Source organism: Paraburkholderia diazotrophica (genome assembly GCF_900108945.1).
Lineage (GTDB): Bacteria > Pseudomonadota > Gammaproteobacteria > Burkholderiales > Burkholderiaceae > Paraburkholderia > Paraburkholderia diazotrophica.
The window spans coordinates 1-56,042 of the sequence record NZ_FNYE01000020.1 but is presented as its reverse complement, the minus strand read 5'-3'; the positions used below and the strand labels follow the sequence as shown (position 1 = coordinate 56,042).

At 60.7% G+C, this 56,042-nt stretch carries 56 protein-coding genes and 3 pseudogenes (1 of these 59 running past the window's edge); 32 read left to right on the top strand and 27 right to left on the bottom strand.

From position 1 onward, the window contains the following. The 4 genes from BMW76_RS23560 to BMW76_RS23545 all read right to left on the bottom strand — a co-directional run. Positions 1-581: the 5' portion of a YVTN family beta-propeller repeat protein gene (locus tag BMW76_RS23560; protein ID WP_245763343.1), read on the bottom strand. 403 nt of this gene lie to the left of the window's left edge; only the first 581 of its 984 coding nucleotides appear in the window; the start codon lies at positions 579-581; the stop codon falls past the left edge of the window. Beyond that, positions 581-778, bottom strand: coding sequence for a heavy-metal-associated domain-containing protein (locus BMW76_RS23555; protein WP_090869499.1), 198 nt, complete (start codon positions 776-778; stop codon positions 581-583). Before BMW76_RS23555 ends, BMW76_RS23560 begins: the two co-directional genes overlap by 1 nt. 86 nt (positions 779-864) lie before the next feature. Then, positions 865-2,265, bottom strand: coding sequence for a heavy metal sensor histidine kinase (locus tag BMW76_RS23550; protein ID WP_090869497.1), 1,401 nt, complete (start codon positions 2,263-2,265; stop codon positions 865-867). Further along, positions 2,262-2,933, bottom strand: coding sequence for a heavy metal response regulator transcription factor (locus BMW76_RS23545; RefSeq protein ID WP_090869495.1), 672 nt, complete (start codon positions 2,931-2,933; stop codon positions 2,262-2,264). Before BMW76_RS23545 ends, BMW76_RS23550 begins: the two co-directional genes overlap by 4 nt. A gap of 255 nt (positions 2,934-3,188) precedes the next feature. Here BMW76_RS23545 and BMW76_RS23540 point away from each other — a divergent pair, with 255 nt between their 5' ends. From BMW76_RS23540 to BMW76_RS23470, 15 genes are all read left to right on the top strand, one after another. Beyond that, positions 3,189-3,599, top strand: a complete 411-nt coding sequence (locus tag BMW76_RS23540; RefSeq protein ID WP_090869493.1) for a hypothetical protein — start codon at positions 3,189-3,191, stop codon at positions 3,597-3,599. Positions 3,600-3,686: 87 nt separating this feature from the next. Beyond that, positions 3,687-3,980, top strand: a complete 294-nt coding sequence (locus BMW76_RS23535) for a hypothetical protein (protein WP_090869491.1) — start codon at positions 3,687-3,689, stop codon at positions 3,978-3,980. Beyond that, positions 3,977-5,482: a TolC family protein gene (locus BMW76_RS23530; RefSeq protein WP_090869489.1), complete on the top strand. Its 1,506-nt coding sequence runs from the start codon at positions 3,977-3,979 to the stop codon at positions 5,480-5,482. Before BMW76_RS23535 ends, BMW76_RS23530 begins: the two co-directional genes overlap by 4 nt. A 2-nt stretch (positions 5,483-5,484) precedes the next feature. Next, the gene (locus tag BMW76_RS23525; protein ID WP_090869487.1) at positions 5,485-6,780 is read left to right on the top strand and encodes a copper oxidase; all 1,296 of its coding nucleotides are present in this window, start codon (positions 5,485-5,487) and stop codon (positions 6,778-6,780) included. A gap of 63 nt (positions 6,781-6,843) precedes the next feature. Further along, the gene (locus BMW76_RS23520) at positions 6,844-7,185 is read left to right on the top strand and encodes a copper-binding protein (protein ID WP_090869486.1); all 342 of its coding nucleotides are present in this window, start codon (positions 6,844-6,846) and stop codon (positions 7,183-7,185) included. Positions 7,186-7,248: 63 nt separating this feature from the next. Beyond that, positions 7,249-7,620, top strand: a complete 372-nt coding sequence (gene copC, locus BMW76_RS23515) for a copper homeostasis periplasmic binding protein CopC (protein WP_090869681.1) — start codon at positions 7,249-7,251, stop codon at positions 7,618-7,620. Continuing rightward, complete coding sequence (locus BMW76_RS23510; RefSeq protein WP_090869484.1) at positions 7,620-8,561, top strand: copper resistance D family protein; 942 nt, start codon at positions 7,620-7,622, stop codon at positions 8,559-8,561. Before copC ends, BMW76_RS23510 begins: the two co-directional genes overlap by 1 nt. A gap of 105 nt (positions 8,562-8,666) precedes the next feature. Next, positions 8,667-9,023 carry a hypothetical protein gene (locus BMW76_RS41940; RefSeq protein WP_090869482.1) on the top strand — a complete coding sequence of 119 codons (357 nt, stop codon included), beginning with the start codon at positions 8,667-8,669 and terminating at the stop codon, positions 9,021-9,023. Positions 9,024-9,115: 92 nt separating this feature from the next. After that, positions 9,116-10,414 carry a TolC family protein gene (locus tag BMW76_RS23500; protein ID WP_090869480.1) on the top strand — a complete coding sequence of 433 codons (1,299 nt, stop codon included), beginning with the start codon at positions 9,116-9,118 and terminating at the stop codon, positions 10,412-10,414. Between the two features lie 11 nt (positions 10,415-10,425). Further along, positions 10,426-11,985: an efflux RND transporter periplasmic adaptor subunit gene (locus tag BMW76_RS23495; protein WP_090869477.1), complete on the top strand. Its 1,560-nt coding sequence runs from the start codon at positions 10,426-10,428 to the stop codon at positions 11,983-11,985. Continuing rightward, positions 11,982-15,191, top strand: coding sequence for an efflux RND transporter permease subunit (locus BMW76_RS23490; protein WP_090869475.1), 3,210 nt, complete (start codon positions 11,982-11,984; stop codon positions 15,189-15,191). Before BMW76_RS23495 ends, BMW76_RS23490 begins: the two co-directional genes overlap by 4 nt. Then, the gene (locus BMW76_RS23485) at positions 15,188-15,538 is read left to right on the top strand and encodes a copper-binding protein (protein WP_090869473.1); all 351 of its coding nucleotides are present in this window, start codon (positions 15,188-15,190) and stop codon (positions 15,536-15,538) included. The genes BMW76_RS23490 and BMW76_RS23485 overlap by 4 nt, the downstream gene beginning before the upstream one ends. A 77-nt stretch (positions 15,539-15,615) precedes the next feature. Then, positions 15,616-17,484 (top strand): protein-disulfide reductase DsbD, encoded by a 1,869-nt coding sequence (dsbD, locus tag BMW76_RS23480; RefSeq protein ID WP_090869471.1) that lies wholly within the window; start codon positions 15,616-15,618, stop codon positions 17,482-17,484. Between the two features lie 69 nt (positions 17,485-17,553). Continuing rightward, a complete protein-coding gene (locus BMW76_RS23475) occupies positions 17,554-17,925 on the top strand; it encodes a hypothetical protein (protein ID WP_090869679.1) in 372 nt (123 codons plus the stop codon). Between the two features lie 131 nt (positions 17,926-18,056). After that, positions 18,057-18,362, top strand: a complete 306-nt coding sequence (locus BMW76_RS23470; protein WP_090869677.1) for a hypothetical protein — start codon at positions 18,057-18,059, stop codon at positions 18,360-18,362. Positions 18,363-18,498: 136 nt separating this feature from the next. Here the strand turns inward: BMW76_RS23470 and BMW76_RS41255 are convergent, their stop codons facing one another. Then, positions 18,499-19,596, bottom strand: coding sequence for a hypothetical protein (locus BMW76_RS41255; RefSeq protein WP_177200468.1), 1,098 nt, complete (start codon positions 19,594-19,596; stop codon positions 18,499-18,501). A gap of 199 nt (positions 19,597-19,795) precedes the next feature. On the opposite strand from BMW76_RS41255, the gene BMW76_RS23455 reads away from it, so the two are divergent. From BMW76_RS23455 to BMW76_RS23415, 9 genes are all read left to right on the top strand, one after another. After that, positions 19,796-20,773, top strand: coding sequence for a chromate resistance protein ChrB domain-containing protein (locus BMW76_RS23455; RefSeq protein ID WP_090869465.1), 978 nt, complete (start codon positions 19,796-19,798; stop codon positions 20,771-20,773). After that, positions 20,773-21,957, top strand: coding sequence for a chromate transporter (locus tag BMW76_RS23450; RefSeq protein WP_090869463.1), 1,185 nt, complete (start codon positions 20,773-20,775; stop codon positions 21,955-21,957). Before BMW76_RS23455 ends, BMW76_RS23450 begins: the two co-directional genes overlap by 1 nt. 49 nt (positions 21,958-22,006) lie before the next feature. Further along, a complete protein-coding gene (locus tag BMW76_RS23445; RefSeq protein WP_245763342.1) occupies positions 22,007-22,537 on the top strand; it encodes a hypothetical protein in 531 nt (176 codons plus the stop codon). Positions 22,538-22,577: 40 nt separating this feature from the next. Next, complete coding sequence (locus tag BMW76_RS23440) at positions 22,578-23,168, top strand: superoxide dismutase (RefSeq protein ID WP_090869461.1); 591 nt, start codon at positions 22,578-22,580, stop codon at positions 23,166-23,168. Between the two features lie 42 nt (positions 23,169-23,210). Continuing rightward, positions 23,211-23,528, top strand: coding sequence for a hypothetical protein (locus tag BMW76_RS23435; protein ID WP_090869459.1), 318 nt, complete (start codon positions 23,211-23,213; stop codon positions 23,526-23,528). 43 nt (positions 23,529-23,571) lie between these two features. Beyond that, a complete protein-coding gene (locus tag BMW76_RS23430; protein WP_090869458.1) occupies positions 23,572-24,003 on the top strand; it encodes a chromate resistance protein ChrB domain-containing protein in 432 nt (143 codons plus the stop codon). Next, positions 23,990-25,246 carry an MFS transporter gene (locus BMW76_RS23425; protein ID WP_407669012.1) on the top strand — a complete coding sequence of 419 codons (1,257 nt, stop codon included), beginning with the start codon at positions 23,990-23,992 and terminating at the stop codon, positions 25,244-25,246. Before BMW76_RS23430 ends, BMW76_RS23425 begins: the two co-directional genes overlap by 14 nt. A gap of 119 nt (positions 25,247-25,365) precedes the next feature. Next, entirely contained in the window at positions 25,366-26,289 is a 924-nt protein-coding gene (locus BMW76_RS23420) for a DUF1259 domain-containing protein (protein ID WP_090869455.1), read from the top strand. A gap of 78 nt (positions 26,290-26,367) precedes the next feature. Beyond that, positions 26,368-27,414, top strand: coding sequence for a YncE family protein (locus BMW76_RS23415; RefSeq protein ID WP_090869453.1), 1,047 nt, complete (start codon positions 26,368-26,370; stop codon positions 27,412-27,414). Positions 27,415-27,502: 88 nt separating this feature from the next. Here BMW76_RS23415 and BMW76_RS23410 read toward each other — a convergent pair whose 3' ends face one another. The 4 genes from BMW76_RS23410 to BMW76_RS23390 form a co-directional block, all read right to left on the bottom strand. Next, on the bottom strand, positions 27,503-27,811 hold the full coding sequence (locus tag BMW76_RS23410) for a hypothetical protein (RefSeq protein WP_090869451.1): 309 nt from the start codon (positions 27,809-27,811) through the stop codon (positions 27,503-27,505). A 566-nt stretch (positions 27,812-28,377) separates the two neighbouring features. Then, entirely contained in the window at positions 28,378-28,833 is a 456-nt protein-coding gene (locus BMW76_RS23400; RefSeq protein ID WP_090869447.1) for a YeeE/YedE family protein, read from the bottom strand. A 1-nt stretch (position 28,834) separates the two neighbouring features. Continuing rightward, on the bottom strand, positions 28,835-29,269 hold the full coding sequence (locus BMW76_RS23395) for a YeeE/YedE family protein (RefSeq protein ID WP_090869445.1): 435 nt from the start codon (positions 29,267-29,269) through the stop codon (positions 28,835-28,837). Positions 29,270-29,280: 11 nt separating this feature from the next. Beyond that, positions 29,281-29,601, bottom strand: a complete 321-nt coding sequence (locus BMW76_RS23390; protein ID WP_090869443.1) for an ArsR/SmtB family transcription factor — start codon at positions 29,599-29,601, stop codon at positions 29,281-29,283. An 84-nt stretch (positions 29,602-29,685) separates the two neighbouring features. Here BMW76_RS23390 and BMW76_RS41660 point away from each other — a divergent pair. Beyond that, a pseudogene (locus tag BMW76_RS41660) lies at positions 29,686-29,916 on the top strand (MBL fold metallo-hydrolase); the annotation flags it as partial. Here BMW76_RS41660 and BMW76_RS40460 read toward each other — a convergent pair. Continuing rightward, a pseudogene (locus BMW76_RS40460) lies at positions 29,848-29,991 on the bottom strand (MBL fold metallo-hydrolase); the annotation flags it as partial. The pseudogenes BMW76_RS41660 and BMW76_RS40460 sit on opposite strands and share 69 nt — an antisense overlap. A 357-nt stretch (positions 29,992-30,348) precedes the next feature. Between BMW76_RS40460 and BMW76_RS23380 the strand changes: the two are divergent. Continuing rightward, a complete protein-coding gene (locus tag BMW76_RS23380) occupies positions 30,349-30,879 on the top strand; it encodes an aspartate carbamoyltransferase (RefSeq protein WP_218162549.1) in 531 nt (176 codons plus the stop codon). Between the two features lie 39 nt (positions 30,880-30,918). Here the strand turns inward: BMW76_RS23380 and BMW76_RS23375 are convergent, their stop codons facing one another. The 5 genes from BMW76_RS23375 to BMW76_RS23355 form a co-directional block, all read right to left on the bottom strand. Then, the gene (locus tag BMW76_RS23375; RefSeq protein ID WP_090869670.1) at positions 30,919-32,985 is read right to left on the bottom strand and encodes a phosphocholine-specific phospholipase C; all 2,067 of its coding nucleotides are present in this window, start codon (positions 32,983-32,985) and stop codon (positions 30,919-30,921) included. Positions 32,986-33,335: 350 nt separating this feature from the next. Beyond that, positions 33,336-34,460: an ABC transporter permease gene (locus BMW76_RS23370; protein ID WP_090869668.1), complete on the bottom strand. Its 1,125-nt coding sequence runs from the start codon at positions 34,458-34,460 to the stop codon at positions 33,336-33,338. Positions 34,461-34,462: 2 nt separating this feature from the next. Further along, positions 34,463-37,201, bottom strand: a complete 2,739-nt coding sequence (gene rbbA / locus BMW76_RS23365; RefSeq protein ID WP_090869666.1) for a ribosome-associated ATPase/putative transporter RbbA — start codon at positions 37,199-37,201, stop codon at positions 34,463-34,465. Between the two features lie 44 nt (positions 37,202-37,245). Then, complete coding sequence (locus BMW76_RS23360) at positions 37,246-38,322, bottom strand: HlyD family secretion protein (RefSeq protein WP_090869441.1); 1,077 nt, start codon at positions 38,320-38,322, stop codon at positions 37,246-37,248. Further along, complete coding sequence (locus BMW76_RS23355) at positions 38,319-39,815, bottom strand: efflux transporter outer membrane subunit (RefSeq protein ID WP_090869439.1); 1,497 nt, start codon at positions 39,813-39,815, stop codon at positions 38,319-38,321. The genes BMW76_RS23360 and BMW76_RS23355 overlap by 4 nt, the downstream gene beginning before the upstream one ends. A gap of 207 nt (positions 39,816-40,022) precedes the next feature. Here BMW76_RS23355 and BMW76_RS23350 point away from each other — a divergent pair, with 207 nt between their 5' ends. Continuing rightward, positions 40,023-40,748: a TetR/AcrR family transcriptional regulator gene (locus BMW76_RS23350; protein ID WP_090869437.1), complete on the top strand. Its 726-nt coding sequence runs from the start codon at positions 40,023-40,025 to the stop codon at positions 40,746-40,748. A gap of 77 nt (positions 40,749-40,825) precedes the next feature. Here the strand turns inward: BMW76_RS23350 and BMW76_RS23345 are convergent, their stop codons facing one another. The 9 genes from BMW76_RS23345 to BMW76_RS23305 all read right to left on the bottom strand — a co-directional run bounded on the left by BMW76_RS23345 (position 40,826) and on the right by BMW76_RS23305 (position 47,286). Beyond that, positions 40,826-41,299: a CreA family protein gene (locus BMW76_RS23345; RefSeq protein ID WP_090869435.1), complete on the bottom strand. Its 474-nt coding sequence runs from the start codon at positions 41,297-41,299 to the stop codon at positions 40,826-40,828. A gap of 287 nt (positions 41,300-41,586) precedes the next feature. Then, positions 41,587-42,228: a hypothetical protein gene (locus BMW76_RS23340; protein WP_090869434.1), complete on the bottom strand. Its 642-nt coding sequence runs from the start codon at positions 42,226-42,228 to the stop codon at positions 41,587-41,589. A 226-nt stretch (positions 42,229-42,454) separates the two neighbouring features. Further along, positions 42,455-42,934 (bottom strand): hypothetical protein, encoded by a 480-nt coding sequence (locus tag BMW76_RS23335; protein WP_090869432.1) that lies wholly within the window; start codon positions 42,932-42,934, stop codon positions 42,455-42,457. A 96-nt stretch (positions 42,935-43,030) separates the two neighbouring features. Further along, positions 43,031-44,380, bottom strand: coding sequence for an ATP-binding protein (locus tag BMW76_RS23330; protein WP_090869430.1), 1,350 nt, complete (start codon positions 44,378-44,380; stop codon positions 43,031-43,033). Further along, positions 44,380-45,051, bottom strand: coding sequence for a response regulator transcription factor (locus tag BMW76_RS23325; protein ID WP_090869665.1), 672 nt, complete (start codon positions 45,049-45,051; stop codon positions 44,380-44,382). The genes BMW76_RS23330 and BMW76_RS23325 overlap by 1 nt, the downstream gene beginning before the upstream one ends. A 24-nt stretch (positions 45,052-45,075) precedes the next feature. Continuing rightward, positions 45,076-45,807 (bottom strand): cytochrome b/b6 domain-containing protein, encoded by a 732-nt coding sequence (locus tag BMW76_RS23320; RefSeq protein ID WP_090869428.1) that lies wholly within the window; start codon positions 45,805-45,807, stop codon positions 45,076-45,078. Continuing rightward, positions 45,779-46,267: a diheme cytochrome c gene (locus BMW76_RS23315; RefSeq protein ID WP_245763341.1), complete on the bottom strand. Its 489-nt coding sequence runs from the start codon at positions 46,265-46,267 to the stop codon at positions 45,779-45,781. The genes BMW76_RS23320 and BMW76_RS23315 overlap by 29 nt, the downstream gene beginning before the upstream one ends. 46 nt (positions 46,268-46,313) lie before the next feature. Next, the gene (locus BMW76_RS23310) at positions 46,314-46,733 is read right to left on the bottom strand and encodes a DUF1924 domain-containing protein (RefSeq protein WP_090869426.1); all 420 of its coding nucleotides are present in this window, start codon (positions 46,731-46,733) and stop codon (positions 46,314-46,316) included. Between the two features lie 205 nt (positions 46,734-46,938). After that, positions 46,939-47,286 (bottom strand): carboxymuconolactone decarboxylase family protein, encoded by a 348-nt coding sequence (locus BMW76_RS23305; protein WP_090869424.1) that lies wholly within the window; start codon positions 47,284-47,286, stop codon positions 46,939-46,941. Positions 47,287-47,632: 346 nt separating this feature from the next. On the opposite strand from BMW76_RS23305, the pseudogene BMW76_RS41935 reads away from it, so the two are divergent. Then, positions 47,633-47,882 (top strand): annotated as a pseudogene (locus BMW76_RS41935) (hypothetical protein); the annotation flags it as partial. 272 nt (positions 47,883-48,154) lie between these two features. Here BMW76_RS41935 and BMW76_RS23295 read toward each other — a convergent pair. Continuing rightward, positions 48,155-48,721, bottom strand: coding sequence for a cytochrome b (locus BMW76_RS23295; protein ID WP_090869422.1), 567 nt, complete (start codon positions 48,719-48,721; stop codon positions 48,155-48,157). A gap of 373 nt (positions 48,722-49,094) precedes the next feature. On the opposite strand from BMW76_RS23295, the gene BMW76_RS23290 reads away from it, so the two are divergent. Together BMW76_RS23290 and BMW76_RS23285 are read left to right on the top strand one after the other, a co-directional pair. Continuing rightward, positions 49,095-49,589: a hypothetical protein gene (locus BMW76_RS23290; RefSeq protein WP_090869419.1), complete on the top strand. Its 495-nt coding sequence runs from the start codon at positions 49,095-49,097 to the stop codon at positions 49,587-49,589. Beyond that, positions 49,589-49,819 carry a hypothetical protein gene (locus tag BMW76_RS23285; RefSeq protein ID WP_245763340.1) on the top strand — a complete coding sequence of 77 codons (231 nt, stop codon included), beginning with the start codon at positions 49,589-49,591 and terminating at the stop codon, positions 49,817-49,819. The genes BMW76_RS23290 and BMW76_RS23285 overlap by 1 nt, the downstream gene beginning before the upstream one ends. 142 nt (positions 49,820-49,961) lie before the next feature. On the opposite strand, the gene arcA is transcribed toward BMW76_RS23285, so the two are convergent. Beyond that, positions 49,962-51,221 (bottom strand): arginine deiminase, encoded by a 1,260-nt coding sequence (gene arcA, locus BMW76_RS23280; protein WP_218162548.1) that lies wholly within the window; start codon positions 51,219-51,221, stop codon positions 49,962-49,964. A gap of 13 nt (positions 51,222-51,234) precedes the next feature. Then, the gene (arcD, locus tag BMW76_RS23275) at positions 51,235-52,716 is read right to left on the bottom strand and encodes an arginine-ornithine antiporter (protein WP_090869417.1); all 1,482 of its coding nucleotides are present in this window, start codon (positions 52,714-52,716) and stop codon (positions 51,235-51,237) included. Positions 52,717-53,254: 538 nt separating this feature from the next. On the opposite strand from arcD, the gene BMW76_RS23270 reads away from it, so the two are divergent. Next, the gene (locus BMW76_RS23270; RefSeq protein ID WP_090869415.1) at positions 53,255-54,676 is read left to right on the top strand and encodes a DUF2252 domain-containing protein; all 1,422 of its coding nucleotides are present in this window, start codon (positions 53,255-53,257) and stop codon (positions 54,674-54,676) included. 80 nt (positions 54,677-54,756) lie between these two features. After that, positions 54,757-55,701, top strand: a complete 945-nt coding sequence (locus BMW76_RS23265) for a hypothetical protein (RefSeq protein WP_245763339.1) — start codon at positions 54,757-54,759, stop codon at positions 55,699-55,701. The last annotated feature ends 341 nt before the right edge of the window (positions 55,702-56,042 follow it).

The following is a 56,042-nucleotide window of genomic DNA, read 5'->3' as shown; positions in this document are numbered from 1 at the left end:
GTTAGCCATAGCCCCGCGGGCGCCTTCCCGACCGGGATTTTCCACAGGACCGTCTGTGTCGCGAGGTCAACGGCGGCAACTTCGCCGGACTCCTGCAGCGTGATGAATACAACCTTGTTGTCGGCCGAGAAAACCATATGACTTGGCATCGTTGCAAGCGGCACCCGTTTGGCAAGCGAGAAATTCCTGCCGTCGTAGTGATAGATGTCGATGCGGTCAAGACGTAGACCGTTGGTGACGAACCACTTCCGGTCGTATGAAAAGCCGAGCTGATACGGGTCTTCAATGTCTGGTATCCATCTTTGAACGGTGCCTGTTTTCGGGTCCAGAAAGACGAGGTTGTTGGCCACCGAGTTCGCGACAATCAGGGACTTATTGTCTGGCGTCGCCATCAGGTGATGGGGTTCCTTTCCAACGGGAACGGTGCCGACGACCTTCTGGGTCGCCTCATCGATAAGGCTCACGCTCGCGTCGCCCGAATTCAGAACAATGACGTTTTCCGCACGCGCGGGCGCGTTAGCGAGGAGCGCAGCGGCAAGAGCGCCGAAGAGGTAACGTATTTGAATAAGGCTGGAGTTCATCAGGCAAGCACCGTAGGGTGGAAACCGGCGGCTTCGATTGCTGCCATGAGCCGTTCGGGCGACGCCGTCGACTCGACTTCAACGGTTTTGCCAGCCACGTCGATAGCCAGCCTGGCGGCGGCGTCTTCCCGCATGATGGCCTGCTTAATGGCATTCGCACATCCGCCGCATGACATGTCCTTCACCTCGAATCTCATAGTTATCTCCGACAACTGAAGAACTCCAATGCTGAAACTTCCCACGACAGGAAGGTCAACTTCCTTCGCCGGTTCCGCCGGTTGGCTCAGGTACCGGTGGCTCGGGGAAAATACAGGGTGAAGGTTGTGCGCTCACCATAGCTTGCAACGTCTACCTTGCCTCGGTGGAGTTCCATGATTGATTTCACGATAGCAAGTCCCAAGCCTGTATTTTTCGCTGAACCGTGCCTGGAAGCGTCCACTCGATAAAATCGCTCGAAGATTTTGTCGACGTGTTCGGGTGCAATGGAGTGCCCCTGGTTTGTTACTTCGATGACTGTGTACTTTGCCGATTCGGACGCGCTGAGTTCGACTGACGAGCCATGAAATGCGTGCTCGAGGGCGTTCGATATCAGATTGCTTACTGCACGCCGAAACAGGGTCGCGTCGGCAGCGACGCGCGCGTTGCCTTCCACCGTAAGGTGGATGTCCGCCTCCTCCGCAAGCCCCTGGAAGTACGAGGCGAGCCTGCCCAGTTCGTCCTTGGCATCAAGTTCGGAAACGTGGAGAACCTGCTGCGCATTGTCCGTCCGCGCAAGAAAGAGCATGTTCTCAATCATCCGGTGGAGTCGCTCGCACTCCTCGATGTTCGAGTCGATAAGGGCTTCGTATTCTTCCGTCGTTCTCGTACGGGAAAGCGTGACCTGCGATGCACTGATGACATTCGCGAGAGGTGTTCTCATGTCATGTGCCAGGTCGGATGAGAACTGGGACAGGCGCACGAATGCCCTTTCGAGTCGGTCGAGCATCCGGTTGACAGAGAGTGCGATTTCCTGGAGCTCCACTGGCCCGCCCTTGATGTCGAGCCGCTCGCTCAGGTTATGTGCCTCGATGCGTGAAGTCTGGCGGCCTATGCTCCTGACAGGTAAAAGTCCTTGTCGTGCCACAGCGTAACCGAGCGTTCCGACCAGAGCGGCGCCGAACGCGACAGCAACCCAGATGTCAACGCGATAGCTTTCCAGCAGTGATTGCCGGTCAGAAGCGGCGCGCGCCACCACTACGCGCACCACCTCATGCGAGGGAAGGCTTTCCTCGGCGAAGATACATCGGGAAGGCCCTGTCGATGCTATGTCACAGGTATATGGCGTACCTACGGGATGGTCATCACGAACAACGGAAACGAGGTCGACATTTTTCTGGTCAGCATGCTCCACCAGCACGCGATTATGCTGGTCGAAAATGCCCAGGTAGACGCCCGGGTGTGACAGCAGCACTTTATGAAACATCGCGGGGTTCGCCTGAACCGCTCCAAGAGACCCGGCATCGCGCACGAGTTGCTGGAACTGCGCAAGTTTGCCGGTGATTTCAATGTCGTCCCGCCTCTGCAACTCTCGCGACAGGGAGCGATAAAGAAATGCACCTATCAAGGCAAATACGACAAGGGCAGCGAGCGCAAACGCGCCGGTCAGTCTCCTGAGCAGCGAGTATGGTGCCTTGCGCGCGGTCACGAGCGGTCCTCGAGCACGTAGCCCATTCCCCGGACCGTGTGCAGCAGCTTCGTCTCAAACGAATTGTCGATTTTCGCGCGCAGGCGCTTGACGGCTGCATCGACAACGTTTGTGTCGCTGTCGAAATTTATGTCCCAGATTTGCGATGTGATGAACGTGCGCGTCAACACTTCGCCCTGCCGCTCGGCCAGCAACTGCAGCAGGGAGAATTCCTGTGCTGTCAGCTCGATACGGACATCGCCGCGCCTCACCCTGCGCTTGATAAGGTCGACCTCCAGTTCGCCGATGCGAAGGACATCTTTGACTGCTCGGGGTGCGCGACGCAGTAGCGAACGGATTCTGGCGAGAAACTCAGCGTACGCAAAGGGCTTCGCGAGATAGTCGTCCGCCCCGAGTTCAAGACCCTCCACCTTGTCGGCAACCGTGTCCCGCGCGGTCAGCAGCAGGACGGGTGTCTCTTTCTCCTTGCGCAACCGCCGGAGCAGTTCGAACCCGTCGATTCCGGGGAGCATTACATCGAGGACGATGAGGTCGAACTCCTCGTGCAAGGCGAGAAAAAGACCATTGCTACCGTCCTCGGCGATATCTACGGTGAAGCTCGCCTCAGTCAGCCCCTTCTTGAGGTATGAGGCCATCTTGAGTTCGTCTTCAATAATCAGTATGCGCATGGAGCAGGCCTCAGCGTTTCCCGGGTCGGAAGACACCGATTCTAGCGAGCGTAGACATTGTTCAGCGGCGGCAAGATGACGGGCTCATGACATTTTTTTCATCTTCGCGAGTGTGAAAAATCGGTCATCCGGTAGCCATCCCCGCGTCAGAACCCACTGAGTAAGCTTCACTCCGTCGGCGCCGGGCAAACTGTTACGCGTTGACACGCTTTCGAGCTTACAGACCCGCAAAACCACGTGCTAGACTCCGCTTCCATGTCCTACTGGCGCAAACTGTTCATCGTTGTTCTGCTGGCGCTGAGCCTTCCGGTTCAGTCGTTCGCGGCCGTCTCGATGAAGTGTGGCCTGGGCCACTCCGGCGAGGGCATGCCGTCACACCATCACCTGGTGCAGGTCGGGCTGGATGATAGCGACCACAACGTCCATACAGCGGCAAGTCTGGAGCATACGCATCCGGAAGGCCATCATCACGGTGATGCGCATCATCACGCCCATTCGTGTTCGACGTGTGCGTCGTGCTGCTTCGGCGTGGCGATGCTTTCCGTACCTTTGATACCGGCTTCGACTGAAGCTGTTCATTTCCATACACCATCGCCACTTGCCACTCCCGTCGCGTCGTTCCTGACCGGCGGCATCGAGCGTCCTCCCCGGTTGATTCTCGTCTAATCCGCGCTCTCGCAGCCTTTCGCTGCGACCGGCAAGTTTTTTTGGCGTCCGTCACGGACGCCGGATGGTTCACGACGAGAACAATTCATGCGAACGATTTCTGCGGCGCTTGTCAGCGCAGGCGCAGTATTGCCGTTGCTCGCGCATGCATCGACGGCAGCTCCCGACCCGACGGATGCAGGGGCGTCCGTGCCGGCAGTCACCGTGCAATCCGCGTTCGACGGCTACAAGTCGTATCAGGATGGCGAAGCGCCCAGCTGGCGGCAGCTGAACAGCGCCGTTAGCCCGACTCGGGGTGCGGCGGGGATTAAGCACGGTCAGCAACCAGGCGCGACACCCGATGCGAAGACCAGTCACGAACACAGGGGCGAGTCGAAATGATTCGATATGTCGCCCCGAACCGCGTGGCATGCATCGCCATTGCGACGATGTTTTTGGCTGGCTGCTCGACGTTCTCGAAGGACGGTGGATTCAACACCGTATCGACGACTGCTTCCGAGCGGCTCGGCAAGGATGCCGTCTACATCAAGACCGACGAGGACCGCGACGCCGTCTTCAAGCGTACGCAGGAGCTGCTGTCGAAGCCGCTCGGCATGGATGACGCCGTCCAGGTTGCGTTGCTGAACAACCGTGGACTCCAGGCTTCATACGGCGAACTCGGCATCTCCGAGGCCGACCTCGTCCAGGCGGGCCGCCTGCCTAATCCGGGCTTTACCTTCAGCCGTACGCACTGGAGCGATGGCTTCGGCATCAGCCGGACATTTTCGATGGGCGTACTGGGTGTCCTCACGCTGCCCGTGGCGACGCGTATCGAAAGCCGCCGGTTTGAGCAGACGAAGCTCGAGACCGCCAACGCGATGCTCGCGGTGGCAGCCGACGCCCGAAAGGCCTACGTGAATGCCGTGGCTGCAGAGCAGGCCGCCCTTTACGCCGCGCAGGTCAAGGACTCGTCCGAGGCAGGAGCAGAACTCGCGTCGCGCATGCGCCAGGCGGGCAATTTCAGCAAGCTCGACTATGCACGTGAGCAGGCCTTTTACGCGGAGTCGACTGCGCAGCTGGCCAAGGCACGCCAGCAGTCAGTGATGGCTCGGGAAAAGCTCACACGCACGATGGGTCTATGGGGTTCGGGAACCCAGTACACGCTGCCGGAGCGTTTGCCTGACCTTCCGAAGGAAAGGCCGCAACTGAACGACCTCGAAAGCTTTGCGATGCAGAACCGCCTGGACATTCAGGCAGCGAAGCTGCGAACGCAAAGCGTCGCAACCTCTCTCGGCCTTAGCAAGGCGACCCGGTTCATCAATGCGCTTGATGTCGGCTATCTCAACAACTTCGAGACCGACAAGGGACACGAGCACGGGTACGAAATCAGTGTCGAGATTCCCCTCTTCGACTGGGGCAGCGCCAAGGTCGCACGCGCCGAAGCCATCTATATGCAGTCTGCGAACCGGCTCGCCCAGACAGCGATTGACGCCCGCTCCGAAGTACGTGAGTCGTACTCCGCCTATGTGACGAGCTACGACGTAGCGAAGCACTACCGCGACGAAGTCGTGCCGGTACGCAAGACCATATCGGATGAAATGCTGCTGCGCTACAACGGCATGCTCGCAAGCGTGTTCGAACTGCTCGCCGATTCGCGCGACCAGGTGGCTGCCGTCAACGGCTACATCGACGCGCTGAAGGACTACTGGCTCGCGGAGACGGACATGCAGCAGTCCCTTGGCGGCCGCCTTCCGCCGCTCGCGATGGCAAACGCGCCGGGCGCACCGCAGAACGACGCAACGCCGACGCCTGCAACGCCAACACCACCGGCTCCGGCGCAGGACTCACCGTTGTCTGCTCCCGCGACCCAACCGGCGTCGCCGACGAATTCAGAAGGTAAATGAACATGGTTTCACGTCGAAGTTTTCTCGGCGGTTCGGGCGCTGCGCTCCTCGGCGCAGCGTTGGTCAGCAAGGCGGGTGCAGCGTCGCTACCGGAAGCGCCCACGATGGAGACAACCGCCACACAGCAACCCCTCGTCCCGCCCAACGGTCGACCCTATACGCCCGTCGCGACACTCAATGGCTGGACGCTGCCATGGCGTATGAAGAACGGCTGGAAGGAATTCCATCTGATTGCCGAGCCGGTCGTGCGGGAAATGGCAGCCGGCATGAAGGCGAATCTCTGGGGCTACAACGGCCAGGCGCCCGGTCCGACCATCGAGGCGGTCGAAGGCGACAAGGTTCGCATCTTCGTGACCAACAAGCTGCCGGAACACACCACGGTTCACTGGCACGGAATGCTGGTGCCATCCGGAATGGACGGCGTGGGTGGTCTCACGCAACCGCACATTCCGCCTGGCAAGACGTTCGTCTATGAGTTCCAGCTCGAGAAGCACGGCACCTTCATGTATCACCCGCATGCCGACGAGATGGTGCAGATGGCCATGGGGATGATGGGTACGTTCATCGTGCATCCGAAAGACAGTGGCGTCATGCCGGTGGACCGCGACTTCGTGTTCCTGATGTCCGCCTACGACATCGACCCGGGCAGCTTCACGCCGCGCGTCAATGAAATGACGGACTTCAATATGTGGACATGGAATGCACGGGTCTTTCCGGGCATCGACCCGCTGCCCGTACGAGCCGGAGACCGCGTCCGCATCCGCTTCGGCAACCTGACGATGACGAACCACCCCATCCATCTGCATGGGTACAGCTTCGAGGTCGCAGGAACCGACGGCGGCTGGATTCCGCCCTCCGCACGGTGGCCTGAAGTGACGGCCGACGTCGCAGTCGGTCAGATGCGCGCCATCGAGTTCACGGCAAACCGACCTGGCGACTGGGCGTTTCACTGCCACAAGTCGCACCACACGATGAATGCGATGGGGCATCAGGTGCCGAACCTGATTGGCGTGCCGCAGAAGGACCTCGCCAAGCGCATCAGCAAGCTCGTCCCGGACTACATGGCAATGGGCAGCGCGGGCGGTTCGATGGGCGAGATGGAAATGCCGCTGCCTGACAACACGCTGCCGATGATGACCGGTACCGGGCCGTTCGGTGCGCTGGAAATGGGCGGCATGTTTAGCGTCGTGAAGGTGCGCGAGGGACTCGGCCGCAACGACTACCGCGACCCGGGCTGGTTCAAACACCCGAAAGGGACCGTGGCGTACGAGTACACAGGCGAATTGCCGGATAGCTGATTTCGTGTGAGCCGGACATGACTCCGGCCGGTATTTTTAACTTCAACTGTGGGAGAGAGCGTGATGAAGAAAGCGATTGTTTCGATTGTGATGGGTTGTGCCGTGGCCATCTCAGCGACCGCGTATGCGGCCGGCGATACGGGCAATATGGCAAGCGGCGAGCAACAGGGCGCAGACGCGAAGGACAGCATGTCACATGGCGAGGTGAAGAAAGTGGATACCGCTGCCGGGAAGCTGACCATCAAGCACGGGCCGCTCAAAAACCTGGATATGGAAGCCATGACGATGGTGTTCAAGGTCAAGGACCCGGCCATGCTGTCCCGGGTGAGGCTCGGCGACAAAATTGACTTCGTTGCTGAAGAAATCAACGGCGCCTTGACAGTGACGAAACTCCAGAAACAGTAACGACAGATGGGGCGCTTCGTATTGCGTGAATCCAGTCGCCCCGTTTCTCTCAGGGAGAACAACATGAAAACTTCGATGCGAAATCAACTGGTCGGTATCGTTGCTGCCTGCGTCGGACTGTTTCCGGTTCTGGCATTCGCCCACGGAAAGCTTGAAAACGCGGTGCCGGCCGCTGGAAGCACGGCGGATGTTGCGCCTGACGCACTCCGGCTGACTTTCAACGAGGACCTGGAGTCGTCGTTCAGCACAATCAAGGTCGTTGACGCATCGGGCGCGCCCGCGACCAAAGAAAAGGCGAAGGTGGATTCGTCGAATCCCCGTGTGCTAACGGTTGCGGTTCCGAAGCTTGCCTCAGGCTCATACACGGTGCAATGGGCGGTCATGACGCATGACGCTCATAAGACCAAGGGCACCTACGCCTTCATGGTGAAGTGATGAACGACGGTTTCCTCGGCGGCCTGCGGCTGGCAATGGTGGCATTGCAGAACATCGGCTTCGCTGCCCTTGTTGGAGCGCTTCTCTGCGACACGTGGCTTGCGCGCAGCCATTCGCGATGGCAGGCCGGCGTCAGCATGCGTCTGCTGCTCACCTTGCGCATTGCTTCACTGACGGCTCTCGCAAGCAGCGCGTTCGCGTTCTGGATTCATTGCGCGCTAATGAGCGAATCCACACTCAGTGAGGCCGGGCCTGCCGTCCGCTCGATGCTGTTGGAAACCGGCTTTGGTCATGCATGGCTGGCAGGCGCGGCCTTCATGCTCGGTGTGGTGGTGCTATCACTCGTGCAGTCGGGCAAGCCGATTCGCCTCAAGCCGGTTATCTGGCTCGCCTTCGCGGGCGTTGCATTGTCACGCAGTCATGCGGGTCACCCAGTCGACGCCGGTGCGTTCAGCATTCCGGTCTGGGCAGACTGGATGCATTTCCTTGCCATCAGCGTATGGGTAGGCATCGTGCTTGTGACGACATACATCGTCGTTCCGCGTGTGCTCAACGCACCTGCCACCGACCGCGCGAACACTGCTGCGTTCATCCAGTCACTTTCGGGTGCCGCAACATTCGCGCTGTTCGTCCTATTCGCCACCGGAGCATATAACGCCTGGCGCGGCGTAGCGACGCCCGAGAACTTGTGGACATCCGCATACGGCCAGATATTGCTGCTCAAGCTTGCGCTCGTGGTCATAGCCGTCGCACTTGGCGGACACAATCGTTTCTTTGGAATGCCGCCGCTGCTTGCGTCCCTGAAGGAATTGTTATCGGAATCACCTCCGCGACCACTGAAGCGCTTCGCCGCAGTGTTGCATGTTGAGTCCATCGTGCTGGCGGGTGTGCTGGTCGCCGCAGCGATTCTTGTCTCCAGTCCGCTGCCGGGTACAACCTAGCCTGCACGTCTTTGACGCGACCAGCTGCGCCGGTGTTGGCTCACGTGCATTCCAGATACAAATCCCCCGGAATGTGAATAAAATAGCTGGCCTACACTTGCGACCATGAAACTGCTTCGGACCCTCTTCATCCTGCTGCTTTGCGCGGTGCTGCCCATCAGTGGGCTGGCAGCCAGTGGTATGGCCGGGGAGTGTCCAATGCAACAGTCGATGTCGATGGACGACGGCATGTCTGCCGTCATGCCGGGTTGCGACTCGATGAAATCGTCTTCGGCCGACAAGGCAAAAAGCAGTTTCTGCAAGGTGACGGCCCAGTGCCAGTTCGGTAGTCTGTACCATCCCGCTGTAACCGCGACCGTTAGCCACCCCACGTCCGTGGGAAGTCGCGTTGTCTTCCACTATGCACAGTCGCTCACCGTCCGGGAACCGGGCGGGCTGTGGCGACCTCCTCGAGCAATCTAATCCCTTTCTGACTGGTTCACCGCGTTTGCGGTGAGGTCGTCCTGCGTCCAGGACGTGGATGCCCTATGGGTCTCCGCCGTTGGGGTTAGAACATGCAACCTGAAACTATCGGCACGCCACTGCGCTGGCGTGCACCACTGCGCGCGCGCTTGCTCGTCGTCGCGCTGATGCTCGCGAGCGCCGCCGCGCACGCCCAGAACGCGTCCTTCACGCTTGAGGCCGCCTTGCAGTCCGCAACCGACCGCTCTGCGGCCATGCAGGCAGCGCAGGCATCGGAACGCGCCGGCTCAGAAGCCGCCGTCAAGGCTGGCCAGTTGCCGGACCCGATGCTCAAGGCTGGTATCGACAACCTGCCCGTCACCGGGCCACAAAAATTCACCATCGGCCAGGACTTCATGACGATGCGCCGCATCGGCATCGAGCAGGAATGGGTCTCGGGCGACAAGCGCCGTCTGCGTTCGACACTTGCGAACCAGATGGTCGGGCGTGAACACGACGGCTATCTGCTGCAACTCGCCAACGTCCGTGAGCAGACGGCAGGTGCATGGCTGAGCGCCATCTACGCAAAGAAGGCCGTGTCGCTGCAGCATGAACTGCTGGACCACATGAACCACGAACTCGCCGCGACGAAAGCCTCGTACCGGGGCGCGAAGGCGACGGCCGCTGATGTCGTGCAGACCCAGGCGATGCTCGCGCAGACGCAGGACCAGGTGCTCAAGGCCGGGCAGACCTACAGGACCGCACTTATCACACTCTCGCGCTGGACAGGGACGCCCGTTTCCGATGTCACGGGCGAACCGCCGGCGCCAGAGTCGTTCGTGTCGTCACTGCCTGCTGAGGAGTTGAAGCAGGTTCAGCCCGCGCTTATCGCAGCGGCCGACGACATCGCCGTCGCCGACGCCGACACGGCAGTCGCGAACAGCGAGCGCAGTCCCAACTGGACCTGGGAGGTTGCGTACCAGCAGCGAGGCGGTGCGTACTCGAACATGGTGTCAGTGGGTGTAAGCATCCCGCTGCCCATCAACCGCAAGAACCGTCAGAACCGCGACGCCGCCGAAAAGGCAGAACTCGCCACCAGGGCACGTCTGCTGTATGAGGACACACAGCGACAGGTTGAAGCGGACATCCAGGCACGGTCCGCCACGCTCGCCAGTGGCCGGGAGCGCATCGCGAATCTCAGCCAGTCTCTCCTGCCTTCTGCCGACCAGCGTGTGCAACTCGCGAACGCCGCATACCGGTCAGGAACGGGCTCGCTTGCCGATACATTCGCGGCTCGCCGCGCGCAACTCGATGCGCAGCTTCAGGTGCTCGACCTCAAACGCGACGTTTCTCAGACCTGGGCACAGCTTGAATACCAGGTTGTGCCGTCGACGATGGCTGCAGCGCGGTGAAGGAGAAAACGATGATGAATAAACCACTGGTCCGCGCGGTATTACTGGTATTCGCCGGCGCGGCCCTGCTGGGCGCAGGCTACTTCGCGGGCACACGTCACGTCGCAACAAATGGAATGGGCGTATCTGCGAATGGTGCCGCTACAACTTCGACGGGCGACAAGGTCGACCCGAAGACGGGTCGCAAGGTGCTTTACTGGCACGACCCGATGGTGCCGGCGCAGCACTTTGACAAGCCTGGCAAGTCGCCCTTCATGGACATGCAGCTGGAGCCCGTCTACGCGGATGAAGGCGGTGGCACGGCGGGCGTCAAGATTGACCCGGGTTTGCAGCAAAACCTCGGCATCCGCTATGCGGCCGTGCGGCGGCAGGACACCTCAGACGGATTCGACGCGGTTGGCACCACGCAGTTCGATGAATCCCGCGCTGATGTCGTGCAGTCACGCGTGACTGGCTATATCGACCATCTGTACGCCGGCGCCCCGATGCAGCGGATAAGCAAGGGCGCGCCGATAGCGTCCCTGTTTGTGCCCGACTGGCTCGCGCCGCAGGAAGAATATCTGTCGCTCAAGCGCGGCGGGATGGACATGGGCCTGCTGGAAGCATCACGCGCGCGGATGCGTGTGCTCTCGATTCCGGACGGGCTCATCGCCAGCCTTGACCGGACAGGAAAGGTTCAGACACACGTCGTCCTCTCGTCGCCCGAAACCGGCGTCGTGAGCGAACTGAACGTGCGCGACGGCGCGCAGGTTACGCCTGGCGAGACGCTTGCCAAGGTCGCGGGTCTCTCGAAGCTATGGCTCATCGTCGAAATTCCCGAGGCCCTCGCGCTGAACGTGCAGCCCGGCATGACGGTGGATGCGACGTTCTCTGGCGACCCGACGCAGCACTTCAGCGGGAAGATTCGCGAAATCCTGCCGGGCATCAGCACCACCAGCCGTACGCTTCAGGCACGGCTCGAAATCGACAACGCTGCGCTGAAGCTGACGCCCGGCATGTTGATGCGTGTGCGGGTCGGCGGGCAGAAGATGGTTTCGCGGTTGCTGGTGCCCTCGGAGGCGGTCATCACGACGGGCAAGCGCTCCGTGGTCATTGTGAAGAACGGAGATGGCCGTCTGCAACCGCTCTCGGTGACCGTCGGCAACGATGTCGGCAACGAGACCGAGGTGCTCAGCGGCCTGAAGGACGGCGATACGGTCGTCGCATCCGGCCAGTTCCTCATCGATTCCGAAGCCAGCCTGAAGTCGGTGCTGCCACGGCTCGAAGGCAGTACGGGCGCTGGGGCAAATCCTGAGGCAGCGGTGTCCGCGCCTGGAGCAACTGCGAGTGCGAGTACGGCCGCGACTTACGAAACAACCGGGAAGGTGGAACACGTCACGGGCAAGGACATCACTTTCTCGCATCAGCCCGTGCCGGCGCTCAGCTGGCCCGCGATGACGATGACGTTCAGCAAGCCCGCGTCCGATGCCTTCCCGGACGTGAAGTCTGGCCAGAGCGTCCGCTTCGTCTTCAAACAGTCGGATGATGGTTACCAGGTGACGAAGGTTGAACCGGCGGGAGGCGCGAAATGATTGCGCGCCTCATCCGCTGGTCCATCCATAACCGCTTCCTCGTGCTGCTTGCGACGGTGCTTGTCACCGCATGGGGTGTGTATTCGGTGTCGCATACGCCACTGGATGCGCTGCCGGACCTCTCCGATACGCAGGTCATCATCAAGGCGTCGTATCCGGGCAAGGCACCGCAGGTCATCGAGGACCAGGTGACCTATCCGCTCACAACAACGTTACTGGGCGTACCAGGCGCGAAGACCATCCGCGCGTATTCGTCGTTCGGCGACGCCTTCGCCTACGTGCTGTTCGATGACAAGACCGACCCGTACTGGGCCCGCTCACGTGTACTCGAATACCTGAACCAGGTGCAAAGCCGGCTTCCTCAGGGTGCAACGGTCTCGCTCGGACCTGACGCAACGGGCGTGGGCTGGGTGTACGAATACGCGCTCGTCGACAGGACCGGGAAGCATGACCTCGGGCAACTCAGAGCGCTCAATGACTGGTTCCTGAAGTTCGAACTCAAGTCCGTCCCGGACGTGTCGGAAGTGGCGAGCGTCGGCGGGATGGTGCGCCAGTATCAGGTCGTGCTGGACCCGGACAAGCTGCGCGCGTACGGCATCACGCAGGCGATGGTGGCCGACGCGCTCGGCAAGGCCAACCAGGAGTCTGGCGGCTCGGTCGTCGAACTGGCCGAGTCCGAGTATGTGGTTCGCTCGTCAGGCTATCTGCACTCGCTGGATGATTTTCGTAACGTCGTCCTTCGGACCAATGATGCGGGAACGCCGGTGCTGCTCGGAGACGTTGCACGCATCCAGATTGGGCCCGAGCCGCGTCGAGGCATTGCCGAATTCAACGGTGAAGGCGAAGTGGCTGGCGGTGTCGTCGTGATGCGTTCCGGCAAAAACGCGCTGACGACCATCGAGGCGGTGAAGTCAAAGCTCGCTGACCTGAAGCGTTCGTTGCCAGCCGGCGTCGAAGTCGTGACGACCTACGACCGCTCACAGCTTATCGAAAACGCGGTGGACAACCTGAAGGACATGCTAGTAGAGGAGTTTATCGTCGTCGGGATTGTCTGTGCCGTGTTCCTGTTCCATCTGCGTAGCGCGTTCGTGGCCGTCCTGTCGCTGCCGCTTGGTGTGCTGGCCGCGTTCATCGTGATGCGCTATCAGGGCGTCAATGCGAACATCATGTCGCTGGGCGGGATTGCGATAGCCATCGGCGCGATGATTGACGCGGCCATCGTGATGATTGAAAACGCCCACAAGCATCTGGAGGCGTTCGAGCATGAACATCCTGATGAACCGATAACGGTCGCGCAGCGATGGGAGCTGATTGCGACATCGGCGGCGGAGGTCGGACCGGCGCTCTTCTTCTCGCTGCTCATCATCACGTTGTCGTTCATTCCGGTGTTCTCACTGGAGGGCCAGGAAGGCAGGCTCTTCTCGCCGCTGGCATTCACGAAGACCTACACGATTGCTGCCGCTGCCGGTCTGTCAGTGACCCTGGTGCCGGTGCTGATGGGATACCTGATTCGAGGGCGCATTCCGCATGAGACGTCCAATCCCATCAATCGCGTGCTGGTGCGCCTGTACCGGCCGTTGCTGGAAGCCACGCTGCGGCGTCCCTGGTTCACCATCGGACTCGCCGTTGTCGCGCTCGTACTCACCGCGATTCCGCTGACGCGACTGGGCGGAGAGTTCCTGCCGCCGCTCGACGAGGGCGACTTGCTTTACATGCCGACGGCGCTCCCCAGCATTTCGACCGAAAAAGCGGCCGAGCTGTTGCAGCAGACCGACCGGCTCATCAAGACGGTACCCGAAGTGGCGACGGTGTTCGGCAAGTCGGGCAGGGCCGAGACTGCCACGGACCCGGCGCCGGGCCTCGAGATGTTCGAAACCACGATTCAGTTCAAGCCTCGCAGGCAGTGGCGCCCCGGCATGACGCCGGAGAAGCTCCTGGACGAACTCGACCGGACGGTGAAGGTGCCAGGGCTTTCAAACCTCTGGGTCCCGCCCATTCGTAACCGGCTGGACATGCTGTCGACGGGTATCAAGTCGCCCGTCGGCGTGAAGATTTCCGGGCCGGACCTCAATCAGATTGACAAGGTGGCCGCGCAGGTCGAGACCACAGTCAGGAACGTGCCGGGCGTCACATCAGCCCTTGCCGAGCGGCTGAATGGCGGCAGGTACATCGACGTCGACATCAACCGCCAGGCTGCCGCACGTTACGGCCTTTCCGTCAGCGATATCCAGTCCGTCGTGTCGTCGGCCGTCGGGGGCGAAAACGTCGGCGAAATGATTGCGGGGCGGGAGCGCTTTCCCATCAACATCCGCTATCCGCGCGAGATACGCGATTCGCTCGAGAAGCTGCGCCAGTTGCCAGTGGTCACGGACCGGGGCGCGCAAATCCGGCTCGGCGATGTGGCCGACATCCGGATTGCCGACGGCCCGCCGTCGATTCGCAGCGAAAACGCACGGCTTTCAGGCTATGTCTACGTCGATATCCGGAACGTGGACCTGCAGTCGGCGGTGAAAGCGATGCAGCAGGCCGTGGCGGAAAAGGTCACGCTTCCGCCTGGATACTCGATTAGCTGGTCGGGCCAGTTCGAGTACCTCGAGCGTGCGGAGGCAAAGTTGCGAACCGTCGTTCCCGTGACGCTCGTCGTCATCTTCGTGCTGCTGTTCCTGACGTTCAACTCGGCTGCCGACGCGCTCCTCCTGATGTCGACGGTGCCCTTCGCGCTGGTCGGCGGATTCTGGTTCATCTGGATACTGGGTCATGCGGTATCCGTCGCGACATCCGTGGGATTCATTGCGCTCGCGGGTGTAGCGGCGGAGTTCGGCGTCGTCATGCTGCTCTATCTGAAGGGCGCTCTCAACCGGCGACTCGAACTCGGTGAGCCTCTTGACGAGGCCACGCTGCTCGACGCGATTCGCGAAGGCGCCGTGCTGCGCGTGCGGCCTAAAGCGATGACGGTTGCCGTCGTACTAGCCGGCCTCATTCCCATCATGGTCGGCCATGGAGCGGGTTCCGAAGTGATGCGGCGCATCGCCGCGCCCATGGTGGGCGGGATGGTGACCGCGCCCATCCTCTCGATGTTTGTCATTCCCGCCGCCTGGTTTCTGTTGCAGCGCCGTCGCGTTGCGCGAAGCGAGGACACGCGGTTTTCTCATGCAGTACCTTCCGGCGCGAAAGTGCCATCAACCGAAACTGGAGAGATTCAATGAAGAAAATGATTGTTGCGTTTTCGGCTATCGCCGCCGTTGTGACGGCACCCGCGTTCGCAGGTGACGAAATGGCCGGTATGAGCATGTCCGGGAAACCTTCGGCGACGAAAGCATCGGTCAGCACGGCTCTGACTGATGCGGAGGTCAAGAACGTCGATACCGCCACGGGCATGGTCACGCTGAAACACGGTGCACTCGAAAACGTTGGCATGCCGCCGATGACCATGGCATTCATGGCAAAGGATGCGGCGATGGCCAGGCAGGTTCACGAAGGCGACAAGGTCAAGGTGCGCGTTGAAAACGTCAACGGTACGTTGACTATCGTGAAGATGGAAAAGCAGTCGTGATGCGGTGTTGACACGGTGGCCGCAGGCTGATCGCTAACGGTTGGCCTGCGGACTGGTTTGCATGGAGGGAGCGAGAGATGCGGGACGTATCAATCAGCGTCGGGCAATGGAATTGCCGTGCGAACGACGCGTTCAGGCGGGTGTTGCACGCCGCACTTGTTCTGTTCGTCGCGTTGACGTCTCTGGGTGCCCATGCCGTAAGCGAGACCGACCTGCTGGCACCGGACCAGGCATTCCCGTTGACGGTTACGCTCAGCGCGCCTCAGCAGGTCACCCTCGATTTCAGGACGCACGCGGGCTATTACCTGTATCGGGACCGGTTCGACTTCGCCGTGGACGGCGCACCGATAAAGCCGGACCACATGCCTGCCGGGGAAGAGAAGAACGACCCGACATTCGGCATGGTCACGGTCTATCATCAGCCGGTGGAAATCCAGCTTGCGTTGTCACATCCCGTCTCGACCAGCGTCGTGCTATCCGTCACTTCGCAGGGGTGCGCGGACATCGGTGTCTGCTACCCGCCGCAGACGCGGACCTATCGAATCGCGGCCGACGGAGTCGTCACTTCCGTCGCGGCCGGGAACAACACCACGGCAAGCGCTGCCGGATTCCGCGACACAGGCGTGAATCCTTCGCTCACGGTATTCGGTATCAACCTGCGACCGGCAAATGGCATTTCAGTCCCTGAACTGTTGGGATTTTTGCTCGCAGGCCTGCTCATGGCCGGAACGGTTTGCATGTATCCACTGGTTCCCATCGTGACGGCTGTCATAGGTGGTGGCCGGGGGAGGTCAACGCTTTATCGAGGCTTCGGACTTTCATTCGCCTACGTGCAGGGCCTCGCGCTCACCTACGCTGTTGCGGGAACGATTGCCGCGCTGGCCGGCATTCCGCTGGTCGCGGTTACGCAGCGGCCATGGGTGCTCGCAGCGTTTGGTCTGCTGATGGTGTTCCTTGCGCTTGCTATGTTCGGCGTATTCCGGTTCCAGCTGCCGGCCAGTTTGCAAACAAGAGCCTCGGCATGGACTAACCGGCTGCCAGGCGGCCGTGTTGGCGCGGTGTTCGTGATGGGCATGTTGTCTGCCCTGATTGTCGGACCATGCTCGACGCCTGTGCTTGCGGGCGCGCTGCTTTATATCGCGAACAGTCACGATGTGCTCGGCGGCGCCCTTGCCCTGTATGTGTTGGCGTTAGGACTGGGGATTCCGCTGCTGGCGGTCGGGACGTTTGGTGCTCAGGTACTCCCGAGAGCTGGCCGATGGATGGTAGCGGTACAGAATGCATTGGGCTTCCTGCTGCTCGCCGCTGCCCTTTGGTTTGTCTATTCGCTGTTGCCGGACTGGCTGCTCATGGTGCTCGTCGCGGCGTTGCTCGTGAGCTGCGGCATGATGCTCCGGGCCATCGACCCATTGCCGGCCGACGCACCTGGCATTTTCCGCCTGGGGAAAGCGGTCGGTATGCTGCTCCTGGTCGCAGGCGTCGCGGAGTTCGTCGGAGTCGTGTCGGGCAACTTCGATATCCTGGAGCCGCTTGGTGGCGTGATGCGCACGTCCTCGACACCGCGCGCGAAGGCGGAAGCGGATTCGACCACACGGTTCGAAGCGATACGGTCGAATGCCGAACTGGCCCAGGCGCTCAAGGCAGCGAATGGTCAGCCGGTCATGGTCGATTTCTACGCTGACTGGTGCATCAGCTGCAAGGAGCTCGAGCGATTTACGTTCACGGACCCTCAGGTCGTCAGTGAATTCGCTCACTGGAAGCTGCTGCGCATTGACGTGACGAAGAACACGGCGGAGGACACCGCGATGCTCCGTCGCTTCGGGTTATTTGGTCCGCCAGCACTCATCTTCTACGACAGAAGTGGCCGGCAGCAACCTGATGCGCAGCTCGTCGGATTCATCGGTGCCGACGCGTTCGCGGCTCACCTGAGGCAATGGGGGAAGTAGCGTTGATACGAAATGCCAATGTCGCTGCGCGCCGTGACAGCCTCTTGCGTCAAGGCATATACTGAATCCATGAAGCTCTGGGTCAAACTGGTCGCTTGCTTTCTGATTGCGTGGTTGCCGCTGCTCGGCTATCCGGCGCAGATGTCGGTTTGCCCCCAAATGGAGTCGATGACCGCGTCGATGCCGAGCGCGCAGCAGCAAACGCATGCTGCACACGTATCTGAAGTGACTGCGTGTGGGCAGGTTGCCGGTCACCATACGGTCAATGCCAACGCGTCCTGCAATGGCAGCATCGGCGGCGTCCTCTGTGGTATGCCCGCCATACCCATGACCCACACGGTTATGGTTGTTCCTTCCTCACCCGTCTACCGGGCTGTCGCCAGCCCCTTCGCGAAGCAGTTCATTCCTGAACTGCCGGCGCCTCCTCCCCGCTCGCTGTAGTTCGCTCAACGACTAGATTTTTGCGGTTTGACACCGTGGCTTAACGCACGTCCGACGCGCATGCAATGCGCGGGGCCGTGCGCGACCAACCTACCTTCTATCTGGATATATCCGAATTCGGAGATACACGTATGAACGCGAAATTGATTCGAACGGCCATTGCTTCCGTGCTTTTGGCCGCGACAGGTACCGTCGCCCTGGCAGCGGGCACCGCCAGTTCGTCAAATGCAACCCAGCAGGGCCGCGAGTATGAACACGGTTCGATGATGGGCGGCATGATGGCAATGAACGGAATGATGGGAAGCTGCCCGATGATGGGCGGGACGGCAGGCTTGGACCCGAAGACTGCGATGCGCATGCATGGAGAAATGATGCGTGCAATGGGCGACATCATGCTCAAGTACGCCGGGCAGGCGGGAACAGCGCCGTCGAAGTAGTGCGTGCTGCGCTTGGGCATCGTCAACATCCAGTCTGACTTTCAAAGGGAACTGATGATGAAGTGCAACCCGAAGACGATGGCCCTATTGCGATTGCTTTTGCGCTGGCGCTCGGCGTTGCGTACTGGGCGCTACCTCAGTTGAGAGGGGCGCTGCCAAACGCTCGTCGTTGCAGTCTCTGCGCTGACTTGTCCGTTGTCGATGCTGCTGATGATGAGAGGCACTCATTCGAATATGGGTGTGCCGCCATCATGCCCGCCGCACCAAACACCGTGACGAGCCCGATGACAGCAAAGGCTTCGAGGACCAGATGGCAGTCAGGTGCAAGGTATGCCTTGGCACAGCGGAAATCGCCTGGCAAATGACGCAGGCCGGTGTTCAGGACGCTGGCGAGATTCAGGCTGCCGTCGATGCAAGTTGGGGGCGGAAGGGATAGCGGTCCTCGGTGCCCCGTCAATCGATTGGAGGAGGCGAACATGGACCTGAAATGCGTTGTCGCTGTTGTACGTCCTGGAGGTACTGGAAAGCCGGCTGTGCGATTCATGTATACGGCGTGACAGTGACGTGCGCTCGCCTGCACGGCTATGGGCGGTTCGTCAACGACGTCAACAGTCACCGAAGGAATGATCGGATTGGCACCCGTCGTCATTGACTTTAGCTGCGTATTGAGCGCAGCGTTGAGCGGTCTGGAGCGAAAGTCCGCCTTGTCCTGAACACCGATTTCGAGCTCGACATCCGCATAGTTGGCATTGAGGAAATCACGCGCGTTCTTTGGCCACTCGCCAAGATCTGCCGCGGTTAGCGCGGGAGCCCAGCCGCCCCAGAACAACGAACGCCCACCCGGGCAGTACGCCAACCCGGTAAGGGCAGGTTGCTGTGCCAGGGAATGCCCCAGACGCCGTTTCGGATCCTGCTCGTTCCGTGTGACCAACGCCGCGTCCGGTGGATTCAAGCCAAGGTGCGGCAAATTCTGGACATGCGTGAAGACCAGGTAACCACCGGCATCGAGCAGGAGAATGCGCAAGTTCTGGTCGGTACCTGCTCGATAGATTTTGTCCGCGGCATAAGCTCCAAACATGCCGGCGCCGATCACCACCACGTCAAACGGTCGTCCGCCGTTGTTCACGGCCTCATCGTATGTACTGCATAGGTAATGACCCAACAGGTCTTTCGTGAACTCGCTATCTTGAATATCAACCGGAATGGAGCTGTCCTGACGGAGGTAGCCGAGCATGGTGAACTCCTCTCTATCGTGGAGTGCCGTCGAGGCCTATGACCCAGCAAACACCACAAGCTTTGATCAACGCTTTTGGTGAGCGGTGATACCGCTTTTTGAACACCCGGACACCTTCGAGTTGGCAGGGCCTGGTCGGTCCGAAGCAGCCATAAAAGTGTGCTTGTAGATATCGTTACTGTTGTGTATCGTTATCTACATGCGCAATATCATAACCTGGTCGCTGCTCGTCCTTACGTTGCCCACGGAAAACGCCACCGCGCGCATGCGCTTCTGGCGGGCACTGAAGGCGAAAGGATGTGCGGTGCTGCGCGACGGCATCTACCTACTGCCCCACACGGAAGAACGCGAGCAGATGCTGCGCGAACTGGCGAGCGCGATTGCCGATAGCGGCGGCACCGCACATCTGCTGCGGGCGCCGAGCCTCGATGCCGCGCAGGAGGCGGAATTCCGTGCACTGTTCGATCGCAGTGACGACCTTGCCGAGTTCATGCGTTCCCTGAAGGACGCACGCAAGACGGTGTCGGGCCAGTCCGCGGCCGACCTGACCAAGCTGCTTCGGCGTCTGCGCAAGGACTACGAAACCATCGCCGCGATCGACTACTTTCCGGGCGACGCTGCGACGCGCGCCGAAGCAGCGTGGCAGGACTTCATCGGTCTGGTCGATACCGTGCTGTCGCCGGGTGAACCCCATTCCGCCGAACGACCCATCCGTAGCCTGTCGGTCACCGACTATCAAGGGCGCACCTGGGCCACGCGGCAACGCATGTGGGTCGATCGCGTTGCGAGCGCCTGGCTGATCCGGCGCTTCATCGATCGCGATGCGCGCTTCATCTGGCTTACGGCGCCCAGCGCCTGCCCGGCCAACGCGCTCGGCTTCGACTTCGACGGTGCGGCCTTCACCCACGTCGGCGAACGCGTGACGTTCGAGGTGCTGGTCGTGAGCTTCGGTTTCGACAAGGACCCCGCGCTGCTCCGGCTCGGCGAGATGGTTCATGCGCTCGACGTTGGCGGCGCCCCCGTGCCCGAGGCCATCGGCTTCGAGGCCGTGATGGCGGGGGCAAGGGAGCGTGCAGCAGATGACGATCAGTTGCTTGACGACATGAGCCGGGTGCTCGATTCGCTCTACACACACTTTGTATCCACGACAAAAAGCAAGGACGAGAGGAAGCGTTAGTGAACACGACTACAGCGACAGCGCCGGGTTACACGCTCGGTCAGTTGGTCCTTTACATGCTGCGCCTCGGCACGTTCGGGTTTGGCGGACCTGTGGCGCTCGTCGGCTACATGCATCGCGATCTCGTCGAGCAGCGCAAGTGGATCAGCGAGTCGGACTACCGCGAAGGACTGGTGCTCGCGCAGATGATGCCGGGACCGCTGGCGGCACAGCTCGGCATCTATATGGGCCACGTGCACTATCACATCGTCGGTGCAACGCTCGCCGGTATCGCTTTCGTGCTGCCGTCATTCGTGATGGTGGTGGGCCTCGGCTGGGCCTACGCGCACTTCGGCGGCCTGTCGTGGATGCAGGCAGCCTTCTATGGCGTAGGCGCTGCCGTAGTCGGCATCATCGCGATGAGCGCATACAAGCTCACCACGAAGACGATCGGCAAACACAGGCTCCTGTGGGCGATCTACCTGATACTCGCAGCCGTAACGGTCATCACTGAATCCGAGATCGCGTGGCTTTTTATTGCGGGCGGCCTCGTCAACTGGTTCGTTGTCGCCCCGCCGAAATGGTTCAGCAAGGGCGGACTGAATGCAGCAGCAGCGGCACAGCTGCCGGCCGCAAGCGGCGTGCTCAGCGGCCTTGACTGGCCTCTGCTTGGCCAGATCGGTCTGTTCTTCGCGAAGGCCGGCGCTTTCGTGTTCGGCTCGGGACTGGCGATCGTGCCATTCCTTTACGGTGGTGTGGTCACCGAGCATCACTGGCTCAATGACAAACAGTTCGTCGATGCCGTGGCTGTCGCGATGATTACGCCCGGACCGGTCGTGATCACGGTTGGCTTCATCGGATACCTGGTTGCGGGGTTCACGGGCGCGTGTGTGGCCGCACTCGGCACCTTCCTGCCTTGCTATCTCTTCACGGTGCTGCCGGCGCCGTACTTCAAGAAGTACGGCAAGCTGCCCGCCGTCAAGGCGTTTGTCGACGGCATCACCGCGGCTGCCGTCGGTGCGATCACGGGCTCCGTGATCGTGATCGCACGCCGCTCGATTGTTGACTGGCCCACCGTTCTCCTGGCGCTTGCGACAATCTTGCTGCTCTGGCGCTTCAAGAAGCTCCAGGAGCCCATCATCGTCATTGCCGCGGCACTCATCGGGCTCGCTGTTTATCCACTCATTCACGCACATGGCGTATGAAAGGCAGCGTGGACGCACACGGTCGGTTAGCCAGGCGCGCTGAGGTGCCATGGCACTGACCACGGCAAGGAGGTACGCAACCATGCGGCTACCGAGCAGATCGAGCGTGCTCGCCACGATCAGGACAGGCGGGCCGCAATGGATTGTACCGACGCGTGTGGCGATCGGCGTCATGCTGCTTGCCCCGGTCGACGGCGCGTTTCAGGACCTGTTGTGGTTCTCGCATCCCGGGTCGCCCGTAGTGCCGGACAGTGCGGTTGCCGCTGGCCTCGCCCTTCGTGCGGTGGAGGTTCTCGCGGGGATGAGCTTCGTCGCCGGAGCAGGCGTCAGGCTCGCGATCTACCCGGCGGCGGCAATCTTCATTGTGCGGGCGCTTGCCAACCTCGCAGGTTCCTTCACCTGGTTGCGAGACGCAGCCCACGCAGTAATCGTCCCCCACGGTGATTGGGGCTACGGCGTCCTCTATGTTGGCGTCACACTGCTACTGGGGGATCTTCTGACGACAGGTAGTGGCAGATGGTCGATCGACTACTGGCTCTGCGAAAAGCTCAGGGTGGCGGACCACGCTCCCAGTCGTTGAGACCAACATCGTTCGTTATCCGCAGCAACAGGAGTCATCCATGAGCTTCGAGATACAACCCGTCGCCTGTGACCCTTCACGGCTTGCCGGTCTGTCGGAAAAGCTGATCACCAGTCACTACGAGAACAACTACGCGGGCGCCGTCAAGCGCCTGAACGCCATCACCGCGCAGCTTGCGGAAATCGATGTGAGCACCGCCCCCGCCTTCGTGCTCAATGGACTCAAACGCGAGGAACTGATCGCGGCCAATTCGATGATCCTGCATGAAATCTACTTCGAGTCACTGGGCGCAAGCGAATCCGTGAGCGGACCGCTTGAAACTGCGCTGATGCGGGATTTCGGCAGCGTTGAGCGCTGGCACGCCGAATTCTCCGCGATGGGTAAGGCGCTTGGTGGCGGGTCCGGGTGGGTGCCGCTGAGCTGGTCGCCCCGACTCGGCAAGCTGGTGAACCAATGGGCGTCCGATCACGCGCACACGCTCGCCGACGGCGTGCCCATTCTGGCGCTCGACATGTACGAGCATTCGTATCACATCGACTTCGGCGCAAAGGCGGGCGCCTATGTTGACGCGTTCATGCAGAACGTGAACTGGCAGAAGGTCAAGACGCGATTCGAGGCGCTGATCATCTGATGGTCCGGATGACTGTTGCTCGTCGCGAAGAAGGAGAGCGCTATGTTGATTCCAAACGGGCGATATGCGATCGCCAGTCTGATTCTCGCATGCCTGCTTGCGATTACCGGCTGCAAGCAGCGGCCTATCGAAAAAACCGGTGGACAGACCATTGAGCTCTCACAGGTGCCGGCCCCTGTCAAAGCCACCATTGACCAGCAGGCACAGGGGCGCCCGGTCAATGAAATCGAAAAGCACACCGCCCGGGGCACGACCCAATATGACGTCACCCTAGGCTCCGGCGACCAGAAGCAGGAACTGATTCTCGACGAGACCGGGAAGGTCGTCGCGACGAAGGAAGACGAGGAAGACGACGACTGATCAGGTGTTTTTTTCACAGCTATGCTCAGGAAGGAGCAGCGTCATGAAATGGATTACGCGCGAACGGCCCAAGGTTGACCGTATCGCCTGCCCGTGGCTGATTGCCCGTTTCATCGACAAGGCGCCCGAGTTCCTGTACGTGCCTCGCGACGAGGTGATGCGTGTCGCGAAGGAAACAGGAGCCATTCCATTCGATGTGCCGGACGTTGAACTCGGTCACCATGGCGAATTCTGCAGCTTCGATGCCTTCCTGCACAAATATCAACTGGGCGACCCCGCGCTGGTCAGGCTCGCCCGCATCGTGCGAGGCGCCGATACCAGCCGGCTCGATCTGGTCCCTGAGGCGGCCGGGCTCTATGCCATCTCGGTTGGCCTGTCACGCAACTTCACCGACGACCATGAGCAGTTGCGACAGGGCATGATCGTCTACGACGCGCTGTATGCCTGGTGCAAGAGCAGCAATGAACACACGTGAGGAAGATCGCGCCGTTTCACTGGCAGCCCGGATGTCAACGTGGATGTTGCCATCGGGAGCTGACCGTGCGGCGCGGCTGCTGCTGGTGAGTCGCGGACTGCGAGGCTTCTGCGACGGTTTCATCGCGGTACTGTTACCCGCGTATCTGCTTGCGCTCGGGTTTGCCAAGGTCGACGTCGGTCTGATCAGCACCGCGACACTGGCCGGCTCCGCCGTGGCCACCATCGCAGTCGGCATGCTTGCCAATCGCTTTGCGGCACGCCGGATGTTTATGTTCGCCGCGTTATTAATGGCCGCGACAGGCCTGGGCTTTGCAGGCTTGTCGTCGCTGCTGCCCCTGCTCATCGTCGCCTTTGTCGGCACGCTCAACCCGAGCTCAGGCGACGTCAGTCTTTTTCTCCCACTCGAGCAGTCGCGGCTTGCCGGGATGGCGACGGGCGACGCACGAACGGCGCTATTCGCCCGCTACAGCCTGATCGGCGCCGTTTCGGCAGCGCTCGGCTCACTCGCAGCGGGCGTGCCCGCATGGCTGGTCACGCACGCACACATGAGGGAACTCACCGCCATGCGCACGATGTTCATCGTGTATGCGGCGACGGGCGGTGCGATCTGGTTGCTCTATCGTCGCCTGCCGCCTTCTGGCGCACAGACTTCCGGCCCGAGCGCACCGCTCGGTGAGTCACGGCGCATCGTGACGCGTCTCGCGTTGCTGTTCAGCGTCGACGCGTTTGCCGGCGGCCTGGTCGTGAATGCCTTGATGTCGCTCTGGCTCATGCAACGCTTCGGCCTGTCAGTCGGTGCGGCGGGCCAGTTCTTTTTCTGGGCAGGGCTGCTCACCGCGCTCTCGCAGCTTGCCGCACCGCCGCTCGCCAGCAAGATCGGGCTGCTCAATACGATGGTGTTCACGCACATCCCGGCAAGCCTGTGCCTGATCGCCGCGGCCTTTGCCGCTTCGTCGCCGGTGACGCTGGCGCTGCTGCTTGCGCGCAGCGCATTGTCCCAGATGGACGTTCCTACGCGCACCGCCTACGTGATGGCCGTCGTCACGCCGGTCGAGCGGCCCGCCGCTGCAAGCTTCACTTCCGTACCGCGAAGCCTCGCCGCATCGCTCGCGCCGTCTCTGGCAGGCGGCCTGATCGGCATCGGCTGGCTCGGCGCGCCGCTTGTCGCCTGCGGCGCACTCAAGATCGCCTATGACCTGTCGCTGCTTTTCCTTTTCCGTCACGTCAAACCGGATCGCTGAGAACAATGGTCGAAGTTCATTCCTACAACGCAGGCGTGAGGAGGCCAACCCGAGCGCAGTTTTCGAAGATCGCAAAAAGGCTGCGCATTTGATGCACCCCGTTCAAGGAGGAATTTCTGATGTCATCGTTAAGACGCCTCTCGCACGCATTGATCATCGCCGCCAGCGTTGGTGCGTTCAGCAGCCCAGCCAATGCGCAGCAGCCTGCTTCAATGGATACGGCTCGCATTGAACAGATCACCGGCCTGAAAGGCACTTTTTCCAAACAGGAAGGCGTGTTCAAGGTCTCGAAACCGCGCAACGACGTGAAGGTGCAGGTCGACGGCTCGATCATGCCACCGTTCATGGGTCTCACGTCCTATGCAGCATTCAAGCCCGCCCACGGTTCGCAGGTCATGATGATGGGCGACACCGTGGTGTTCGAAGATGAGGTCAATCCGGTCATGAGTGCGGCGCTTGACGCCGGACTGGAAGTGACCGCGCTCCACAATCATTTCTTTTTTGATCAGCCCAAGGTGTACTTCATGCATATCGGCGGCACCGGCGATGCCGCAACGCTCGCGGAGGGCGTCAAGAAGGTGTACGACCGGATCGCTGAAGTCCGGTCGGCACACGCCGATCCAGAAAAGGCCTTTCCCGGACACATCGGGGATTCGAGCAACATCAGCCCCGCGCCCCTGGAAGCGGTGTTCGGCTCGAAGGGGCAGACGAACAACGGCATGTTCAAGGTGGTCGTCGGGAGGACCGCCAGCATGCACGGCGTCACCGTCGGCAACGAGATGGGCGTCAACACGTGGGCCGCATTCGCCGGCACCGACGATGAAGCGGTTGTCGATGGCGATTTCGCGATGCGTGAAGACGAGCTGCAGGCAGTACTCAAAAGCATGCGCGCGTCGGGGATCAATATCGTGGCCATTCATCAGCACATGACGGGTGAGTCGCCTCGCATCCTGTTCCTGCACTACTGGGGCAAGGGTAAGGCTGTTGACCTAGCCAAGGGTGTCAAGGCGGCTTTGAACGCGCAGGCCGCGATCACGCGATAAAGCAGCGCGGCTTTTTATGCGCGACGCCGCCGCAGCCGCCATGCGCGTGGCGGTGGCAGTCGTGCCGCAGGAGGTTTCATGAAAACCTTGCAACACTGGCGTTTGCGCCCGGCGGTCCTGCTGTACCTCGCCCTCCTCGGTCTGTGTACAGCCTTGGGCGTTCTGGTGCATATGGTTCCACCCGCTGCCGGGCAGGAGCGGGTCAACAATCTCCCACTGACACACGTCGCTGATATTCCGCTGCCGGGTCGCGCCACCCGGCTTGACTACGAAACCTACGATCCCGATCGCCATCTGCTGTTCATCGCGCACCTCGGCGACGGCGAAGTGATCGTCTTCGATGTGAGTGCCTCGCGCGTGGTCGCACGCATTCCTGACGTCTCATCGGTGCATGGCGTGCTTGCCATTCCGGGGATGTCGCGCGTCTACGCCTCGGCGACGGGCACCGACGAAATTGTGGCCATCGATGAAGCAACACTCAGGATCGTCGCGCGCATGCCGGGCGGCCACTACCCGGACGGGATGGCTTACGCGCCCGAGGTGCACAAGCTCTACGCGTCTGACGAGAACGGTAGCACGGAGACCGTCGTTGACGTCCAAACCAACCAGCGCGTCGCAACCATTCCGCTTGGTGGCGAGGTTGGCAATACGCAATACGATCCGCAATCGCATCACATCTTCGTCAATGTCCAGACGCGCAACGAACTCGTTGAAATCGACCCGACCGTCGACAGGATCGTTGCCCGCTTTGCCCTCCCGGGAGCCGACCACAACCATGGTCTGTTGATCGATTCGCAGGACGGCCTTGCGTTTGTTGCCTGTCAGGGCAACGACAAGCTGCTCGTGTTCGATATGAAAGCACGGCGGGTCGTCCAGTCGTTTGACATCGGCAAGGACCCGGACGTGCTTGCGTTCGATCCCGAACAGGGCAGGCTCTATGTGGCCGGGGAAGGGGGCGTTGTATCGGTCTTCAGTGTCAAAGGCTCGAACGTCAACAAGATCGGCGAAGGCCGGCTCGGACCAAACGCGCACGTGGTCGCTGTCGACCCCGCCACGCACCGTTCGTATTTCCCGCTAAAGAACGTTGACGGACGTCCAGTGCTGCGTGTGATGGCGCCCGGCTGATGTCTCCCATAGCTGCGAAAATATGGTCTGGCTCTGTGTCAGTTCGGGAGTTGGATATGAAAGCGCTCTCACTCCCCATGCTCGCGCTTCAACGCAGCGATCCTTGGGCGGGGAAATCCTCATAGCCGGCATACGTCGCGTAGCCGAGGGCACCGGGCGCCGTACAGGCGGTTCGCGGCGCGAAGGGCGTAAAACCCGCGTGGCGCCAGCCGCGCTTCGCCTGACTGGTGATCAGCCGGTCGGTGCCGATGAGTTCGCCGAGGTAGGCGCCACTGGGCGCATAGACCTCGTTGCCGATGAAGCGTCCGACATGGCGGCCATCATGCGTCCAGAGATCGTCGCCGTCGCGGTAGCCGAAACTCGTGCCGCCCCAGGTCCACAGCCACAGCCAGCCCATCTCGTTTGCATTGCTCGCTCTGTGCATCTTGCCGCCCCTTGTGCCCAGCCATGTAGCGGCTCACACGTTATCGTCTATCCACCCACGCAGCCACTCAGCAGCCCATCCGATCGCGCCCTCGGGTGTGTCAGAGACGCAGAGATTTTTGAACATGTAGCTGAAGTATCCGTAATCCGCACCGTACTCGTCTCCGCATTCAAAATCTTCGTCACGCAAAAAGCTCGGGAGCGATACGTGTCTTTGCATTTCGAAACACTAGCTCGACATTCGTGCTCGCTATTGAAAGAGGATGAACGTATGGAGCTCGCCCCGTGGCTCCGCATTCTTCCAGTGCGACGCACGCATTTTTGTACATGCGCCTCCAGAGATCGATCAACGGTCTGTCAAGTCGTAGCATGTGCACGGCAATGTGCACGCCCTGTCATCAGAGTGAAGCCGACGTTCGGATGTCCGCCGGAAAGGCCGCGGTCGTGCACGGCGCTAATGACAATGACGTTCTCCATCGATTTTCCTTTCTCTTTCTCCGGGGCGTTCAAAGGATCGGTTACAGTCGCGCCGGTGCGTGCTTACGCTCGCTGCATGGATGACTTTGCGCGTTCGACAAGCTCGAAAACGGCCATGCCCGCTACCATGGCCGCCACAAAACCGAAGGCTTTCGGATAGCCCGCGCCGAGCGCAACCAGCGCAGGACCCGGACAGAAGCCGGCCAGACCCCAGCCGATACCGAATGCGGCGCTGCCGAGAACCAGCCTCGGTGTGATACCCGTGCTGCCCGGCAGTTGCATCGGTAATCCGAGGATTGATTGCTTGCGGCGTTTGGCCACGAAAAACGCAAGTGAGCCGACGGCAATGGCACCCGCCATCACAAAGGCCAGTGAAGGGTCCCAGCGCCCGGCGAGGTCCAGGAAACCCAACACCTTGGCCGGATTGGCCATGCCGGAAATCATCAGGCCCATGCCAAAGAGGAGGCCCGCGGGGAGCGCCGCAATGGGTGCCACCCGGCATGCAATAGGAACTGCCATGTCAACCTCCGATCAGGTGTCGTTGCACGAAAACAGTCAGAAACCCCGCCGCCATGAAGGTTGCGGTTGCGACCAGCGAGCGGACGGACCCGCGCGACAGGCCGCACACACCATGGCCACTCGTACAACCGCTCGCGTAGCGGGTGCCGATGCCCACGAGAAGACCGGCGACTACGATTTCGCGCCAGTCCGCCTCGATATCCAGGTGTGCAGGCTTGCCGAGCAGGCCTGCAATGACAGGCACTCCCACGAGGCCAACGAGAAAGGCGAGACGCCACCCGATGTCATTGCGCGGCCAGTTCAACAGGCCGCCCAGGATTCCGCTGATGCCGGCAATGCGTCCGTTGAACAACACCAGCGCGGCGGCTGCGAGACCGATGATGAGGCCGCCCGCCAGTGAGAGGCCGGGGGTGAAATGGATGAGGTCTATCTGCATGATTCCGTTCCTCACTGCTTCGCACAGAACTGTTCGTAAAGCACGGCCATGACGGCGAGCGCCTGCGGGCTCGCCACTGAATAGAAGATGTTTTTGCCCTCCCGGCGCGTGTTCACCAGGCAGTTTTCCCTCAGTATGCCCAACTGCTGCGAAAGGGTGGGCTGCCGGATACCTAGCTGTTCTTCCAGCTCGCCGACGGACAGCTCTCCTTGAGAAAGCTGGCACATCAGCAGCAGACGGTCGGGATTGGCGAGCACCTTCAGCAGCGCGCATGCGTTGGCGGCGGCGCCCTGCATCGTGGCGAGGTCGATGCTTGAACTGGACGGTTTCATGGCTCTTTACAATTTACATATCGATAGTATATTTAAAAACATAATGTTTGCGAATGGAATGTGTTCCATCTGAGGAGGCTCCCCATGCAACCGATCATTCACCCGTTCTTCGACCCCGTGACCTGTACAGTGACCTACGCGGTCCGCCGGCAAGGTAATCCTGGCTGCGCCATGATCGATTCGGTGCTCGACTATGACCCGAAGGCGGGGCGGACGTCGACGGCAAGCGCGGACAAGGTCATCGCGTTCGTGCGCGAACATGGGTCGGTTGAAGAGCTTCGCGAACACGTCCTGCACGCGACGGATGTGCTGGCCAATCGCAATGCGGCCGCCCAGCTGCCGCTTCAGATATGCCGCAGCAGACAGGTGGTCGGCATGCGCATGTGTCTCTCGATGGCACGAGACCGTCTGGCCTCGCATGGTTGCTCAAGGAGCGTATTCTGCCGCCAGCTCTACTGGGACGCGATGCTGAAGCGGCCGCGAGTGGATGGCGCATCCGGTTCTCGTGGATTGACGAGTTGGGCTCAACGTGGAATTCAGCATCCGGAAAATCTCAGGCAGTTTCTGCTGCAGTCAGTCCTTAGGTTCTATCGGGGCTCGTATTGTCTGTATGGAGCGAAGACGCACTCGCGATCGAGCCCTGCAAATTGAACGTCGAAGAATAGCCGACGCGTCGCAAGTGCCCCGCGCACGTCTCATGAGGCCATTTCGGTGAATCGCGCATCAGGTCGTAATTGGAGAGCTCACGTGAAAACACGCAAGCGCATCCTGCTCGCAACGGTTGTTATCGCATTGGTTACGAATGCGGGCGGAGTTTATTCTTCGGATGTCCAGCGCCAGGCACAGATAGCGGGACGGAGTGCAGATGTGATGCCGTTCAGCCTTAAGGCGACGACGCACTACTTCACCAGGACAAAAGACGGAGGCGTCCAGCGTGTCATCGTCAAGGACGCGTCCGATGCACAGCAGATTGCGCTGGTGCGTGAACATCTGCGCGCCATCCAGCAGCAATTCCGCAATGGGGACTTTTCCGGGCCGACGCACATCCACGGTCAGGCGATGCCGGGCCTTGCCGAACTGAAGGCAGCCAAGCCGGGACAAATCGAAATCGAGTACAAGGACGTCCATGCGGGGGCAGAATTGATCTACCGCTCTGCGGACAAGATGCTCGTGAACGCGTTGCATGAATGGTTCGATGCACAGCTGTCCGACCACGGCCCTAATGCAAAGGCCGGCCATGAGCATCACCATAATGCCCGCGATATGACGATGCAGTAATCACGTTTGACCGGCGTTGCACTGAGATCGGATTTGCCATCACGCGGCAGCCGGATCGCTAATAAGGTCTTCTCCATTTTCGATGCGGCCCGCGAAACGCCGCAGAAATCCCGGCTGTACATCCACGGTCACGCTGAAGTCGTACCAGTTTCCACTTGACGACACAGGCCAGCTGGTTGTCGTTGTACCACCTGCCGCCAACGGAAAGTTCCATGGGCCATCGGTGCGATATGCGTTCGATGTGACTGTGAACCGGCACCGTGCGTGGCCCGAATTGATCATGTGCAGGCAGACGGCGCTATTTGCCTGATCGCAGGTGACGCGGATCTCAGGATTAGCGGATGCGATGCCCGATGTCTCGGCCATGTCCCCTGCGAACGTCCTGAGAAAGCCATTCGGTCCACGCAATGCAATCGAATAACGTGTGCCGGCGAAGTGGACATGGCTCCAGCTATCGGAGACCTGTGTTCCCGCCCGAAGCGCATAACGTCGGGGCGGATTCGTGCATGTGGCGAGGTCATACGCTGAAAGCGCGGCGCCCGCTTTCCCGTCGTTGCTTATCAGAAGCGAGAGGGTTGCGCTACCGGTATCCACATGTGCGGTCGCATGAAGCGCGTAGGGCAATGCCCGTGAGGGTCGCGTACCGGGCTCCTGCCTCGGTTTCGACTGCACTGCGGGTATTTCCGGCTCCGGTAGCGACCTGCATTGCCGGTTTGCGTCGGAGACGTATCGGCTCGTGTCGGGCAACCGCGGCCATGTCACATCCGCTGTCCTGAAGTCGAATGCCGACGCGAGGTCGCCGCAAACAGAGCGGCGCCATGCACTGATGTTGGGGCATCGAATCTGGAAACGCCGCTCGATAAACTGGATGATCGATGTGTGATCGAATATTTCCGAACAGACGTAGCCGCCCCTGGACCAGGGTGAAATGACCGTCATCGGCACCCGGAAACCAAGACCAATGGGCAAGCCTTCATAAATCTCGCCGTTCGTAGCGATGGTCGTCTTGCCTTCCGCGTCGGTAGCTGGTGGCGTTGGCGGTGGTTCGTGATCGAAAAAGCCGCCTTGCTCATCGTAGTTCAGCAAGAACACAGTGTGAGACCAGACGTTCGGATTCGCGACGAGCCCCGCAAGCAATCGCGCAGTGAGGTCTTCACCGGCCTGCGGATGATAGTTCGCATGCTCGGATAAGGCGGTTGGCGCAATGATCCACGACACCTGAGGCAGCACACCCGCTGCGACGTCCGCCGCGAAAGCGCGTGCAATGTCATCGACGGCTGCCATCCCCTTGCGGTACAGCGCGCTTGACGTCGAAGCCGACTTGAAGCTATGAAACAGCGCAAGTGCATTGTCGTCAAAGTTGTCGGCTTGTTGATAAACCCGCCAGCTGATACCGGCCGCTTCAAGGGTTTCCGCGACCGTTGGCCATCCGAAGCCCGCCGCTGGTGCGACATTGTCAAGCGTGGGCACAAAACCAGCCGAGAGACCGCTGCTGCCACTAAACAGATGCAGCCGGTTCGGGTTGGTCTGCGTCAGCGTCGACGCGTAATACTGATCGCAAATCGTGAAGGCGTCGGCCAGTGCGTAATAGAAGCGCAGGTCGTTGCGCGTGAAGTAGCTCATGCCAAGGCCGGGAAAGCGAGCCTTGTTCCATTCATTGCACAGCCCCCTGTTCCACATGGCAATGTCAACAAGGTAATTCATCGAGGGTGCCCGCGTGCATGTTGCACGCGTCAGACGGGTGTCCATATGGAACGGCAGGATGTAGCCAGTAGCGGCGGGTTGCTTCCACACTGGATCGCCATTGGGCAGTGCGATTGCCATCCGGTCGTTGAATCCTCGCACGCCTCGAAGCGTGCCGAAGTAATGGTCGAACGAGCGGTTCTCCTGCGTGAAGATCACGATGTGCCGGACATCGTTGATCGTGCCCGTGCTCATGCTGGCGTGCGCCGTGAGCGCTTTGCGAATCAACTCGGGCGTCAGCGCGGCGACTGTGGATGCGCCTAGCGCGCCCGCTGTCATCCGGAGGAATTTCCGACGCGGTTTGCTTGCGTGCCTTGTACCCGCTTCATGATCACGACGTTTGGATCGGTCGGTGCTTGTCATGATCAGAACGTTCCCCAGCAACGTTGATATTTGCGAACGGCTCGATGGAACGCAGCATTCACTGCTGGTTTTGACGGCTCACTCCTGAGGTATGGTAGGTGCCGATCCTTAAAGAAAGGTTAAGGTAAAGCCTGAGGAATGACCACCGTTCAGCGAGCGATGAGAAATCCGCGGTTCGCGCAAGGCCCGCGAGGCCCAATACATCGGCGCCGTGCAGATTTCAATGCCTTGAAATGAGTATTTCAAAGAGTAGGCGGCGGGTTTTTCTGTGCGTGCCCAAGCCCTGTCGTTACAGCGGATACGGATAACCAGTAGCGCCAGTCAGCCCGCGACGGTGGGTCAATGACTGGCTACGCCATCTGACTGATGGTCTTGCGGAACCGCCGCAGCGACAGCGCAAACAGCGCGGTACCGATCGCGAGCAATGCGCAGAAGGGTTTCCACACCACGTCAATCCCGGCGCCTCGATAAAGTATTGCCTGACCCAGTTCGACGAAATGCGTCGTGGGCGCGGCGAGCATGATGTCCTGCACGATCCGCGGCATGCTCTCTCTTGGCGTTACGCTGCCCGAGAGCATCTGCAAGGGCAGCAGCACGAGCACGATCAGCATGCCGAACTGGGGCATGCTGCGTGCGAGTGTCGCGAGAAAAATGCCCATCGACGTCGTGGCGAACAGGTGCAGCGCGGCACCCATCATGAAGAGCGCCACCGATCCTTCCACGGGCACGTGCAGCGCACCACGGACGACGAACGTCAGCGAGAACGCGGCCGCGGCCAGCACGACGAGCCCCATCGACCAGACCTTTGACAGCATGATTTCTGTCGGCGTCACGGGCATGACGAGCAGGTGCTCGATGGTGCCGTGCTCACGCTCCCGGATCAGCGCCGCGCCGGTGAGGATGATCGATAGCATCGTGACGCTGTTGATGATCTCCATCAGCGCGCCGAACCGCACATGTTCGAGGTTCGGGTTGAAACGCATGTGCATTGCGATGTCGACGGGCAGGGGCGCGCTAGCGCGATAACGCTGCGCGAACGCTTCGACCTCGCCGCTCACGATCTGCTGCACGTAGCCGCTGCCGGTGAAGGCCTGGCTCATCCGCGTGGCGTCGACATTCAACTGGATGGCGGCGCGATGCCCCGCAAGCACGTCGCGCTGGAAATTGGGCGGAATGTCGAGCGCGAACGTGTATTTGCCGGTGTCGAGCCCCCGGTCGACCTCTGACGCCGAAATCAGTACGGGCGTGACGAACTGCGGCGGAAAGAATGCCTCGACGATGCGTGCCGACAGCGGCGATGCATCCTCGTCCACGACTGCAATGGGCGCCTTGTGCAGCGTATCCGGCTGTGCCGTGGCCGCCGAATAGATCGATACGGTGAACGTATAGACGATCAGCACGAGCATGATCGGGTCGCGCAGCAGGCTCCATAGTTCCTTGACGCCGAGCCGGTAGATGTTCGAGAGACTGCGCATCGTCATGTCTCCTGCTTGCGCAACATTGCAACGGTCAGAACCATCACCACGGGTATGGCGATGAGCAGCGGCCAGAACTGCGTTTGCAGATCCTCGAAGCCGAGAGCCTTGTTGAACACGCCACGGCTGATCGTGAACATGTAGGTGGCGGGATAGATCTGCCCGATGAACCGCCCGCTGCCTTCCATCGAAGAGAGCGGGTTGATCAACCCGGCGAACTGGACCGTGGGCACCAGTGTGCCGATCATCGTGAGGAAGATGGCTGCGATCTGGCTGCGCGTGAACGTGGACGCGAGCAGCCCGAAGCCCGTCGCGATGATGCTGAAGATGAGCACGGCTGCCAGCAGCGTCACGAAGCTGCCCTTCACAGGCACGCCGAAAGCGAATCTCGCGAGCAATGTCATCAGCAGGAAATTGAGCAACGCGAGCAGCACATAAGGCACCTGCTTGCCGAGCAGGAACTCCGTGCGCGTGACGGGCGTGACGTACAGATTGACGATCGAGCCCAGCTCGCGCTCGCGCACGACGGCTAGAGCAGTCAGCATGGCGGGCAGCATGAGCAGCAGCATCGGAATGATCGCGGGTACCATCGCGGGCAGGCTTTTCACGTCGGGGTTGTAGCGAAAGCGCGTTTCGATGTCGAGCTGCACGGCGGGGACCACACCTGGCTGATACCGTGCCTGGTCGGCGAGCCAGGCCACATGCATGCCCTGCACGTAGCCGCGTATGGTCTCGGCGCGCTGCGGCATCGCGCCGTCTATCCATGCGCCGATCTCCGCCTGTCGGCCGCGTTGCAGGTCGCGTGCGAAATTCGGCGGAATCTCGATGGCGAGAGAGAGCTGGCCGCCGCGCATGCGCCTGTCGAGGTCGTCGTAATCGACGATCGGGGCCTGCTGGATGAAGTAGCGCGAGCCGGAGATGTTCAGCGTGTAGTCGCGGCTCAGCTCGGTCTGGTCGCGGTCGAGCACGGCGAAGGTGAGGTTCTCAACGTCCATGTTGATGCCGAAGCCCATCACGCACATCAGCACGAGCGAACCCAGCAGCGCGAGCGTGGCGCGCACGGGATCGCGGCGCAATTCCAGCGCTTCGCGCCACATGTAGCTGAGCGTCCGCTCGATGCTGAAGCGGCGCTGCCTGGGTACATCGGCTGAGGTTTCGCGTCGAGGTGAGACCATCGCCGTCGAAGGCGCGGCTTCCCCTTCCAACTCGCCGCCGGCCTCTTTCAGATAGCAGATGAACGCCTCTTCGAGCGTCGCGGCGCCGCGTATGCGTACCAGCACGGCCGGTGCATCGCTCGCGAGCACCTTGCCCGCATGCATCAGCGAAATGCGATCGCAACGTTCGGCCTCGTTCATGAAATGCGTCGAAATGAAAATCGTGACGCGGTCCCGGCGGGCCAGGTCGAGCATCAGTTGCCAGAAGCTGTCGCGCGCGATCGGGTCCACGCCGGAAGTCGGTTCGTCGAGAATCAGGAGTTCCGGCTTGTGCACCATCGCCACGGCGAGCGACAGGCGCTGCCGGACGCCGAGCGGCAGGCTGACAGGCAACACGTCGAGCGCGTCGGCGAGGCCGAAGCGGCTCACCATCGCGTCGACGCGTGTGGGAATCTCGCTCTCCGGCACATGGAACAGGCGCGCGTGAAGCACGAGGTTCTGGCGCACGGTCAGTTCGCCATACAGCGAGAACGCCTGTGACATGTAGCCGACGCGCCTGCGCGTGTCGATGTCGTCGGGATCGACGGGGCGGCCGAACAGGGTGGCGGCACCTTCGGTTGCGGGCAGCAGGCCCGTCAGCATCTTCATCGTGGTCGACTTGCCGCAACCGTTCGAACCGAGAAAGCCGAAAATCTCGCCTCTGCGAATACGGAAGCTCACGTGATCGACCGCGACGAAGTCACCGAAGCGCATCGTCAGGTCATGGGCCTCGATTGCGATGTCCGCCTCGTTGCCTGCCTGTAGCGGGGTGATTCGGACGGGCTGATGGCCGCGTCGCTTTTCTTCGGGCAAGAGCGCAATGAAGGCTTCTTCCTGCGTCTTGCAGGCCGTCTGTTCGAGCAGCGCTGCGGGCGTACCCGTGGCGAGCACACGGCCGGCATCGAGCGCCACGAGCCAGTCGAAGCGCTGCGCTTCGTCCATGTAGGCAGTGGCGACGATCACACTCATGGCGGGGCGCGTTTCGCGAATGCGCGCGATCAGGCTCCAGAACTGCGCGCGGGCGAGGGGATCGACGCCTGTGGTCGGTTCGTCGAGAATCAGCAGGTCCGGGTCGTGAATCAGCGCGCAGCACAAGCCGAGCTTCTGCTTCATGCCGCCCGAGAGCTTGCCGGCGGGGCGCGACAGAAACGGATGGAGACCCGTGCTGCGCGTCAGGTCGTCGATGCGGCGGCGGCGTTCGTTGGCGTCGTGGCCGAACAGCCGCGCGAAGAACTGCAGGTTCTCTTCGACCGACAGCGTGGAATACAGATTCTTGCCCAGGCCCTGCGGCATATAGGCGATGCGCGGGCAAACGCGGTTGCGGTGATGTGCCGAAGCCATGTCGCCGTCCAGCGCCTCGACGGTGCCCTGCTGCACCTTGCGCGCACCCGAGATCAGCGCGAGCAGGCTCGACTTGCCCACGCCATCGGGCCCGATCAGGCCGACCATGCGTCCGGCCGGAATGTCGAGCGTCACGCCATCGAGCGCGACCGTCTTGCGGTAGCGAAGAACCACATTGCGCAGGCGCACGACGGGAGCGCCGCTCATCTGACCAATCGCGAGCCTGCTTGCGATGCCGGATGCAACGGTGCTCACCGCGGAACCCTGATCGCGAGCTTCTCGGGCCAGGGTACTTTGGCATCGACGCGGACCCATGCCACGCCGGGCAACCCTGTCTTGACCAGCTTCAGGTGCCGAAGCAGCAACTCGCGGCTGATACGCGCCTTGACGCGAAACATCAGCTTCTGGCGTTCGCTTGCGGTTTCGACGGTCTTCGGCGTGAATTGCGCCGTGCTCGCGACGAACGAGACCGTGGCCGGGATCACATAGTTGGGCGCGGCATCGAATACTACGCGAACTTCGGCGCCGAGCGCGACCTTGCCGGCTATCGTCTCAGGCAGGAAGAACGTCATGTAGACGTCGGAGAGGTCGACCATGTTGAGGACCTTTCCGCCCGCTGCGAGCACTTCGCCAGGCTCCGCGACGCGGTACTGCACGCGGCCGTCGCGTGGCGCGGTGAGCTCGCTGTCGACGATATCCGCATCGACCCGCGCGATGGTCGCCCGGGCGGCCACCACCATCGAGCGTGCCGCGACGAGTTGCGCACGCGTGGCGTCGATGGCGGCCACGGCGGTCGCGACCTGTGCCCTGGCCGCGTTGACGGCTGCGTCGGTACTGCGCATACGGGCGCGGTCGTCGTCGAGTTCCTGCATCGACGAAGCGCCTTCGCGCGATAGCGTTTCAGAGCGCGCGAGCTTGCGTTGCGCGGCGTCGCGTTCGGCTTCGCGCTGGACCACGACGGCCTGAGCCGCAGCCTTGTCGCTTTCGCGTTGCGTGACCTGCGCCTCGACGCTCGCCGCGTTGTTGATAGCCTGTTGATGTTGTGCGCGCGCCTCGTCGAGTTGCGCCTCGAGGACCGTGACCTGCATTTTCGCGAGCGGCTGGCCCGCTTTTACGAAGTCGCCTTCATCGACATAGATGCTGTCCACGCGGCCGGCGAGCTTCGTTGCCACGTCGATCTCGGTGGCTTCGATGCGTCCGTTGCCGCTCGCAAACGCATCGCCGGGGCCGCCCTCGTGCAAGTGGGTCCACGCGTAATAGCCTGCGGGCGCCGCGATCAGCAGCGCGGTGGCGGCGATTATCTGTTTTCTTGTGATTGCGACGTTCATTGCGACGGGACCTGTGGTGTCGAATGTCCTGCTATCGAGGGCGAGTCATTGGCTCCGGCCTCGCGCTCGACGTTGCCACCGAGCGCGGCGTAGAGCGCGACACGACTCGACAGCAGCGCGCGGCGCGTCTGCACGAGTTGCTGCTGCGCGTTCAGCAGGTCGCGCTGCGCGTCGAGCACTTCGAGGAATGGCGTCGCGCCGTTGTCGTAGCGTAGCCTCGCGAGCCGTGCGCGTTCGGTCTGGGCATCGAGCGTGGCGCGCGCGGACTGTACCTGGTCGGCAAGCCATTCGCGGGCCGACAACGCATCGGCCACGTCGCGGAACGCGGACTGAATGCTCTTCTCGTACTGCGCCAGTGCCTCTTTCTGGCGAGCCTCTTCAAGTTGAAGGTTGCTGCGGTTGCGGCTTGCATCGAAGATCGGCAACGATACGCTCGGCAGGAAAATCCACGAGCCCGTGTTTGCTGCGAACAGGCTGTGAAGCGCAGTACTGCTGCTGCCTATCGAACTCGTGAGCGTGATGCGTGGGAAGAATGCAGCGCGCGCCGCGCCGATGTCGGCGTTGGCCGCGCGCAGCTGATGCTCGGCGGCCACGATGTCCGGGCGATTCTCGAGTAGTTGCGAGGGCAGGCCAGCCGCGAGGCCGGCACGAATGCTGCCGTCGTCGAGCTGCGATGGAGGCGATAGTCTTGCCGGCGCGCCGACGAGCACGTCGAGCGCGTGAGCGTCGGCGGCGCGCGCCTGTTCCAGTTGGGCGACGAGCGTCTGAGCCTGCTCGAGCAGAATCTCCGACTGCGTCAGATCGAGTCTCGAGATCGCGCCGACTTCAAAGCGGCGCCGGAAAATGCGTAGAGATTCACTGCGGCTCGCAATCGTCTGGCGCGCAATTGCAATGCGCTCGTCGAACTCGCGTAGGACCAGGTAACTGTCGGCGACCTGCGTGACAAGGCTGAGAGTCGCGGCGCGGCGCGATGCGTCGCTCGCCAGAAAGTTTTCCAGCGCGGCGTCCTTGAGGTTGCGCACGCGGCCCCAGAAATCGAGTTCCCAGTTGCTTTCCATCAGGCTCACGCTATAGCCACCGCCGATGAGCGGCCCGCTGGCCAGAATGCCGCCCGGTGCACGGAAGCGGATGTATGATGCCCCCGCGTTGACAGTAGGGAACTGTTCGGCGCGGCGCACACCGTACGTTGCGCGCGCCTCTTCGACACGCTGAACGGCAATGCGCAAGTCGCGATTGTGCTCCTGCGCTTGCGTGATCAACGACTGAAGCTGTGGGTCTGGAAAGTACTCGCGCCAGTCCAGGTCAGCGGCAGATGTCTGGCCTGCGTCTGGCGCATCGGCGGGCCACGAACCGGGCACGGGCAGCGCGGGGCGTTCGTAGTGAGGCGCGAGCGACATGCAGCCGGACAGCGACAACGTGAGGATCACGACGGACGCACGGAGCGCGCGGGCGTGTTGCCTCAGACGTTCGCCGGGAACTGCGTGTTTGCGCATGGCATTACTGAAGAAAGGGGTGAGTTTGCATCGCTGCTTTCACGCATCGCGCGTCATGCGTTCAATGTTCGATACGTGCACCGAGGCGTGCAGATTCCTCGTTTTTATAGCTGCTCGATAGCCGTGCACCGTTGATACAAGTCAATCGGGATACCGACCAGTCGGTATTTACTTCCGCTGTGCTGCTGGAATTCGGCTGGGTTCGATATGGCTGGTATTCAACGTGATATTCCGGCGAGTGAGGAGACGCACGAGATGATCAGAGAGACCCGCGTTCGTCAACGGCTTCCGGCCGACGTTCGTATTCGCCAGATACTCGACGCTGCGTTCGCGGAATTTTCAACGCGCGGCTTTACGTGTACGCGCATCGATGACATTGCAGCACGTGCCGGCGTGTCGAAGGGTGGAATCTATACGCACTTCGACAGCAAGGAAGAGGTATTGCACGCATTGCTCGAGCGTCTGTTGCTCACGTCGTTGATGGATGTGCCCGCGTTCCTCGAGGGTGAGGTCACGCTCGAGCGTGTGGCTGATCTGCTGGCCGGTGAACTGTATGAGTGGGCGGTCAGCCCACCCGTGGTGGCCATGCTGCGGCTGCTGATCGCGGAGAACGCCCGCTTGCCCAGCCTCGTCGAGCAATGGCAGGAGCGCACGGAGAATCGCTTTGTGGACGCAATTGGGAAGATGCTGACGAAGGGCATCAAGCAGGGGCATTTCCGCCCGGGCGCGGCGACGCAAACACCGCTGCTGCTGATCGCTCCCATTGCGCAGATGTGCCTTCGGCAAACAATCCGTGCAACGCCATTCACGGAGATCGCGCTGATTCGCTACCAGACAGCATACAGGCAGCAGCTAATGGAAATGCTTTCGCCATCGTCAGGGGATGGCAATGGCAATTCGCCAGTTCGCGCGTTACAGGATAGATTCGGCTAACCTGCAATGGCAATGCAGCCATTGCATGCACGCCAAAGAACCTCGCGGTTCTGCTGGCGCCCTGATCGTCACATTGCCTATTCCGGGGGGCGCCTTCCTCGCACCGGCAATTGGATCACATCGACGTGGCCGGGCAGATCTCCTGCCAGTTCGTTTTCGTTGTAACTGAAATACACGACCGCTAATCGGCTCGGGTCCAATACGCGAATCACGTGAAGCACTTTGAAAACGGGATCAACGGATTCGTCGAACACTTGCGCCTGCTGGGGAACCTGAGCCGGAGTAGTCAGCTTGCCGACCTGATGACAGGATATCTGGGCGTCAGGTGTTCGCGGCGTCGGATAGGTACCGCCGAGTGAATGCTCGTTGTGCGACCTGGAAACGTAGCAGGTTACGCCCTTCAGAAGGGGATCATCGAACGCGGAGATCTCGATCTGTCCACCATAGCGCTGCGAATGTGTCGCGATTCTCGCCAGTTCCTGGCCGTGAAGAGGGACGGATATCGCGAGCGCGATTGCCGCACACGAAAGAAAGGTAAGCCGACATGTCATGACCGTGCCTCCTCAGGCTAGGCAGAACCCTCCCCGCGAAAATCTCTCGACGTTTATCTGTTTTCTTTTCAGCCAGACTATGGCTTCCCGCCGAGTGGGAATTGACGCACATCAACGACCCGGACGGCCGCGATGTGGTGCAGATATGTGACGGCTGTCGGAGTCCGTAAGCACACGGGGAGCGTCATCGATTGTGAGGGGCCGCACTGTTCTCTTCAACGCACGTGTTCGCACTTCACAAATGCGCTCCGTTCAGAAAGGGGGATAAAACGACGTGTCCGCTGCGTTCAATGCTTCGCGGTATGACCGCGTCCGCCGACCTCTGTTTTACTCATTGCGCGTCGCCACTTCAACTTGCGCTCTTCGATCAGCATCTTCCAGTCGAGCTTTGTGATGATGTACACGAAGCCAAGCAACGCTACCTGCATGACGACAAAGTAGCCGCTCAGATATCCGCCCTCGAACTGGAACTCGGGATCGGCATAGGTGGACGCGAGCCTTCCGAGGTGAGCCCAAATCGAATAGCTGATCGTGCGGCCCGCAAAGAATGCAGCGCCGATGATAGCAAGCGGCAACCCTGAGAGCCCATATGCAATGAAGAGATAGTTCGAAGGGAAGGGACCGAGTGCGTAGAGGAAGAATGCACCTACGGTCAGCTTCTTTCGCTTCTTGAGCCACGCTTCGACGACTTCGATGTTTTGCCGGTCCGATTCGCGCATCAGCCGTCCTCGCACCAGCGATCGTGCAAATGTCGCGAGTACGAGTCGTCCGATGGTCGCTGCGCCGGCTGCAACGACGGCGAGCAGGAATGGATTGACCTCGGCGACGTTGAAGCCGACCCAGGACATCGCCATCCACGTAGGCGGGGCGAACGCCGGCATGAGGTTAAGCAGCAAAACGACAACGAACAGCGTCGCCAACGTCGACATGACTGTTTTCCTCAAGCGAGCTACCGCCCGTCGACACACGCCCTACAGCGATTTGTGCGCAGGACACGCGAGAAGAGGTTAATGCGCGCTGCGATTCAAGCGTTTGTCGTGCCGACGAGCACCTGCGGGTTTGTGCAAGATGAGCGGCCGTCCGCAACACCGCTCGCCGGAATCCGTTGCCTTCGCGGTTCGACAGAAGGTCAGAATGTTGAGAGCCGTGTTGCCATCAGAAGCGATGGTCGTAGTTGAACCGGATGCTTGTCGGCTTCGATTGATCCTTTTGGGTAACGGTCAGATCGACGTGATAAATGCCACTCCATGGCATTTCGAAGTCGTTGCCATACGTGACGGCATTGCCAATCTTGACGGGATCAAGCCGTTTCTCAACCGGTTTGCTGTGAAATCGAGTGTCGTTGCGCCGGGGTCCTTTCACGCTGGCGAGTACGGTGGCATCGCTCAGACGCCTGCCCGTGGCGCTATCGAAGATCGCAACAGTCAAATGATAGGTATCCGGGTTCACAGCGCCGACATCGCTGGCGGCTGTCCTGGCGGAGTCCGCCGCCTTACTGGCGGGGACGATACCGTAGTGGACGGTGAGTCCGTGTGCGCTGACGCTGCGTGAGGCCTCGCCTGCGTGAGCGACGGTAAACATCGCGATGAATAGTGATGCAAATACCGCCACGTAAAGCTGTAGTCGTTTGCGCATTTGAATCCTCTCGCCGTTTGATCACACACCGGCCACGTATCCCGGCCGCGACAATTGAAATCATCACGCCGGCTGCGGGTGTCGGGTTGACTCAGATCAACCAGGGTCGCCTCTCAACCGGACATCGACTTCCAGCCCTCCCAGCCTCTCGGAGCGACCTACTCTGACTGTCGCTGCGTGAAGGCCGACGATCCGTTGCACAACCGACCAGCCCAGGCCACTCCCGCTTTCGGCGGTGCCTGGCACGCGAAAAAAGCGCTCCCCCAGTCGCTCGCGATCGGCAGCTGGAAGTCCGGGGCCGCTATCCTCGACGGACAGGACGACCGTGTGGTTGCGCGATGCTGTCTTGACCATCACGGCTGCACCGGACGGGCTGTAGCGAATGGCGTTGTCCACGAGATTGCGTACCAGCGCTGCGAGCAGCATTTCGTCGCCCGTGACGGGGCAGGGCCGCGCACCATCGAATTCCAGCGACTGCTGTTTCGCAATTGCGGTCGGCGCCAGCTCCGCGATCACACGTTTTACGAGCGTGCTGAGATCGATCGTGTGGAATTCGAGGGTTACGCCGGACTCGAGTCGCGAGAGTACCAGCAACTGGTTCACGAGACGCGTTGCACGGTCACAGCCTTCGAGCGTAGCGCGCAACGCGTGTCGGCGAAGGGCGTCATCCGTTTCGGCCAGTGCTACCTGGGCCTGCGTGCGAATGGCCGCGATCGGCGTGCGCAACTCATGCGCTGCGTCTGCCGTGAACCGGCGTTCGGATTCCCATACTGTCTGGATGCGGGCGAAGAGCTGGTTGAGCGCGTCGAGCACGGGAGACATTTCGGCGGGCGCATCCATCATGACGACGGGCGCGAGGTCATCCGGCCCGCGCTGGGCAATGCTCCGGCCCAGCTTTTTGAGGGGCGTCACGCCTCGCCGCACCGCCCACCAGGTCGCGACTCCGAGAAACGGGAGGGCGGCGGCCATCGGCCACAACGCGCCGCGCAAGACGGCAAGCAGTATCGAGGTACGCGAATCGACCCGCTCGCCGACATAGACGTATGTTTCCGCCTTTGCGCCACGCGCGGCAAATACTCGCCACGCCTTGTCGGCTATTTCCACGGTTGCGAAGCCCTGGTTGAATCCGCTATTCGTGGATATCATCGGCTCCGTCGGCGCGTTGGCCGACCGCACGATCACGTGTTCTTCGTGAATGATCTGAAAGGCCACTTTGGGCGCATACGGGTGCGGTACGCGTGTATCGATTTCATCATCGTCGTCGATCGATTGCGTTTGCTGGACGATCAGCAGTGCGGCCGCTTGCGCGAGATGACTGTCGAGCAGTTCGTCAAGCTCGCTGCGTGCGTCGCGCCAGATGAAGAGCGCGGTGATCAACCATACGCCCGTCACAACTCCGATCACGAGCACCAGCAGCCGACCCTGCAGAGAGCGAGGCAGCATCATCACGTGGCCGGGTCTTCTCGCATCAGCACATAGCCGACGCCGCGAACGGTCCTGATCAGATCGCTGCCGAGCTTTGTGCGCAGGCGGTGGATGTGCACTTCCACTGCATTGCTTTCCACTTCCTGTCCCCAGCCGTACACGCCCTGTTCGAGCTGCTCCCGAGACATGACGCGGCCTGCGTTGAGCATCAGCACATGTAAAAGGTCGAACTCGCGCGGAGACAGGGTAACGGGTTCGTCCTTCCGGTAGACGAGCCTTGTCGCCGGTTCGAGTGTGATGTGCTGCACTTTCAGTTTCTCTTGCGGTTGACCATGCGCGCGACGCACGAGCGCTCGCAGGCGGGCGGCGAGTTCCTGGAGATCGACGGGCTTGACAACATAATCGTCGGCGCCGATGTCTAGCCCTCGGATACGATCGGGAACGGCATCGCGCGCGGTCAGCACGAGCACGGGCAGGGTCACGCCGGCATGACGGACGGACGCCAGGACTTCGATGCCGTCCTTGAGCGGCAGTCCGAGATCGAGTACGGCCGCCGCGTAGGCATGGGTGCGCAGTTCCGTCTCGGCGGCGCTGCCGTCTCGCACCCAGTCGACCTGGAAGCCCGCCTGACGCAGGCCCGCGCGAACGCCGTCGCCAAGTAACGGATCATCTTCGATAAGCAGTATGCGCATTTTGTGCTTGACCCACGGATGCAATCAGTCGTCGCTATCGTATCGATCGGTTTGACGCACGGACACTGCATCGTGTCCGGACACGGGCGCGGCAGGCGCAGCGTGCCATTGCCACCACCAGAACGTCAGCACCGCGACCAGCATCAGCGCGGCGACGCTACTCCATGCGCTCTTGACGCCTTCGCCAGGTTGTCCGTGCTTGCGTCCGCTTACCATCGCTCCGATCAGGTTCTCGCGATGAAGCCAGCTACTCGCGATGACGCCTGCGATGTGCACGCCGACGAGCGCGAGCATGACATTGGCTATGCCTTCGTGCAGTTCATTCAGCCATTCCCCGCCGACATCGTTATAGGCCGTCCAACCCGTCAAGGTCAATGCGCACGCGAGGGTCAACATGGCAACGATGACGATGGCGCCAGCCGGGTTGTGACCGACGTGACGGTCAGGGTGAGCGCGCGCCACGCCCCGCAGATACCGCCATACGGAGGATGGCCCCCCGATAAAGCTGGCGAATCGGGCGTACCTCGTGCCGACGAGTCCCCACACGAGACGAAAGAGGACCAGGCCGCCAACGGTATAGCCAAGTGTCACGTGGACGAGCCGCCAGTGCTCGCTTTCTGCAGTCAGGAAAGCGCCGGCGAAGCAGGCTGCCATCAGCCAGTGAAAAAGCCGTACAGGCAGGTCCCAGACGAGAATGCGGTTGTCAGTCGTATCGCGCGTGTCGCGGCTATTGGGGTATGCGGACGAAGTGTTCATCGAAGTTTCCTTGATCGGCATGGGTATGGCAGGCTGCGCAATTTGACGCGCTCCTGACTGTGGGGCGTTTCCATACGGCGGCGGGTATCTCGGCATGCTCGTCTCGGAACCAGGCCGAGCGTGTAATGCGATCCTCCGGCGGCGCGACGCGCGAAGTCTCGCCTCCGCCCGAATTGGTTGCGAGCCATGTCGAGATTTGTTTGACGGAGTCGGCGTCGAGCGATGCATCGGTGCCGTAGTGGTGTGACAGGTTGCCCAGAATGCGCTGCCACGATGCGTTGGGGAGCATGCTGGGAGGATAGGCAATATGGCAGGTGGCACATTCCTGCCGGTACTTGGGAAGCAGATTGGTCCGAGTGTGCATCTCATCCGTCTCGGCCACGACTTTGGACGCGGCCAGTGAGGACAGAATAGCGGCGACGCAAACCACTGCGGAACGGGACAGAAGTTCAAACGGCACAGGAAGCACTCCAGTTGGAAAAACTTCGCTTATAGAAAAAATTCGCCTACGGTTTGAGCGTTAAGAGCCAAGCTAGAAGATCTGCTTTCTCGGACGCGCTGCATTCGCGTCCCACAACGTCGCCACAATTGCGACGAAACCATTTCTCGGATTTCGCTGCATCGGTAAACCGCTCTGGGTTGAATGCAGGGGCGAGTGGGGCGATTGCCTTGCCCGTGACTACATGTCGGCCCATTTGCGTGGGCACTGCGCCATGACACGAAGCGCAACTCCACTCGCGGCCGTGCGAGGCGCTGAAAAACTGCTGGCCGCGTGAAGGAGACGGTTCAACGCTGCCCGACTCCGCGCGATAAGAGCCGAGCATCTCCGAAGGCGTCGCAGCGTTGGCTGTCGCCATTGTGACAAGGGTCGCGGACAGCAAAAGCGTCTTGTTCACACCACGCGACGAAAGAATGGATCTGTTCACGAAATTCTCCGGTAGATACCGGCTAATCGTGGGCTTTCTTTCTTACCGCAGTCTTAACTACCGACGTCGCCGAATATCCGCGCTGCGTCCGCCCCTGGTGAAAATCAGGCGCGAAGCTTTTCAGCCGTTATGGACACGGAAGAGCCGCAGGGCCTGCGAGCATCAATGGATGAGTCGATCACGTTTCGCCTGATCGCGTTGAAAATCAGGGCGAGAATTCTTCGAAAGCGGAGAGCGCGTGCGTGGCGTACATCATCGAAGGTCCGCCTCCCATGTAGACGGCTGTTGCCAGCACATCTTCCAGTTCGGCTCGCGTGATACCGAGTTTGACAAGCGTCCTGACATGAAAGCCAATGCAGTCGTCACAGCGACAGGCGATTGCGATACCCAACGCAATCATCTCCCGCGTTTTTTTCCCCACGACGCCCTCGCTTGTGCTTGTGACCGCGAGTTGGCTGAATGCCGTCATTAATTCAGGTTGGGTTTCGCGCAGGCGACGCATTTGCGCCGACACATCTTTGACGATGGGCGTGAATACAGGGATGCCGCTCATGTGATCTTCTCCATAAAAAGGACGCACCGAGGGAAACCTTTTTCACTTTGCCCCCTTCGCGAAGGGCGTTGATGACGTAGCTCAAAAGATCAGGATGTCGCGAGAGTTGCAAACGGCTCGCACGTTGCAGGTGAGAAACGTGCGCACCGAAATCCTTCGGCAGTTTCGAATCGTTATCGCGGCCCTACGACTTGCTGGACGTCGACCCTGACGAGCCATTTTCCGTGCTGTGGACATTGCGACCTGTTGTTCACCCGGTGTCTATTTCGCCTTCATGGCATGGGGGACGGTGCGGCTGGAGGACAAGACCTGGACCGAACTGCGCGATGACATTCACGCAGGCAACGACGGCGACAGCTTCACGAAGATCGGCTTCGTCAAGACCGGCGTCGGTACGCACCGCCTGTATCCGAGTCGTGACACCACGAAGTTGCATGTCGCCAATCGCAGCTCTAACCTCGTACACGGGTCGCGGACGTCAGGACGCTGTGCCTGTCTGGCCGCTTCGACGACATCGTCTATGCGATCGACACGACGACGGGTGCGGTCGAATCGATTCCTGTCGGTATGGAGCCACACACGGGCTGGCGGTATGACCGCAGCCTGGACGCTATTCGCTCGGCCATACCGGAAAGATGCGTTGAAGGGGAGGCGGCTAAGCGGTTTTTCTGGCGGATGCGTTACGATGGCGCAGCTCCTATACGCCGATGCGTGGCGAGTGTTCCGCCGAAATTGGACTCGCAACTGTTTATGAGAGTGCGGTTCATTCCTGGCAAAATGGATCAGGGTTCTTCTTGGGTTCCCGTTAAGGGTGCTGCTGGATCGTACCTGGTGTCCAGTGCGCAGCCTATCCGTGGCGTTTCGCGATTCATCGGCTCCTTGCCCGCCTCACTGGAATCCAGCGAGGAAGCATCGTGATCAGGACGTCGTCTTTGAGGACAATGTGATGGTAAAGAGCAGCGAGCGCGTGAAAGCCGGCAAGCCACATGATCGTATCGCCGAGCCACTTGTGGACCGAAGCCAAGGCAGCACCGACATCATGTGAAGGGGCGAATATCGGCGGCACAGCGCGACCCGCGATGAGCGTCAAGGGATGTCCTTCAAGCCACGCGCCGCCAATGGCGGTTAGCGGAAGTGCGAGGAGGAGCAGAAAAAGCATCGATTGGATGGCTGTTGCGACAATGCCCATCCAACGTGAAACTGGGAATGGCTCGGGGCGTGTATCAATCATTCGCCACAGCAAGCGGATCACGGTAAGCGCGAGCACGCATAATCCCAGCGTCTCGTGGAGTGGCCGGTCGATCTGGTGGGCGGACGAATACACTCGCTGTTCAGGTCCGCCGGGCCCGTACACAAATGCCACGAGGACAAGAATTGCCGTACACCAGTGAAAGAATTGGGTGATCGATCCGTAGCGGGTTCCAGAGCTTCCCATGTCTTTTCCCTTTGCTGATTAGCAGAGCGCCATTACATTGTTGCACGCCACGAATGCGCGATGGCGCGACGACACAGATATCGAATCAGCGCATTTTTCCGGTGTGCCCTGGCGAATAGCGTCCGGGTGGAGGCCAGCCTGTCAGGCTGTGAGCCTCCGTGCCGACGGAAACTGACCTGCCCGATCCGGTCGCCGTATTTGTACACAGCATGCGCATACCCCATGTAGATCCTCCGCCTCACCACCGTGCAAACCCTGATCCTGGCGCAACAAGCCATTGACAGACGTCAAGGGAGATTCCAGACCGGCAAGTAGGCTTGAAAACAGCGACAGCTACGTGTAATTCGCAGACCCTGCACGCCCCGGAGGCATCGTGAAAAAACTTGTGTTTGCAATCGCGCTTTGCTCCGCACTAACGTCGCCGATGCTCCTTGCCGCATCCAAAGACACAACTCGCGCACAGAGCAGTTCCAAATCCCAAAGCCCGAATACCGCTGCATTCGACAGGAATCTGGTTCAGACTCAGGAGCAGATGAAAATCATGCAGGCGCAAATGGACCAGATTCGCAAGACCAAGGACCCGCAGGAACGTCAGAAGCTGCTGCGGCAACACTGGGCTACGATGCAAAGTGCAATGAACGCCATGCACGGCATGTGGGGGCCAGGAATGATGGGATATGGCGGGATGGGTCCCGGTATGATGGGCGGCTGGGGCCACATGGGAGGATATTACTCGCAGTTGACGCCCGAACAGCTCAAGGAGCGCCAGTACATGACTGACCAGTATCTACGAATGCAGCAGGAAATGATGAACAACATGATGTGGCAACAGCAGTATTGGATGGCGCCTCCCACCTCGCCCCAGTAATGTCTGCACGAACGCCAGTCACTTACGAACCGAATGTCTATATCCGCGGTCCGCATGGGATCGCGCGGATCAATGCGGACCTGCATCGTCATATTCTCGATGTCTTCAACGAGTACGGCGTGCAGATCATGACGCCTGCCTACGAGGACGATCCCGACGAATCGAAGGATGTACCGCGCGCGAAACGGTATTCAGCACCGGCATTGTTCTATCAAAGGAAAGCAGGTTGATTACCCACCATCGCCCCATTTCGGAGAGCGCGGAGCAGCGCGCCATAGCGGCGTACGGGAGCGAGAACGCAGATGTAAACGAAGCAGACTTAACCAAGGCCAACCCGGCGCGGTGGATCACAACCTTTGGTCTTCGGTGCGTTCAATAGCCGATGGGATCACGAGCAATAGGGCACGTCATGCAATGGCCGCCTCCGCGCCCTCGACCCAGTTCGCTCGCGGTGATTGTAATCACCTCCACGCCCGCCTTGCGCAGCAGCGTGTTGGTGTAGGTGTTGCGGTCGTAGCCGACTACCACGCCCGGCTCGATGCAGACGACGTTATTGCCGTCGTCCCACTGTTCGCGCTCGGCCTCGAAGCTGTTGCCGCCCGTCTCCACGACGCGCAGCTTCGTGAGTCCGAGCGCCTCGCCCACGACGTCGAGAAACGGTTTGTCCTCCCGGCGGATATTCAGCTTCGTCGCTGTAGAATCGCCGGGGCGCAGCGAGAATGCGACGATTTCATTGACGACTTCGGGGAACACGGTGACGAGATCCCGATCGCAGAACGTGAACACCGTGTCGAGATGCATCGCAGCGCGAGACTTTGGCAGACCGGCCACGATTATGCGCTCGACTGCACCCTTCGCGAACAGATTCTGCGCGAGTTCGCCGATTGCCTGCCGCGATGTGCGTTCGCCCATCCCGATGAGCAGAAGTCCTTTGCCGATCGGCATCACGTCGCCGCCTTCCAGGGTAGAGATACCGTGATCGCGGTCGGGATCGCCATACCAGACATCGAATTCCTTATTCGCGAAGTCCGGATGGAACTTGTAGATCGCTGTCGTCAGCAAGGTTTCCTGCCGGCGAGCGGGCCAGTACATCGGGTTGAGGCTGACGCCGCCATAGATCCAGCAGGTCGTGTCGCGCGTGAACACGGTGTTCGGTAAAGGCGGCAGCACGAAGCTCGAGTAGCCCAGATACTGCCGGAACATCTTGAGGGCATTGGACTCATCCGTGTCAGGAATGTCCTCCGCCACGACTCCGCCGATCAGAAACTCGGCCTGTTTGCGTGGCTCGAGTCCTTCCATCCACGCGCGGACCTCGTTCGCCAGACCGATGCCGACGGTGTCGGGACGGATCTTGCGGTCCATGATCCACTTGAGTGCTTCCGGGTTATGTACCGTTTCTGTCAGCAAGTTGTGCATCTCCAGCACTTCGACGCCGCGCTCGCGCATCTTGGTGACGAAGTCGAAATGATCGCGCTTGGCCTGGCTGAGCCAGATGACATCGTCGAACAGAAGTTCGTCGCAGTTGCTTGGCGTCAGACGCTGATGCGCAAGGCCCGGCGAGCAGACCATCACCTTACGCAGTTTGCCCGCCTCCGAATGAACGCCATATTGCATTGTTCCCGTGCTCATCATGTGTCTCCATGAGTCAGAGCGTGAGGAAGCCTTTGTACAGGCCAAATGCGCCGACCAGTGCTCCCACCACGACGGCCGCGAAGACGAGTTTTTCAATCAGGGTGAAGACGGGCTGACCGGCTTCGCGTTTCGCCTTGGCAAACAGCAATGCGCCGGGGGCGTAAAGCAGGGCGGACAGCAGCACATACTTGAGCCCTCCCGCGTAGAGCAGCCATACGGCGTAGACCACGGCGATCGCCGCGATCATCAGGTCCTTGTTGCGCTGCGCAGGCTCCCGTTCGTAGGTTTCGCGTCGCCACGCGACAAGCAGCGCATAGGCCGCCGACCAGAAGTAGGGCAGCAGAATCATCGACGTCGCGAGATAGATCAGCGAAAGATACGTTCCTTTTGAAAACAGTGTGATGAGCAGGAATACCTGCGTCAGACCATTCGTGAGCCAGAGGGCATTCGCTGGAACCTTCTTCGAATTTTCCTTGCGCACGAAACTCGGCATTGTGTTGTCACGGGCGGCAGAGAAAATGATTTCGGCGCAAAGCAATACCCACGAGAGCAACGCGCCCAGCAGCGAAATGACGAGGCCGACACTGATCAGGACCGCGCCCCAATGGCCGACGACGCGCTCGAGCACGCCCGCCATCGACGGGTTCTGCAGCGTGGCCAACTCGGGCCGCGTCATGATTCCGAGCGATAGCATGTTGACGAGCACGAGAACCAGCAGCACACCGATAAAGCCGATGATCGTTGCCTTGCCGACATCGGCGCGCTTTTCGGCGCGCGCCGAAAAGATGCTCGCGCCTTCGATACCGATGAAGACCCAGACCGTTACGAGCATCGAGCTGCGAACCTGGTTGGCCACGCTGCCGAGCTTCGGAGTGCTCAGGCCGAAGAAGTCATTCGTGAAGATGTGCGAATTAAACGCAAAAAGACAGATCAGGATGAATAGAACGATCGGCACGACCTTGGCGATCGTCGTGACCATGTTGACGAATGCAGCTTCCTTGATGCCTTGCAGCACGAGGAAGTGAACGCCCCACAGCAGCACCGAGGCACAGGCGATCGCAACGGGCGTATTGCCTTCGCCGAAGATCGGGAAGAAGTAGCCGAAGGTGCCGAATAGCAGGACGAAGTACCCGACATTCCCGAGCCATGCGCTAATCCAGTAGCCCCATGCTGACGAAAAGCCCATATAGTCGCCGAAGCCTTGCTTTGCGTAGATGTAGACGCCGCCGTCAAGCTCGGGCTTGCGGTTCGCGAGGGTCTGGAAGACGAACGCCAGGGTTAGCATGCCGACGGCCGTGATGGCCCAACCAGTCAGCACCGCACCGGCGCCTGCGCTGACAGCCATGTTTTGCGGCAGTGAGAAGATGCCGCCTCCGATCATCGATCCCACCACCAGCGCCGTCAGTGCGCCGAGATGAAGCTTCGGGGCAGCCGCCGAAGTCGTCGACGGTCTCTCACTTGCATCGGATGCGGGCTGATGTACTGAATCAGACATGGCACGTCTCCTTTACTCGTTCGGATACTGAAGGAGGGCATTGAGAGAAACGGACCTTTAATGAAACGCTCGATCGAGACTTGCCGTGCTGCGTAAAGGAGCGTTATTTGCCGGCTCGCTCGCGGCGACATCGACGCAATCAACCAGACGGACTCTCAACGCATACTCAGCATATGAGCGGTAGTGGCTTGCTGATTGACCTGTATCAACGTATCGCCTGGTATTCGAACCGTTCAATGGCCACGGGTATTCGCACCGAGTGGACGGCGTGACCCTTCTCGTTATCGGTCGAACTTCAGCGTACCTGACACCCTCTGGCCGGCTATACGCGAGTCCAATAAGAAACCTGAAGGGCAAGCATGAACGCGTATCCGTTGGCTGGCATTCGCGTACAGGTTGCGATGGTCACGGTTAAAGCAGCGTATCGACATTCGGCCTCTCAGAAGCGTTGACCTGCATCAACTCAGCGGGGGATCGCTTGCTTATCGTGAATTGAACACGGACATGGCAAACCGGGACCGAACCGGCAGAGGATGTGATGGACAAAGCCGTTTTACGCAAGGGCGCCCGCGAGACGCGCGCAAGACCTGTTTCGTACCGCACACCGGACGAAAGGGCAGCTCAAGGGCGGCTCATACGCGATTCGATACCCAGGTCGTCGCAGGCGGGATGGAAGTTGCCCGGACAACGACGGCACCCAATCGAACTTCTCGGCGAATCCAATGAAGGCCGCCTCCCGAGCTTGGTCCCGATCCGCTTCGGTCGGATGTCGGCCTCTCCGTTCGCGTTCTATCGTGGCGCGGCCGCAGTGATGGCGGCGGACCTGGCTCTGACGCCGACGAGCGGGCTGCGCGTGCAGGCGTGTGGTGACGCGCACCTGATGAACTTCGGCGGCTTCGCGACGGCGGAGCGCAACGTGATCTTCGACATCAATGACCTGGATGAGACGTTGCCCGCCCCGTTCGAATGGGATCTGAAGCGTCTCGCAGCCAGCGTCGTGATCGCGGCGCAGCATCTGGAGTTGCCGTACAGCGACACAACACGCGTAGCCACCGAGCTTGTGCGCGAATACCGCGAGCGCATGCACGACTATGCGTCCATGCGGGCGCTCGACGTCTGGTACGACAGAATCGATCTGCAAAAGTATCAGGACCGGTCGGGCGATCCGGCGATCGTCGAAGCCGCGCGCAAGCGGATCGCCCAGCGAATCGAAGTGGAACGCCGCAAGACCGCGCCCGACCATCTCTATCCGAAGCTGGTCACGGAGGAAGGCGGACAGCCCCGGATCAAGGACGAGCCGCCACTGATCTTTCACCCCACCGAAGATGTTGCCTCCGGTCTTCAGTCGGGCTACGCCGATGCGATTACCTCGTATCGCAAGAGTCTCGCCGAACATGTGCGTGTTCTGTTCGACAGGTTTCAGTTCGTCGATCTGGCCGTCAAGGTGGTCGGCGTGGGTAGCGTCGGCACGGTGTGCTGCGTTGGATTGTTCATGGCCTCTGACAACGACCCGTTGTTCCTGCAGGTGAAGGAGGCAAAAGCCTCGGTGCTCGAGCCCTATGCGGGCGAGAGCCTGTATTCGAATCACGGTGAGCGCGTCATTGCCGGCCAGCGGATCATGCAGGCAGCTAGCGATGTGTTTCTCGGCTGGGGCCGTGGAAAAAATGGGCGCGACTTTTACATCCGCCAACTTCGCGACATGAAGATGTCCGTCATTCTCGAATCACTCGATACGGGCATGCTTCGGCAGTACGCGCGCATGTGTGCGCATGCTCTTGCGCGCGCACACGCGCGCTCGGGTGACGCTGCGATGATCGCCGGCTACATGGGTTCAGGACAGACGTTCGACGACGCAATTACCGAATTCGCGGTGGAATACAGTTCGCAAAACCGGCGCGACTACCGGGAGTTTATCCAGGCAATCCGGGAAGGTCGGATTCAGGCGACGACAGAGGAATAGGCCAGACAGTCATGCTGGGGCCCGCCCGCGCGCAGACGTAGACACGTCATGCCGACACGCCAGAGGAGCGCTTGCGGGCGGTGTGCATCAATCTCCGCATCCGGGCGAGGCATCTTTCACTGGAGAATGAAGTGATCCGAGGGATCTTCGTGACTGCGAAGGGAAGCCGGCACTGGTTGGCAGGCTGGCTTGCTTTTTTGTTGTCGTTGACTGCGAACGCAGCTATCCATCAAGTGCTTCATGCTGATCTGTTCGAGGACCCGTCGACCGTGATGGCTCCAGCGAAGTTGGGAAGTGCCCGTCTGAACGAGATGCTCAGTCAGAGCGGAATTGCGCGAGACTCCGAAAAAGCCCGCATGCTGGCGACGTGGATTGACATGGTCCTGCACGACCCCGTCATCGCGAGACGCATTCCAGGCGGCGCCCGTGCGCTGGAACAGGTCTTTCTCGATGAAGGCAGACGTGAAGCGCTGATGTCGAGCGGCCTCGCACGTCTTACACCGGCAGACCGTCTACTCTACCTGCAACTGTTCACTCGCCTGCTCGACCAACTCGTTCCCGTCAACTGCTTTGGGCTTGTCGATATCACTGCCGCGATGAGTCGCATCACGATAGCCGAGATGTCCGACGCGGATGCCGGTCTTTATCTTCTGCTTCTTTACAAGGTCCTTGCGAATAGCGAGTCGGAGGCTCCCGCACGGCTGCCGACACCGCAAGAATACACGATCGCCATCGAGGCACTGTCCCGCGCGATCGTTATCGAGCTAGATGCTGATCCAGTCAATCTCGACCGGTATGCGTTGTACACGGCGCACCTTTCCGCAGCCACACCGTCCGATGTGTGCTGGTTGACGAGAGTCACCTTGCACGCCATCGCGAAAATGCCCGAAACGGAGCGCGATTTCATCCTGTTGCCCGCCATCACGGACCCCGATGCCGGGACACTAGCGAACCCTGTCGAGGCGCGGCCCGCACAAGCGCCGCTTCCTTCCTGGGGTAGGCCGCGCGGCACGACGATACCTTAAACATGTGGCAGCGTTCGATGCGCTTTTTATGTTCTGGTGAGATATGAGGGGGCGGACTATTCCGGGGGCAGATGTTGCCATGATGCAGCGCGCTCGCGAAAGGCGAACGCAGCCGACGTCGGCCGCATTGGCGGTATGAGTTTCCGTGCTTGATTCAGGTCAACGGGGCGGGCATGCTGGCCAGAATCGCGGAGAAATGCCATGCACACGCCTCGCAAAGGAGAATGAAATGGCTGAAGAACAGGTTTCCACCGTCGATCCTCCAGGCGTGGTGCGTGCCACCGGCTGGCGCGCGATATTTCCACCCGTGCAATGGCTGTCCAACTATCAGCTGCGTTGGC

Excerpts from the sequence above, each read along its gene's own strand:
- BMW76_RS23555 (WP_090869499.1), bottom strand. The coding sequence starts at position 778 with ATGAGATTCGAGGTGAAGGACATGTCATGCGGCGGATGTGCGAATGCC.
- BMW76_RS23545 (WP_090869495.1), bottom strand. The coding sequence starts at position 2,933 with ATGCGCATACTGATTATTGAAGACGAACTCAAGATGGCCTCATACCTC.
- BMW76_RS23540 (WP_090869493.1), top strand. The coding sequence starts at position 3,189 with ATGTCCTACTGGCGCAAACTGTTCATCGTTGTTCTGCTGGCGCTGAGC.
- BMW76_RS23535 (WP_090869491.1), top strand. The coding sequence starts at position 3,687 with ATGCGAACGATTTCTGCGGCGCTTGTCAGCGCAGGCGCAGTATTGCCG.
- BMW76_RS23530 (WP_090869489.1), top strand. The coding sequence starts at position 3,977 with ATGATTCGATATGTCGCCCCGAACCGCGTGGCATGCATCGCCATTGCG.
- BMW76_RS23525 (WP_090869487.1), top strand. The coding sequence starts at position 5,485 with ATGGTTTCACGTCGAAGTTTTCTCGGCGGTTCGGGCGCTGCGCTCCTC.
- BMW76_RS23520 (WP_090869486.1), top strand. The coding sequence starts at position 6,844 with ATGAAGAAAGCGATTGTTTCGATTGTGATGGGTTGTGCCGTGGCCATC.
- copC (WP_090869681.1), top strand. The coding sequence starts at position 7,249 with ATGAAAACTTCGATGCGAAATCAACTGGTCGGTATCGTTGCTGCCTGC.
- BMW76_RS23510 (WP_090869484.1), top strand. The coding sequence starts at position 7,620 with ATGAACGACGGTTTCCTCGGCGGCCTGCGGCTGGCAATGGTGGCATTG.
- BMW76_RS41940 (WP_090869482.1), top strand. The coding sequence starts at position 8,667 with ATGAAACTGCTTCGGACCCTCTTCATCCTGCTGCTTTGCGCGGTGCTG.
- BMW76_RS23500 (WP_090869480.1), top strand. The coding sequence starts at position 9,116 with ATGCAACCTGAAACTATCGGCACGCCACTGCGCTGGCGTGCACCACTG.
- BMW76_RS23495 (WP_090869477.1), top strand. The coding sequence starts at position 10,426 with ATGATGAATAAACCACTGGTCCGCGCGGTATTACTGGTATTCGCCGGC.
- BMW76_RS23490 (WP_090869475.1), top strand. The coding sequence starts at position 11,982 with ATGATTGCGCGCCTCATCCGCTGGTCCATCCATAACCGCTTCCTCGTG.
- BMW76_RS23485 (WP_090869473.1), top strand. The coding sequence starts at position 15,188 with ATGAAGAAAATGATTGTTGCGTTTTCGGCTATCGCCGCCGTTGTGACG.
- dsbD (WP_090869471.1), top strand. The coding sequence starts at position 15,616 with ATGCGGGACGTATCAATCAGCGTCGGGCAATGGAATTGCCGTGCGAAC.
- BMW76_RS23475 (WP_090869679.1), top strand. The coding sequence starts at position 17,554 with ATGAAGCTCTGGGTCAAACTGGTCGCTTGCTTTCTGATTGCGTGGTTG.
- BMW76_RS23470 (WP_090869677.1), top strand. The coding sequence starts at position 18,057 with ATGAACGCGAAATTGATTCGAACGGCCATTGCTTCCGTGCTTTTGGCC.
- BMW76_RS41255 (WP_177200468.1), bottom strand. The coding sequence starts at position 19,596 with ATGCTCGGCTACCTCCGTCAGGACAGCTCCATTCCGGTTGATATTCAA.
- BMW76_RS23455 (WP_090869465.1), top strand. The coding sequence starts at position 19,796 with ATGCGCAATATCATAACCTGGTCGCTGCTCGTCCTTACGTTGCCCACG.
- BMW76_RS23445 (WP_245763342.1), top strand. The coding sequence starts at position 22,007 with ATGGCACTGACCACGGCAAGGAGGTACGCAACCATGCGGCTACCGAGC.
- BMW76_RS23440 (WP_090869461.1), top strand. The coding sequence starts at position 22,578 with ATGAGCTTCGAGATACAACCCGTCGCCTGTGACCCTTCACGGCTTGCC.
- BMW76_RS23435 (WP_090869459.1), top strand. The coding sequence starts at position 23,211 with ATGTTGATTCCAAACGGGCGATATGCGATCGCCAGTCTGATTCTCGCA.
- BMW76_RS23430 (WP_090869458.1), top strand. The coding sequence starts at position 23,572 with ATGAAATGGATTACGCGCGAACGGCCCAAGGTTGACCGTATCGCCTGC.
- BMW76_RS23425 (WP_407669012.1), top strand. The coding sequence starts at position 23,990 with ATGAACACACGTGAGGAAGATCGCGCCGTTTCACTGGCAGCCCGGATG.
- BMW76_RS23420 (WP_090869455.1), top strand. The coding sequence starts at position 25,366 with ATGTCATCGTTAAGACGCCTCTCGCACGCATTGATCATCGCCGCCAGC.
- BMW76_RS23415 (WP_090869453.1), top strand. The coding sequence starts at position 26,368 with ATGAAAACCTTGCAACACTGGCGTTTGCGCCCGGCGGTCCTGCTGTAC.
- BMW76_RS23410 (WP_090869451.1), bottom strand. The coding sequence starts at position 27,811 with ATGGGCTGGCTGTGGCTGTGGACCTGGGGCGGCACGAGTTTCGGCTAC.
- BMW76_RS23400 (WP_090869447.1), bottom strand. The coding sequence starts at position 28,833 with ATGGCAGTTCCTATTGCATGCCGGGTGGCACCCATTGCGGCGCTCCCC.
- BMW76_RS23395 (WP_090869445.1), bottom strand. The coding sequence starts at position 29,269 with ATGCAGATAGACCTCATCCATTTCACCCCCGGCCTCTCACTGGCGGGC.
- BMW76_RS23390 (WP_090869443.1), bottom strand. The coding sequence starts at position 29,601 with ATGAAACCGTCCAGTTCAAGCATCGACCTCGCCACGATGCAGGGCGCC.
- BMW76_RS23375 (WP_090869670.1), bottom strand. The coding sequence starts at position 32,985 with ATGACAAGCACCGACCGATCCAAACGTCGTGATCATGAAGCGGGTACA.
- BMW76_RS23370 (WP_090869668.1), bottom strand. The coding sequence starts at position 34,460 with ATGCGCAGTCTCTCGAACATCTACCGGCTCGGCGTCAAGGAACTATGG.
- rbbA (WP_090869666.1), bottom strand. The coding sequence starts at position 37,201 with ATGAGCGGCGCTCCCGTCGTGCGCCTGCGCAATGTGGTTCTTCGCTAC.
- BMW76_RS23360 (WP_090869441.1), bottom strand. The coding sequence starts at position 38,322 with ATGAACGTCGCAATCACAAGAAAACAGATAATCGCCGCCACCGCGCTG.
- BMW76_RS23355 (WP_090869439.1), bottom strand. The coding sequence starts at position 39,815 with ATGCGCAAACACGCAGTTCCCGGCGAACGTCTGAGGCAACACGCCCGC.
- BMW76_RS23350 (WP_090869437.1), top strand. The coding sequence starts at position 40,023 with ATGGCTGGTATTCAACGTGATATTCCGGCGAGTGAGGAGACGCACGAG.
- BMW76_RS23345 (WP_090869435.1), bottom strand. The coding sequence starts at position 41,299 with ATGACATGTCGGCTTACCTTTCTTTCGTGTGCGGCAATCGCGCTCGCG.
- BMW76_RS23340 (WP_090869434.1), bottom strand. The coding sequence starts at position 42,228 with ATGTCGACGTTGGCGACGCTGTTCGTTGTCGTTTTGCTGCTTAACCTC.
- BMW76_RS23335 (WP_090869432.1), bottom strand. The coding sequence starts at position 42,934 with ATGCGCAAACGACTACAGCTTTACGTGGCGGTATTTGCATCACTATTC.
- BMW76_RS23330 (WP_090869430.1), bottom strand. The coding sequence starts at position 44,380 with ATGATGCTGCCTCGCTCTCTGCAGGGTCGGCTGCTGGTGCTCGTGATC.
- BMW76_RS23325 (WP_090869665.1), bottom strand. The coding sequence starts at position 45,051 with ATGCGCATACTGCTTATCGAAGATGATCCGTTACTTGGCGACGGCGTT.
- BMW76_RS23320 (WP_090869428.1), bottom strand. The coding sequence starts at position 45,807 with ATGAACACTTCGTCCGCATACCCCAATAGCCGCGACACGCGCGATACG.
- BMW76_RS23305 (WP_090869424.1), bottom strand. The coding sequence starts at position 47,286 with ATGAGCGGCATCCCTGTATTCACGCCCATCGTCAAAGATGTGTCGGCG.
- BMW76_RS23295 (WP_090869422.1), bottom strand. The coding sequence starts at position 48,721 with ATGGGAAGCTCTGGAACCCGCTACGGATCGATCACCCAATTCTTTCAC.
- BMW76_RS23285 (WP_245763340.1), top strand. The coding sequence starts at position 49,589 with ATGTCTGCACGAACGCCAGTCACTTACGAACCGAATGTCTATATCCGC.
- arcA (WP_218162548.1), bottom strand. The coding sequence starts at position 51,221 with ATGATGAGCACGGGAACAATGCAATATGGCGTTCATTCGGAGGCGGGC.
- arcD (WP_090869417.1), bottom strand. The coding sequence starts at position 52,716 with ATGTCTGATTCAGTACATCAGCCCGCATCCGATGCAAGTGAGAGACCG.
- BMW76_RS23270 (WP_090869415.1), top strand. The coding sequence starts at position 53,255 with ATGGACAAAGCCGTTTTACGCAAGGGCGCCCGCGAGACGCGCGCAAGA.